Here is a 56,185-nt window from a genome sequence, read left to right on the forward strand (position 1 = left end):
GCTGCGCGTCGATTTCGCCGGCCACCCGTGGGCGGCCTGGGCCGACGCCGAGGCGCACGAGCACGCCCGGCTGCCCGGGACGCAGAGCCGCTGGTCCGGGAAGAAGGACCAGTCATGGGTGGCGCTGCGCCCGGAGCGGGTCTGCGAGGTGGCGTACGACCACATGGAGGGCGACCGTTTCCGGCACACCGCCCGGTTCCGCCGCTGGCGGCCCGACCGCACCCCTGCCGGCTGTACCTACGCGCAGCTGGAAGAAGTGGTGCGGTACGACCTGGCGGAGGTGCTGTCAGCCGGCGGACGGTGAGCCCGACGGCGTGGCGCAGGGGTCCTCGCTCGTCGTCGGGTCGGGCTCCGGGGACTCGGTGGTCCCGGTGGTGTCGGTCGGGTCCGGTGACGGCGAGTCGGTCGGGCAGCCGGGGCCCGGCTCCGAGGTACCGGGGTCGGGGCTCGTACCGGGGTCCGGGGTGGCCGGTCCGCTGTCGGTCGGATCGGGTGAGCCGGTGCCCGGGTCCGTGGGGTCCGGGGAGCCGGTGGGGTCCGGGGAACCGGTCGGTGACCCGGAGGGCTTCGGGGGGGCCGACGGGGAGGGGTGCGGTGAACCGCCGGGCTGCGGGCCCACGATGATGCCGCCGTCCGGGGCGCCGGGGCCGCCGACCGGACGCTTCGGCTTGTTCGGGCCGCCCGCGCCGGGGCTCTTCGGGACGGTTCCCTTGCCGTCGGCCACCGGATGGATGCCCTTGCGGTAGAACTCCAGCCAGGACAGCACGGTGCGCAGATAGGTGTCCGAGTGGTTGTAGCTGAGGATCGCCCGGTCCAGATCGGCCTTCACCGACAGATCGCGCGGTCCGGCGCAGAGGTAGTACCCGGCGGCCAGGGCGGCGTCGTAGATGTTGCCCGGATCGCGGCGGCCGTCACCGTTCCCGTCCTTGCCCCAGTGGGCCCAGGTCGACGGGATGAACTGCATCGGGCCGACCGCCCGGTCGTAGGTACGGTCGCCGTCGTACGCGCCGCCGTCGGTGTCCGGGATGTCGGCGAATCCCGCACCGTTGAGGACCGGTCCGAGGATCGGGGTGAGCGTCGTGCCGTGGGCGTCCACCCGTCCCCCGCCGGCCTGACCGGACTCGACCTTGCCGATCGCCGCGAGCAGCTGCCACGGCAGACGGCATCCGGGGTCGGTCCTCCCGAGTGCGCTCTCCGCCTTGCGGTAGGCGGCGAGCACCGTGGCCGGGATGCCCGCCTCGGCCCAGGACCGGGCGGCGGCCGGGCTCTGTTTCTTGCCGGCCTTCGGCGGCTTCGGCGACTGGAGCGGCGGGAGTTCGGTGTGGTACGAGTCGTCGTTGGGCACGTGCGACCACTTGACCTCGTCGGCCTCCTGGCGCTGCTTCGGCGACGTTTCATGACCGCCGAGTCCCGGTGCCTGGGACGCGGTGAGCGCGGCCATCGTGGCGACCGCGGCCGCCGTGCCGCCGAGTCCGCGGCGCATCGTGCCGTTGAACCTCATGCGTGCTCCCCTCTCCCCCGGGTCACCGGGTGAACGTATCGATGGCGGAGATCCGCCAGGTGTCGCCGCGGCGAACGGCGTCCACGGCGAACATGGCCGCCGCGTAGGTCGTCTCGTCCGACTTGCCGGTACGGGTGTTGCTCTGGTCGGCGAAGATCAGCAGCCGGGCCCGGTCGCCGTCGAGGAGTTCCACACCGCTGTCGGTGACGGTCGTGGTCAGCACGAGCTTCTGCTTCTGCCCCTGGGCCCGGACCTGGGCGAGCATGTCCTTGTGCTGCTGCACCGCCTTGCCGACCAGGTGTGTCCTGGCCGCCTCCGCGGAATTGCCGGGCGAGGCGTAGTTGTACGAGAACACCGCGCCGACGGCGTCGGCGATCTGGCCCTTCACCTCGCTGGTGCGGCCGATGTCGGTGAGGGCGGTGTTCTGCCGGGACGGGTCGTCGCGCAGGCTGCCGGCCGAGGTGAACGCCCAGGCGGCGAAGGCCCCGAGCAGCACGGTGAGGGCGCAGAGAACGGCGGGCAGCCGGCCACGGAGGCGGGACGGCCGCTCGCGTCGCGGTTCCTTCCTCTCCTGGCCGTCTGCCGGACCGGCGTCGTCCGTGACCTCGTCGTCGGTGGTGGTGTCCTTCGCGTCGGGGGTACGCGCCGGCTCGTCCGGGGACGCGTCCGGGGTCGCGGGCCGCCGCTCCGGGACGGTGGCGGTGGCGCGTTCCGCGGCGACGGTGGCCAGACGGCGCCTGCGGTTGACGAGGTGACGGGTCGTCGACATGTCCGGGGATCCTCTCGGTGGCGGGGTGGGAGTCGGTGGCGTCAGCCTCTCAGCCGGCCGTGTTGCCGACGGGTGCCTGGCCGAGGGCGCTGAGCTTCCACCCCTCGGAGGTACGGGTGAGCCTGCCGAGCATCCGGCTCTCCTTCACCGCGGGCTTGCCCTTCGGCGCGGTCACGGTGACCCGCAGCGCCACCATGACTCCGGCCTTGCCGGCCCGGTCGTCGAGTTCGGTCACCGCCCCGGACAGGATCTGGGCCGTGCTGACCGTCTTCGCCTGCTGGATCTGCTTCACGAACGCGGTCCGTCCGTCGACGAGTTGCCGGTGCAGATCGCCGGTGGTGGAGTCCTCCCAGCTGTCGAGGCCCTTCTCCAGCTTCCGGTGGTCGAGCGTGTTCATGTTCTGCACCGCCTGCTCGCCCGCGGCCAGCGCCTCGTCACGGGCCTGCGCGTACACCGCCGACTCGTCGTGCGCGGCGTCGTACCACGACACTCCGCTCCAGGCCGCCGCGCCGGCCGCCGCGACGGCCAGCACGACCGCCGCCGCCATCAGCGGGTTCCTCGTCATCCGTACCCGTGCCATTGCTGTCTCTCCCCTGCCGGCCGATCCGTACCGTGTCGCGCGAGTGTGGACGCTGCTATCTGGAGGTGATCTCGACCACGGTCCAGTGGCCGTCCCGCAGTTGGGCGGTGACGGAGAGCTGTGCCGCCGCCGTGGTGGCCTGCTTGCCCTCTCGCTCGTAGACCTGGTCGAGGAAGACCAGCAGGTGGGCGCTGTCGTCCGTCAGCCGGGTCACTCCGGCGCGTACGACATGGGTGGTGAGCGTCAGCTTCTGGTCCGCCGCCTGCTTCTCGACCTGGCCGAACAGCGCCGCGTACTGCTGGAGCGCCTTGCCGGCCAGGAGTTGCTTCGCCGACTCCTTGGTGACGGCGGTGGCCTGCGGGCTGTACGAGAAGACCTTGCCGAGCGCATTGCTGACATCGCCGGCGACCCGGGTGGTCGCCTCGCTGTCGGTCAGCGCGCGGTTCGAGGTGGCGGGGGTGTCGCGCAGCGCCCGGCCCTCGGCGAAGAGCGCGCCGCCGGTCGCGAGCAGTGCGACGACCAGGACGGCCGCCACGATGCGCGGCCACCGCCGGGCGGGCCCGGACGGGTCCGGCCGCTCCTCCTCGGCGGGCGCACCGGCTTCCTCGGCCTCCCGTGTCTCCGTGTCGGTGTCCGTACGCACGACCGCCGTCCCTCCCCGCTCCTTCATGCGCCGCTCCCGACCGGAATCGCCGTGAGCGCCTTGACCTTCCAGCCGTCCGGGGTCCGGGCCAGCGTGGCCTCGAAGCGTTTGCGTTCGGTGCCGGCCTTTCCGGTGCGCGGGGTGACCTCGACATCGACGGTCGCGATCATCTCGGCCGTTCCGGTCCGCTCGTCGAGCGCGGTGAGCGCCGCGTCGGTGACCTTCCCGCGTGCGGTGGCACCTGACTCGGTCAGTTCCTTCGCGTCCTTGCTCCGGGTACGCCCCAGCTGGTCGTGGAGCGGCCCGGTCGAGGAGTCGAGCCAGGCGCCGAGGCCGCTGTCCACGCTCCCGGCGTCCTTGGCGTCGAGGCTGTTCAGCAGGGCGAGGCGGTGCTTGCCGTCGGCCAGCGCGACATCACGGTGCTTCGCGTACGCGAGGCTGTCGTCGCCCCGTGCCCGGACGTACGACCAGCTGCCGAGGGCGCAGACCAGCACGGCGGCGAGCAGCACCGCCCAGCCGGTCAGGGTCTTCGTACGGGCCGTCATCGGCCGCCTCCCTGTCCGAGTCCCAGCAGGCCGGCCATGCCGTCGCCGTCCGACGGCGTCCGGCCGGTGACACCGAGCGCGCCCGGGAGCCGGTCCGCCTCGTCACCCAGCAGCATCGAGCCGGGCTTCGCGGGCTCGGGCACGGCGCCGCCCTTGGGCGCGTTGGCGCTGCCGCGCACGTTGATGCCGGTGCCGGGCGAAGAGGTGCAGCGGGCCTTGGTGTTGACGGGCGGTCCGGCGGTGGTGTCCAGGCCGCTGCGGTAGACCGTGCCGCCGTATCCGGCGGTGCAGGGCAGGGGTTCGAAGAAGGTGACCGACATGCCGAACCGGGCGCCGTTCTCGTCGATCGCGCTGGCCCCGGCGGCCGCCACCGCGGGCAGTTTCACCAGGAGTTCCTCCATGCCGCGCTGCCGGGTGACGGCGACCTCGGAGGTGGTGAGGAGGTTGGCGACGACGACGCCGAAGCTCGGGTCGAGGTCCCGCAGCAGTCCGCTGATCTGTCCGGTCGCGTCGGGGGCGACCGCGATCAGCTTGCGCAGATCGGCGTCGGATCCCTTGAGCTGTGCGGCCAGTTCCTCGGCACCGGAGGCGAAGCCCTTGAGCGCTTCGCCCTGTTCGGCCTGGGTGCGCAGCACGGTCCGGCCGTCGATCATCAGCCGGGTGTTGACCGGCAGCGCGTCGTCCGCCGCCCGGACGAAGTCGCTTCCGGTGTCCAGCAGCACCTGGAGGTCGTCGCCGCGCCCCTCGAACGCGGTGCCGAACTCGTCGACGACCGTACGCAGGGATTCCGGATCGACGGAGCCCGCGAGGTCGTTGACGCTGGTGAGGACATCGGTGACGGGGGCGGGGACGGTGGTGTCGGCCTGGTCGATGACGGAGCCGTTCGCCAGGTACGGACCCTCGGTGCGGGTGGGCCGCAGGTCCACGTACTGCTCGCCGACCGAGGAGAGATTGGCGACGACGGCCTTGAGGCCGTCCGGGATCTTCGGGGCGTCCTTCTCGATGCGAAGTTCGGCCTCGACTCCGTCGTCGGTGAGCTCGATCGGCCCGACCCGGCCCACCGAGACCCCCCGGTAGGTGACGTTGGAGTGGGTGTACAGCCCGCCGGTGCGCGGGAGTTGGACCTTGACGGTGTAGTAGCTGCGCAGGCCGATGTAGTGGCCGAGGTCGGCGTACCGCACCCCGAGGTAGCCGAGCACGAGCACCGCGATGACCAGGAAGGAGATGTTCTTGAGCCGGATGGCGAGGGTGATCATCGGCTGCTCCCGTCCGTGCCCGCCGTCGGGACCGCGGGAAGGGGCAGCGGCAGTGTCCGGCCGGCCCCGCTCGTACCGGTCCCGGTCTGCGGGGGGACCGCCGGGGTGAGCGACGGGATGATCTGTGTGCCGGGCATGGCCGTCACATCCAGGTAGACGTTGAGGTAGTCGCCCTTCACCCCGCGCAGCACCTCGTCCGTGAACGGGTAGGTGAGCAGTACCTGGAGGGAGTCGGGCAGGTCGCGGCCGGAGTCGGCGAGCGCCTTGAGGCTGGGGGCGAGGGCCTTGAGGTCGGCGATCATGTCGGCCTTGCTCCTGTCGACCGTGTCGACGGCGACGGTGGAGAGGATGTCGAGCGAACGCAGCATGGTGAGGAGCGAGCCGCGCTGCTTCTCCAGGACCTTCAGGCCGGGGCTGAGCCCGGTGAGCACCGTGCCGACGTCCTGTTTGCGGGTGGCGAGGGTGGCGGAGAGCCGGTTCACTCCGTCGAGGGCGTCGGTGATGTCCTTCTTGTGGCCGTCCAGGTTGGTGACGAGGGTGTTGACCCGGCCGAGCATGGAGCGCATCTGGGGTTCGCGTCCGGCGAGTGCCTTGTTCAGCTCGGTGGTGATGGTCTTGAGCTGGTTGACGCCACCGCCGTTGAGGAGCATCGACAGGGCGCCGAAGACCTCTTCGACCTCGGGGTTCCGGTTGGTGCGGGTCAGCGGAATCCGGTCTCCGTCGGCGAGCCTGCCCTGTGCGGTGCCGCGCGCGGGCGCGGCGAGCTGGATGTACTTCTCGCCGAGGAGGCTGGACTGTTCCAGGTGGGCGTAGGCGTTGGCGGGCAGTTCGACCTTGCCGTTGACGCGCATGGTGACCTTGGCGTTCCAGCTGCCCGAGCCCAGGGAGACCTTGGTGACCCGGCCGACGGCGACGTCGTTGACCTTCACCGACGCCTGCGGGGCGAGGCTGAGTACGTCCGCGAACTCCGCGGTGATCTCGTAGGGGTGGTCGCCGAGGTCGGCGCCGCCGGGCAGCGGGACCTGGTCGATCCCGGTGAACGACGGCAGGCCGGAAGCGGTGACGACGAGGGCCAGGCCGACGCCCACGGCCAGGACCGCGGCGACACCGGTCGTGCGGGCTCCTGGTCTGCGCAGCACACGGCTCATCGGTTCGCCCCCTTCTTCTCCGTGGCGGTCTTCGCCGGGGTGCCGTAGACGGTGCCGACGGCCGGGAGCGGCAGGGTGGGCAGCGCCTTGCGGCGTGCGCCGTCCACCGGGGTGAGGCCGGCGAGTCCGGTGGCCTCCGTGAGCGGTCCGCCCATGGAGAGCTCGTTGAGGTTGGTACGGCCGTTGAGCGTGCGGTTCACCGGGTCGTAGGCGTTGACGACGTTGCCCGCGGCGAGCGGCAGCGTGTCCAGTGACTCGGCGAGCGAGGCCCGCTGGTCTACCAGCGTCTGGGTGAGCGGCACCAGGGCGTCCACGTTCGCCTTGAGCGCGCCGCGGTTCTTCTGGATGAAGCCCTTCACCTGCCCCAGTGCGGTGCCCAGTTCCTTCAGCGCGGCGCCGAGGTTCTCCTTGTCGTCGGCGAGGAAACCGGTCACCGAGTTGAGCTGCTGTTCGGCGGCGCGCACATTGCCGTCGTTGTCCTTCAGCATGGTGGTGAAGGTCTGGAGGTAGGACAGCGTGTCGAAGAGGTTCCCGCTGCTCTTGTCGAGGGTCTTGGTGGCCTTGCCGAACTGCTCGATGGAGTTGCCGATGGCCTTGCCGTTGCCGTCGAGGTTCTTGGCCCCGGTGTCGAGGAGTCCGGAGAGGGCTCCGTCGGCGTTGGCCCCGTCCGGGCCCAGCGCCTTGGAGAGCTCCGTGATGGAGTCGTACAGCTGGTCCACCTCGACGGGCGTGGCATTGTCCGCGGCCGGCAGTACGGCGTTGTCCGCGATCTGCGGTCCGCCGTCGTAGGCGGGGGCGAGCTGGACGTAGCGATCGGCGACGAGGCTGGGGGCGACGACCACGGCGTGCGCGGCCTTGGGGACCTTGACGCCCTTGTCGACCCGCAGGGTGACCTCGACCTCCTTGCCCCGGGGCGTGACCGCTTCGACCCGGCCGACCCTGACGCCGAGGATCCGCAGGTCCGATCCGGCGTACACACCCGTGGCCTGGTCGAAGTAGGCGGTGATGGTCGTCGTTCCCTCGTCGTCCATGGCCAGCACACCGGTGGTGGCCGCGACGGCCACCACGGCGAGTCCGGCGCCGATGCCGACGATGCGCTTCATTCTCATGTCAGCGGCCGCCTTGCTGCTTGGGTGGCTTGCACTCGGGCCCCGCGGGTGTGCCCGCGGGCACGTACTCCTTCGGGACGACTCCGCAGACGTAGTTGTCGAACCAGCGGCCGCTGCCGAGGGTGTTGCCGACGAGCCGGCTGTACGAGCCGGCCAATGAGAGCACCTTGTCGAGGCTCTTGCGGTTCTTCACCAGCACCGCGGTGACCCGGCCGAGCGAGTCCAGGGTGGGCTTCAGCTGCTTGTTGTTGTCCTGCACGAGGCCGGTGAGCTGGATGCCCAGATTCTTGGTGCCGGTGAGCAGCTGGTGGATGGAGTCGCGGCGTGCCTGGATCTCGCCGAGGAGCAGATTGCCGTCCTCCAGCAGGGTTTCGAAGCTGCTCTTCTTGTCGGCGAGCGTCTTGGTGAGCTGCTTGCTGCCCTTGAGGAGGGTGGCGAGCTGGGCGTCCCGTTCGGAGACGGTCCTCGAGAGGGCGGAGAGCCCGTCGGCCGCGCTCTTCACGTCCGGCGGGGAGTCCTTGAAGGTGGCGGAGATCGTCTCGAAGCTCTTGGCGAGCTGTGCGGTGTCGATCTCGCCGATGGTCTCACCGAGTCCGTTGAACGCCTGGGTGACGTCGTACGGGGACGTGGTGCGGCTCGCCCCGATGCGCTCGTGCGGGTCCTGCGGGGCGTTGCCCAGCGGGTCGACGGCGAGGTACTTCTCGCCGAGCAGGGTCTTGATGGCGATGCCGACGGTGGAGGAGTTGCCGATCCAGACGTCCTTGACCTTGAAGGCGACCTTCACCCTGGGGCCGTCGAGCGAGACGCCGGTGACCTCGCCGACCTTCACTCCGGCGACCCGCACCTCGTCTCCCTCGCTCAGTCCGGCGGACTCGGTGAAGTCGGCGCTGTAGGTGGTGCCGCCGCCGATGAAGGGCAGCGAGTCGACGCGGTAGGCGCCCAATCCGATGAGGGCGAGGACGACCAGGCCCACGACGGCCACGGCGACGGGGTTGCGTTCCCGTACGGGTTTGAACCTCATGACTGGCACCTCGGCTTCCTGACCACGATGCCGGTGGGCGGGGCGCTGCCGTCCTCGGTCGTCACTCCGCTGACCTTGGCCTCACAGAGGTAGAGGTTGAGCCATGAGCCGTACGAGGTGAGTCGGCTGATCGCCGCCATCTTGGCCGGGGTCTTCTGCAGGAAGTTCTCGATCTGCGGGGTGCCGTTGCCCAACTGGTCGGAGAGCCGCCCGAGTTGTCTGATGTCGCTCTTGAGGGGCGCCCGGCCGTCTTGGAGGAGGTCCGCGGTGACGGTGGTGAGCGCGCCCATGGCCGTGACCGCCTGGCCGAGCGGTTTGCGGTCGCCGGCGAATCCGGTGACGAGCTTCTGCAGGGTGTCGACGAGGTCGTCGAAGCCGGCCTCGCGGTCGTTGACGGTCTTCAGGACCGTGTTGAGGTTCTTGATCACCTCGCCGATCACCTTGTCCTTCGCGGCGACCGTGCCGGTCAGCGAGCCGACGTGCGAGAGGATGCTGTCGACGGTGCCGCCCTCGCCCTGGAGCACCTGGACGATGGAGCCGGCCAGCTGGTTGACGTCGGGCGGGGAGAGCCCCTCGAAGAGCGGCTGGAAGCCGTTGAAGAGCTGGGTGAGGTCGAGCGCCGGGGTGGTGCGGGAGAGCGGGATGGTCGCTCCGGCGGCGAAGCTCCTGCCGACCGGCCCGGCCCCCTGGTCGAGGTCGATGTACCGCTGGCCGACCATGTTGAGGTACTTGATCGAGGCGGTCACCGAGGCGGGAAGACTGCGCCCCTTGCGGACGGCGAAGCCGACCTCGGCGAGCCTCTTGTCGGCCACCTCGATGGACTCGACCTGTCCGACCTTGACCCCGGCGATCCGGACGCTGTCGCCGACGACCAGTCCGGTGGCGTCGGTGAACCTGGCCTTGTACGTGGTGGTGTCGCCGACGCCCGTGTTGGCGATGGACAGCGCCAGCACGGTGGTGGCCAGAACGGTCACCAGGATGAAGACGATCGACTTCGTGAGCGGAGCGGCGAGAGAGCGGCGCTTCACTTGAGCTTCACCTCCGCACCGCGGAAGGCCGGACCGATGAGCACGCTGCTCCAGTCGGGCAGGGTCTGCGGCTGGACTTTCAGTGAGGGAGCGACCAGCTCGTTGACGAGCCGGCTCTCCTGCGGGGAGTTGGGCATGCCGAGGGCGGAGTCCTTGGCTGCGGTGCCGGCCGGTTCGTCGGTGCGTGCGGTACCCGGCGGGGTGACCGCCGCCGCCGTGCGGGCGTCGGCGGTCGGCACGGTCCTGCCCACGTACGGCACGGAGTAGCAGTGCGGTCCGCCGGTCGAGTGGTAGACCGGGGTGTCCTTGCCGGGCACGTACTTGCCCTTCGACTTCACGGGCTTGACGGTGACGTGGAGTCCGGGCCGGTCGGTGCCCTTGCCGAGCGCCTTGTCCATGGCCGGGACGAAGCCGGCCATGGTCCGCAGGGTGCAGGGGAATTCGTCCGAGTACTTCGCCAGCAGCTCCAGCGTCGGCCTGCTCGTGGCGGAGAGCCGGATCAGGTTGTCCTTGTTCTCCTGGAGGAACGAGGTGAGGTCGCGCGCGGACGCGGTCGTGGAGCCGTAGAGCCCGGCGAGCTGCGCCTGCTGTTCGGCGATGGTGCCGCTGGTGGTGGTGAAGTCGGTGAGGGCATCCAGGACATCGGGGGCAGCGTCCCCGTACACCTTGCTCACCTTGACGAGTTCTTTGATGTCGGCGTTGAGCGTGGGGAGTTGGGGGTTGAACTTCGCCAGATGCGCGTCGAGCGTGACGAGCGTGTCGCCGAGCTTCTCGCCGCGCCCCTGGAGGGCCTGGGAGACCGCGCCCAGGGTGGCGGCGAGCTTCTCCGGTTTGACGGCGGTCAGCAGCGGCAGGACGTTGTCGAGGACTTCCTCCAGCTCGATGGCGTTGCTGGAGCGGTCCTGCGGAATGACGGAACCGGCCCGCAACGGCTGCGTGGACGGCATCTCGGGCGGTACGAGTGCGACGAACCGTTCCCCGAAGAGCGTGGTGGGCAGCATCTGCGCGGTCACGTCGGCCGGGATCCGGTCGAGCTTGTCGGGCTCGATGGCGAGGGTGAGCCGGGCCCCGTTCCCGTCGGCCGTGATGGAGCGGACCTGCCCGACGACGACGCCGCGCAGCTTCACATCGGCGTTGTCGTGCATCTCGTTGCCGACGCTGGAGGTGCGTACGGTCACGGTGGCGTCGTCGGTGAAGTCCTTCCGGTACACCGAGACCGAGACCCATACGAGCACGGCGGGCACGAGGAGGAAGGCGACTCCGGCGAGTCTGCGGCGGACGGTCTGCGTGCGGTGGGAGTTCATCAGCCGGCCACCTTCACCGTCGTGGTGGCGCCCCAGATGGCGAGGGAGAGGAAGAAGTCGGTGACGCTGATGAGCACGATGGCGTTGCGCACCGACCGCCCGACCGCGACCCCCACACCGGCGGGCCCGCCGGTGGCGTGGAAGCCGTAGTAGCAGTGGGCGAGGATCACCATCACGCTGAAGATCAGCACCTTGAGCACCGACAGCAGCACGTCGTCCGGGGAGAGGAAGAGATTGAAGTAGTGGTCGTACGTGCCCGCGGACTGCCCGTTGAACAGGACCGTGATGTAGCGGGAGGCGAGGTACGAGGAGAGCAGCCCGATCGCGTACAGCGGGATGATCGCGACGACCCCGGCGATGATCCGGGTGGACACGAGGTACGGCATGGACCGCACCCCCATCGCCTCCAGGGCGTCGACCTCCTCGTTGATCCGCATCGCGCCGAGCTGGGCGGTGAAGCCCGCGCCGACGGTCGCGGAGAGCGCGAGTCCGGCGACGAGCGGGGCGATCTCGCGGGTGTTGAAGTAGGCGGAGATGAAACCGGTGAAGGCGGAGGTGCCGATCTGGTTGAGGGCCGCGTACCCCTGGAGGCCGACGACGGTGCCGGTGAAGAGGGTCATCGCGACCATCACGCCGATGGTGCCGCCGATGACACCGAGACCGCCGCTGCCGAAGGCCACTTCGGCCAGCAGCCGCTGGACCTCGCGCAGGTAGCGGCGAAGGGTCCGCGGCACCCAGATCAACGCGCGCACGTAGAAGGTGAGTTGTTCGCCGGATCGGTCGAGCCAGCTGAGCATCGACATCGGTCAGCTCCCCTTCGCGGGGACGATCTGGAGGTAGATCGCCGTGAGGACCGTGTTCACGAAGAACAGCAGCATGAAGGTGATGACGACGGACTGGTTCACCGCGTCGCCGACACCCTTGGGGCCGCCGCGCGGGTTGAGTCCGCGGTAGGCGGCGACGATGCCCGCGATGAAGCCGAAGATCAGCGCCTTGACCTCGCTGATGTACAGGTCGGGGAGCTGGGCGAGGGCGGAGAAGCTGGCCAGGTAGGCACCGGGGGTGCCGTGCTGGAGGATCACGTTGAAGAAGTAGCCGCCCAGCGTGCCGACGACGGAGACCAGGCCGTTCAGCAGTACGGCGACCAGCATGGTGGCCAGGACGCGGGGGACGACGAGGCGCTGGACGGGCGAGACGCCCATGACCTCCATCGCGTCGAGTTCCTCGCGGATCTTCCGCGAGCCGAGGTCGGCGCAGATGGCCGAGCCGGCGGCGCCGGAGATCAGCAGGGCCACGATGATCGGGCTGGCCTGCTGGATGACGGCGAGGACGCTGGCTCCGCCGGTGAAGGACTGGGCGCCGAGCTGCTGGGTCAGCGAGCCGACCTGGAGGGCGATGACGGCGCCGAACGGGATCGAGACGAGTGCGGCGGGCAGGATGGTGACGCTGGCGACGAACCAGAACTGCTCGATGAACTCCCGTACCTGGAAGGGCCGTCGGAACACCTCCCGGCTCACGGTCGCGGCGAGGGAGAACAGCTTCCCGGTCTCGCGCAGCGGGGCGAGCAGCCGGCTGGGCGGCTGGTGCTCCGGTGTCTTCGGCGGCGTCGCGTCGGCCACACCGGGCGGGGGCGGCTCGGGGGGCAGTACCGGCATGGGGGCCGTCATGGGCGTTCACCGCCCGCGGCCGGGGTGTAGCTCTTCATGATGGCCGTGCGGGCGGCCTCGGGCAGCTGCCCCATCATCGACAGGACCCGTTCCCGGCGGCGCAGCGCGGCCTGCCGTACGGGCATGCCGGGCGAGGGCTCCAGCTGCGGTACGACGGTGCGCGGCCCGTTGGCGGAGCTGATGCCGACTCCGTAGCCGTTCATCTCCTCGGCGGCGAGGGTGGCGGCGTCCTTCTCCTCGGCCATCCCGATGGGCCCCTCGCGGCGCCCCGCGAGGAACTGGGAGACGACCGGCATGTCGCTGGTGAGCAGCACCTCGCGCGGTCCGAAGGTGACGAGGTTGCGGCAGAAGAGCATCCCCATGTTGTCCGGGACGGTGGCCGCGATGTCGAGGTTGTGGGTGACGATCAGCATCGTCGCGTCGATCTGCGCGTTGAGATCGATGAGCAGCTGGGAGATGTACGCGGTGCGGACCGGGTCGAGTCCGGAGTCCGGTTCGTCGCAGAGGATGATCTGCGGGTCCAGGACGAGGGCGCGGGCCAGCCCGGCCCGCTTGCGCATCCCGCCGGAGATCTCGCCCGGCAGCTTGTCCTCGGCGCCGAGGAGACCGACGATGTCGATCCGTTCCATGACAATGCGGCGGATTTCCGATTCCTTCTTGCGGGTGTGTTCACGCAAGGGGAAGGCGATGTTGTCGAAGAGCGACATCGATCCGAAGAGCGCGCCGTCCTGGAACATGAGCCCGAAGAGTTTGCGGGTCTCCATGATCTCGCGTTCCGGGCTGTTCACCATGTCGACGCCGTTGATGAGGACGCGCCCCTGCTCCGGCTTCAGCAGACCGATGATGGATTTCAGGAAGACGGTCTTTCCGGTGCCGGAAGGCCCGAGCATCACGCTCACCTCGCCGGCGGGCAGCGTAAGGGTGACGTCCTGCCAGATGTTCTGCTTGCCGAAGGACTTCGTGAGGCCCTCGACGACTACTTCGATTCCCATCGGCCCTCCTTCGAAGTTGTGGTGAACGAAGTCATCTGTCAGCGCTCCGGCTCTGAGAAATCCAATGGCGGCTCGTCACACATGCACCAGGAGGCGCACGCTATGTCCGTCGAAACCGCCAGGACAAGCCGTTGAACAGCGGAAATCGACGAATCTGGTGCTCGGTGCGGATCACTTGTCACCGAGTGACAAAGTCGCAGGGCGCCTTTGTCGGAATCTGCGCAAGGTCTCTGGCGCGCGGACCTGGTCCCCACGGCCGACGAGGCCGGATCCGTCGGGGCTCCAGAGGTACCGGACGAACAGCCGCGGATACGTTTCGCCGCTGCTCAACCGGGACGCTACGGCCCGGTAACCTGGGTTAGCAATACTGGTTCGCCATCTTTTTGTACGGCGTCCCACGACCTTTTTGTTTTTGTGAGCGAGTGAGTATTGCGTACCGTGCACTTGTCGATAAGTGAGCCATCTGGCACACGGGCGCTTTCGCGCCCGGTGTGAATGCGCCCGCCCCGCCCGGCAGAATGCGCCGGGCGGGGCGGGCGGCATCACCGATTTCCGTACTCCGCGAAATGAGGTACGGAAGGCGTACTTACTGCACCACTCCTGCGTGCCAGCTCTCCGACAGCAGCCGGCCGGCGTTGGGCACTGCCGCGCCGGGGGACGCCAGGCCTCCCGTGTACGTGGCGGCGTTGTTGAGCACCAGGTTGTTCTTTCCGGCCGCCGACGGGAGCGCCGTCTTCAGGTTGACCGCCCAGTTCAGCTCGCCGAGGGTCAGGGGCCCGCAGCCGCTCACCCCGGGGACGGCGAAGGCCGCGTCACCCTGGGAGTTCCCGGTCAGCTCGACCCTGTTCAGCCGGCCCCCGGTGTTCGTCGTGCCGTTGGCGTCGAAGCGTCGGCTGGCCAGGGCCGGCTGGGTGAGGTTCTGCGGACGCAGCAGGACCGGGTCGGAGGTGGTGCCGATGTAGCACTTCGACCCCAGGAAAGGGTTCTCGAGATGGATACGGACCGGAATGTCGACGATCGGCTTGCCTCTCTGCATCCCGGCGACCAGATCGAAGTTCCTGGGCGTGCCCGCCGACTGCACTGTGGCGACGACCCGGTTGAGACTGTTGTCCGTCAACTGCCGGCAGATGTCCGAGACCACCGGGATCCCGCTCGGGCACATGAGGCCGAGCAGGCCTCCGGGAATCTCCGTCGGGGCTCCGACGATCGCCCCGCCCGCGGGCGGCACGATCCTGGACTCGCCCGTCGCCGTGTTCCGTACGACACCGAACTGGAGGTCGTTGGCACCGGTCGTCGCCAGGGTGTTGCCGAGCTTGATGGAGCCGCTCTCGGAGTGCGAGGCCACGCAGATCGCGATGTCCGCCTGACCGTCCGCGGCCAGCATGGCCGGGTCGTCGACCGGACACCGGTTGAAGGGCGCCCAGTTGCCGTTCATCTCCTGGGCGGAGGCGGCACTCGCCGGCGAGGTGCTCAGCGGAATGCCGACGGCGACCGCCAGCAGCGCGCCGACAAGGGCGGGTCCGACTCGCCTGGGGGCAGCACTCATTGATCGTCCAGCCTTTCTGAGGGAGGTGGTACGAAGATGCGCGTGGGTTCAGCGTTCGGGCTTGGGCCTCGGAGGTTCCGGACAGTGCGCCGGAACGTTGTTCACGCAGAGCGGGCCCTGCATCATCTTGGTGAAATTCCCGCTTCCGGACACCGACGCGGTGAAGACGTTGTCCAGGTCCTCGGTCGCCCCGCAGCCACTGAACGGGGGGACATCGGAGTACCCGGTGAGCGGCCCGCCGGTCTTGACGGTGTAGCCCTCCTCCGGCCCCAGACCGGTGGAACCCTTGCCGGTGAGCACGAGATCCATCGGCCGCACCGTTCGGCAGTTCGGCCCCACATCGAGCGGGGTGCCGTTCACCGTCACGTCGTACAGCCGCACACTCACCTGCGCCGTCGACGTCGTGGTTTCGGCCCTGCGGTGAGTCACCGGGTCCGCGGCCGACTGGTACACCGTCTCGATGTTGACGGGGCCCGTGAGCGACATCTCCACAGTGGCGGTCGTCGGCATGAAACCGAAGGTCAGGAACGTCGACCGGGCGGGCGGCATCTGGGGCTTGCCGTTGTAGTCCATCGTGCCTTCGGAGTGGATCCAGGTCAGCCCGCCGGTGGGGCAGGTGTAGGCGGCGAACATCGACTGGAGCTGGAGCCGGAGATGGGTGGGGTCCTTGAACTCCATGGCGGCCTTCTGCTTGTTCACGTTGGCGTAGCCGGCCATGTATCCGTGTGCCCCGGTGGCCGGCACGGAGATCGGGCCGTAGAAGAGCTTGCAACCGGGCAGCTCCGGCGGCTCCACCTCCGAGGTCCCCGCCTGCTCCTCGGTGTCCGAGGTCCGGGCCTCCACCTTCGGTGACCCCACCCCGTCCGAGTCCGGATCCGGCGTACCGGTCGCGGGCCCCTCGGGCGACGCGGGTACCTCGACGGTGCCCAGTTCCGCCGACTGATCCGGATCGACCGTGCAGGACACGGAGATGACGGCGGGATCGGCCGCTCCCCCGTCCGCGGGCCGGGCCACCAGGTCCAGTTGCAGTTTGCCCGTCGTGAAGACCATGGCACCGCTGGACCGCGGGGTCACGGTGGGCACGGCCCCGGTCGCCTCGATGGACATTCCCCGGTCCGGGGAGACCGCGGACTCGGGAATCTCCAGGCCTTCCCACATCACATCTGTCGACACGCCGTTCTGCGTCACCGCCGTCTCCAGACGAGCCGCCCCGGACAGCTCGGGCGGGGCGTCCTTCGGCAGTTCGCCCAACAGCTCCGGCGCCAGCGTCAGACCGAGCCGGACGTGCTCGGGCTGGACGGCGGTGCCGACCGGAGAGCTCAGCGGCAGTTCGACGGAGACGGTCACATCCGCCGCGTGCCGGCCGGATGCCGATGTGCAGGAGTACCCGAAGCCGGATTCGGCCACGTGGGTCCCGCCTGCGACACCGGTACCCGGCATGAGCCCGGCCAACAGGGCCATCGCACCGACGGCACCGGCCTGCCCCCATCGCCGGGAGCGGCTCGACTTCATTCTCATCTCGGCAACCTGCCGTCGTCTCGGAGCTGACTGGTCGTCTGCGGAAGCACTCGTGGGCCCTCGTCGTCAGCGACTCACGGGGAGGTCACGGTGATGGGGTCGTCCAGCACATAGGCGGCCGAGTACTCAACGCTGTCACCGTTGTTGAGCAGGCCCATGCATGCCCCGTTGTTGCTGACATCGCTCATCGTGAGTCCACTGCCGTTCGCGACGGTCAGCTCACCGGTGGCGTTGCTGTACGTTGCATGACTCAACGATCCGGCTATCGTCATCGTGCAGTGGCCCAGCCAGGTGTCGGCGCTGAACGCCAGATTCACATCGGTCAGTCTCCCCGTGACGACCCCGGCGGCGTAGCTCTCACCGTCGAGTCCCATGGTGGTGGAGACCAGTTCGGCGGTGAACGTCGTTCCGAGAGGGGCATGGCACAGGTCGCCGACGGGGTCGCCCCACGAGAAGGTCGTGACGTCGGCCAGTCCGGCACCGTCCGGGTACGTCCCACTCGGCGCCGAACCCCTCACCCGGGTACCCGGCCCCCCGCACTCCAGCTGCTGACCGGTGCTGACGTCATGGATCACCGCGTAGGTTCCTGCCTTGAGCGATCCCGAGAACGATCCGTCGGCGTTCGGATTGCCGACGGTCCACTGGACCTCTGAAGTGGCTGACGCCGATGTCACCGACAGGCCAAAAGCAACTGCCACCATGCCGGCGGTCAGCAGGGAACGCTGGATGACACTCACGGATCTCCTTACGGCAGGTGCGTTCGTCTGCGCCCAGGTCCCCTCGCGCCGCCTCTGCCCAGGAGGCGGCGGGAGGGGGCCTCAGGTGCGGTCAGTGACTCACGGGGAGGTCACGGTGATCGGCTTGTCCAGCACGTAGGTGGCCGAGAACTGGGCGGCGTCACCCGCGTTCATCAGGCCCGAGCAGTTGTTCGCCGTCGCGATGGTGAGTCCGGTGCCGTTCACGATGCTCAGCTGGCCGGTGGAGTTCGTGTACTTCGCGTTGGCGGCCGAGCCGGTGATCGTCGCGGTGCAGACACCGAACAGCGTGTCGCCGGTGATCGTCACGTTGACGTCCGTCAGGTTGCCCGAGGTGACTCCACCCGCATAGCTGGCACCGTTGAGCTTGATGGTTCCGCTGGTGAGCGATGCGGTGAACGTCGAGCCGAGCGGGCCGGCGCAGGTGGAGGCGGCAGTGCCCCACGTCGCCGAGCTGATGGAGGCCAGGCCGCTGCCGCCCGAGTGCACTCCGCTGTTCGCCGTGCCGCTCGCCGCCGCCGTGGAGCAGGACACTCCCTGGCCCGTGGTGTTGTCGAGCAGCTCGGCGGTCGTGCCTGCCTTGAGGTGAGCCGAGAACGCCCCGTTGGTGTTGGGGTTGGACACGGTCCACTGCGCGAGGGCGGTGGCCGAGGCCGATGTGGCGGCGAAGCCGAACGCGGCTGCGGCGACGGTCGTGGCGAACAATGCTCGTCTGAGGGTGTTTCTCACGGAACATACCTCCGGGAAGTGGAGTTGGACGTACCCGATTACCCCGCACCACGCCCTGGGAATGGGCCCGGCACGAGGGCGGCTCACATCGTGGAACGCAGAAGTCGATGGACTCGACTGCGTGATCGAACTCCGTGCGGATCGAACGTTACGAGCCAGTAGCCCAACGCGGCAATACCCGGCGCAGAAAATCCCCGCGCCTCTCAGCAAAAGCATTCCGCCTTAGCGACAACTCAGCAGATCACCGCGATTTTCTATACGAAAGTGAGTAGTTACGGCCGCGTCATGCGCCACGGCCCCCGCCGGACACTCATCCCGGGCGCAGTCACCGGCGGCGGGCCGGCCCGCCGACCGGCCACATACCCGCCGGTAAGTTCGTCGGGACCTCGGCCGAATGACGCCCTGGCGCCCCGCGTCCACCGCACGGCCGAACCCCCGCAGGGCGTCGCGGGACACCGTCCTGGACCACAGAACACACCACCTCCGGCGAACCGCCGGCGAATTATCCATTCCGGCCGACCGGTTTTGACATTTACCCGCCGACCCCAAAATGATTCCCCTTACCCGAATAGCATGCCCTCCTTCTGATTCCGCGACTCAAGAGGCGGCAAATGGCCGCGTCCCGCCACGGTCGCAGCGCTCCGGGAAGACGCACACCACCGGAACGAATCCACACCGATCACCCGGGCAGGAATCCGCTACCCACGGTTGCTTTCTTGTCGTCGGGAGAGCAGATGTCTGAAAAACATTGTCCTGAAGTGAGCACTGGCGTCCCACCTGCACCGAAGCACCACAACGGGGCCGAGATATGTGCCCCTTGCACTTCGATCTTGTCCAAGTAGTGGGCACAACCGCTCACTTGGTCTATCTTCATCGCGAACTTGGTACGCACCTGTCGGTTCGTGGGAGCGCTTTCCCCACCGCCTGTCCCCCACCGGGCGCCGGAGAGCAGGGGGGACTGTCATGCCTGAACTCATTCAGCCGTTGGACACGGGGGATCCGCTGGGGCCGCTCCCCCAGGAATTCGCCGCCATCATGCGGCCCGAACTGCCGAGCCTGATCAAGGAGATCGGCGTCGAGGTCACCCGGGCCTACCCGGAATACGCCAGACTGCTCGACGGCCCCAACGGGCAGGCCATCAGGGTCGGCGTGGAGCAGAGTCTCTCCTCCTTCGTGGACCTGGTCGCCGAGCCGTCCGCGTCGACCTCGCTGCGCGACGACATGTGCCGCCGCTTCGGGCGTTTCGAGGCGTACGAAGGCCGCACGATGGAGACGCTCCAGGGCGCCTACCGCCTCGGGGCCCGGGTCGCGCTGCGCCGGGCCAAGAAGGTCGGCCGGAGTCACAACTTCTCGCCGGCCCTCATGCTCAGCTTCGCCGACGCGCTCTTCACCTACATCGACGAGCTCGAATCCCTCTCCCGGGAGGGCTTCCTGGAGGTGCAGTCGCAGACCGGCGAACAGACCGAGGCCATGCGCCGACGTCTGCTGCACCTGATCCTCGCCGGACGCCCTTCGCCCCGTACCGCCATCGCCGAACTGTGCGAACAGACCGGATGGGCGCTGCCCGACGAGGTCACCCTGGTCGCCGTCCGCTCCCCCGCCACCCTGGACCGGGCCGTGGCCGACCGCGATCTGCTGGCCGATCTCAGCGCACCGCAGCCGCACTTATTGATTCCCGGAGCTTTCGACGACGCCCGAAGACGCATGCTGGACGAGGCGCTCCTCGGCGCCCACGCCGCGATCGGCCTGACCGTGCCCATCGCCCTGGCCTCGGACTCGATCCGCTGGGCCCGGCGCGTGCTCGAACTCGTCGACACGAACATCATCGACGACACGCCCGCCATCCTCTGCGAGGACCACCTCATCACCCTGTGGCTGCTCTCCGACCCGGTGCTGGTCGACCAGCTCGCCCAACGCGAACTGGCGCCGATCTCTGGAATCAGCGCCACCCGCCGGGAACGGCTGGTCGAGACCCTGCGGATCTGGCTGGACACCCGTGGCACCGCCGCCCACATGGGCGAGTTGCTGGATGTCCACCCGCAGACGGTCCGCTACCGGATGCGCAATCTGGAGTCCATTTTCGGCGAGCAACTGACCGACCCGGAGAGCCGGTTCTCCACCGAGGCCGTGTTACGGGCGCTCCAGCTGCGGGCCCGCGGCGAGGAAACACCGCTCTGAGTCCGCTTCCGGCCGGATCACGGTCCTCACCACGAGTCAACTTACTTACGGGTAAGGCGAAATAGACGGTCACTCTCAAACGGTTGCCACACGGAGACGTTCTCAACGAGAAACCCGGAACTGCGTCCCGTACATATGGAGATGCCGACCGCCGCACCCGGCGGCCGCACCTGGAACCACCTCCTGGCCAACCATTCCGAGAGGGACCCCCCATGACCGCCTCACACCTCCTCGTCCCCGTGCCGATCCCGGACCGGGTCGCCGCGCTGATCGGGTCCTGCATCCCGCCGCACATCCTGCGGGCGGAATTCGACGCCGAATGCGCCGCGCGCGAGGTGCGCAGCTTCCGCGGTCCGCGGCTCTGCGACGAGGACCGGGCCGACCGCGAGCAGGTGCTCTCCGAACTGGCCCGCGCCAACAAGATCCTCGCCGCCCATCACCCCAGGCTGGCGGTGCGCCCCGGCAGCTCCTGGTGACTTTCCCGCATCGCACCCGTCTTGCGAAGACCGGCTCGTGCGGGGCAGGTGTCATGACGCTCCAGAGCCGTGAACGGGCAACGCCGTCAAGGTTATTGACCAGCTGTCCACCGACGCACCCCTTGGAGAAACGCCATGCCCGCCCGCCCGCGACCGACCGTCCTGTTCGTCACCGACCTCGCCTACGAGGCGCGCGGACGGCGCTACTGCGACGAGGACATCCATCTGGCCTCGCGGCTGCGGGAGGAGTTCGACGTCGCGCTCTGCCACCCCCGGGACGCCGCCGCGCTGCTGGACGGCTTCGACACGGTCGTCATCCGCAACAGCGGTCCCGTGCTGCATTACCAGGAGGCGTACGACGCGTTCCGCGCACGGGCGCGGGAGCTGGGCACCCGGGTCTACAACCCGTTGCACGGCCGCGGGGACATGGCGGGCAAGCAGTATCTGGTCGATCTGAGCCGGGCCGGCCATCCGGTGATCCCCACGGTGGACCGGGCGGCCGATCTGGGATCGCTGCCGGACGCGGCGGAGTACGTGGTCAAGCCGAAGCTGGGGGCGGACTCGGCCGGGCTGCGGTTCGTGCGGGAGGCCGAGCTGCCGGAGGGCGAGGACGGCACCATGCTCGTCCAGCCCCGGATCGACTTCCGCTACGAGGTCTCCTTCTACTTCGTCGACCACGACTTCCAGTACGCCCTCTACGCGCCGGACCCGGAGCGGCGGTGGGTGCTGGAGCCGTACGCGCCGGACGCGGCGGATCTGGCGTTCGCCCGCGGCTTCGTGGAGTGGAACAGTCTCGACCACGGCATCCAGCGGGTCGACGCCTGCCGGACCGCGCAGGGCGAACTGCTGCTCGTCGAGTTGGAGGACCTCAATCCGTATCTCTCGCTGGACCGGGTGGCGGAGCCCGTACGAGAGGCGTTCGTGACCCGGATGAAGGCTTCCGTGCGGGATCTGCTGGCCTGACGACACGTCCGGCCGTCCCCCACATGCGGGAAGCACGGGCCGGTGTGATGGTGCAAGCGTGACCACTGCCAGCGAGACCGCCCCCGCCGCGCAGAGTGCCGCCGCGCCGCCCGTACTCGATCCGCGCCGCCGGAACATCGTCTTCGCGACGATCGTGCTGGGAATCCTGCTGGCCGCCCTGGACCAGACGATCGTCGGCACCGCGCTGCCGACGATCGTCTCGGATCTCGGCGGCGCCGCCCATATGTCCTGGGTGGTCACCGCGTATCTGCTCGCGGAGACGGTGGCGACGGTCCTGGTGGGCAAGTTCGGCGACCTGTTCGGCCGGAAGATCATCTTCCAGCTGTCCGCGATCATCTTCATCACCGGTTCGTTCCTCTGCGGTCTCGCGACCAACATGACGCTGCTGATCGTCTGGCGCGGGTTGCAGGGCATCGGGGCCGGCGGGCTGATGGTCACCTCGATGGCGCTGATCGCCGATGTGATCCCGTTGCGCGAGCGCGGCAAGTACCAGGGCGCGATCGGTGCGGTCTTCGGGGTGTCGACGGTGATCGGGCCGCTGCTCGGCGGGCTCTTCACCGACCATCTGAGCTGGCGGTGGGCGTTCTACGTCAATGTGCCGATCGCCATCGTGGTGGTCATCGCCGCGGCCCGGACGATCCCGTCCGTCAAGGCCGCCGGCCGGCCCGTCATCGACTATCTGGGCATCGCGATGGTCACGATCGGCGCGAGCGCGCTGATCCTGGCGACGAGCTGGGGCGGCAACGAGTACGCGTGGGGCTCGCCCGTCATCCTCGGTCTCATCGCGGGCGGTCTCGTCGCACTGGCGCTCTTCTGCCTGGTGGAGTTCCGCGCGGCGGAGCCGATGCTGCCCATGCGGCTCTTCCGGAACCCGGTGTTCACCGTCTGCTCGGTGCTGAGCTTCATCGTGGGCTTCGCGATGCTCGGCGCGATGATCTTCCTGCCGACGTATCTGCAGTACGTGGACGGGGACTCGGCGACCCTGTCGGGCGTACGGACGCTGCCGATGGTCCTCGGGCTGCTCGTCGCCTCGATCTTCAGCGGCAATGTGGTGTCCAAGACGGGCCGGTACCGGGTGTTCCCCATCGTGGGCTCGCTGATCATGGCTGTGGGGCTGTATCTGCTCTCCCGGATGGGTCCCGGCACCGGGGTGTGGCTGGAGTCGCTGTACATGCTGGTGCTCGGGGTCGGTATCGGGCTGGCCATGCAGGTGCTGACGATCGCCGTGCAGAACACGGTCGACTACGCGGACCTGGGTACGGCGACGTCGGGTGTGACGTTCTTCCGTACGCTCGGCAGCTCCTTCGGCACGGCGGTCTTCGGCACGATCTACGCCAACGCCCTGAAGCCCAATCTGACCGACGGCGTCGCCGCGGCGGCGCGGGCCGGCGGCGACCCCGCGACGCTGGCGAAGGCCGCGCAGAGCCCGGCGGGGCTGCACGGCCTTCCTCCCGCGCAGTCGGCGCCATTGGCCCAGGCGTACGCGGACACGCTGCACACCGTCTTCCTGTGGACGGTGCCGGTCGCGGTCCTGGGGTTCTTCGTGGCGCTCTTCCTGAAACAGGTGAAGCTGCGGGACACGGCTCGGGTCGGCTCCACCGACATGGGCGAGGGCTTCGCGCAGCCCGGCACCGGCGACTCGGCCAAGCTCCTCGAATTCGCGGTGGCCAAGATCCTGCACGGAGTCGGTCCGGACACGGCCCGGCGGATCATCGCAGGCTCGGACACCCGGCTGGACATGGCGGGCGCCTGGGCGGTGATGCAGGTCGAGCTGTTCACGCGCATGGTGGGCCATGCGGGTCTGCGGCTGATCGCGACCCGGCACCGGCTGCCGCACGAGGTGCTGGTGCCGGTCTTCGACCGGATGATCGAGGAGGGCTATCTCACCGGCGACGGTCATCTGTTCACGCACACCGCCGCCGGGAGCCGGGAGGCCGCGGCGATCACCGACGCGTGGGCGCGATGGCTCAACGAGCGCCTGGACGAGCACGGAGCACGACCGGACGACCGGCAACTGAGAGCGGCGGTGGACGTGATCGCCAAACGGCTGCTGGCGGAGGACCTGGCGCAGGAGCTGGCGCCGGACAGGGCCCTGGTGGGCACGGCGGGCTGACGGGGGCCGGCCGCCGCGTCCGCGCGTCAGTCGACGAAGACCGCGGCCGAGTACACCCAGGCGCCCTCATGACGGACGAAGCGGCTCTTCTCGTGGAGCGAACCCGGCCGCCCGCTGTCCGTGTAGTGCGCACGGAAGGTGACCGTGCCCGTGGTGTGGAACGGGCTGCCGTCCGTCGTCTCCAGCACCTCCAGGCGCACCCATCGCATCGCGGGGTCGAAGTCGACGGCGGGCGGCCGGGTGTCGGGGTGCCAGCTGCGCAGCAGGTACGCCTCGTCACGGACGACGAAGGCGGCGTACCGGGAGCGCATCAGCGACTCGCAGGTCGGCGCGGCTGCGGTCCCGGCGTGCAGGCGGCCGCAGCACTGCGCGTAGGTGGCGGGCAGGCCGCACGGGCACGGCGATTCCGCGGTGACCGCGGGTGTCCGTGCTCCGGCGGTGGCGGGCCGCCCCGGTCGTGTGGTGCGTCGTGACATACGTCCATTGTGACCTGCGGTGCGGCCGGACCGGGACGCCGGGATGCTGCTGCCGATCACCGGCCGGCCGGTGACGGCGGGGCGCGGTCAGACCTTGCGGGCCACGCCCGCGTAGCCCGGGATCGGCTCGTCGCCGGGGACCTCGATGACCTCGCCGAGCTCCGGGTGCCAGTTCGCGGAGAGCGAGACCCCGGGCTCGACGAGTTCGAGTCCGTCGAAGAACGTGGTGACCTCGGCGTGGGAGCGCAGGCGCAGCGTCATCCCCCGGGCCCGGTACATGGCGGAGGCCTGTGCCGCGCCCTCGGGGTCGAAGTCCCCGGTGGTGTGCGAGAGCACCAGGTAGCTGCCGGACGGAAGCCGCTCGACGAGCCGGTCGACGAGTTCGGCCGCGCCGTCCTCGTCGTCCAGGAAGTGCAGCAGGGCGAGCAGCGACAGGGCGATCGGCTTGCCGAAGTCGAGAATCTCGCCGGCCGCTTCGAGGATGGCTTCCGGCTTGCGGGCGTCGGCCTGGATGTACTCGGTGGCGCCCTGCGGGGTGGAGCGCAGCAGGGCCGCGGCGTGTGCGAGGACGATGGGGTCGTTGTCGCAGTAGACGATGCGGGCGTCCGGGGCGGTCCGCTGGGCGATCTGGTGGAGATTCGGCTCGGTCGGTATGCCGGTGCCGATGTCGAGGAACTGACTGATGCCGTTCTCGGCCAGCCATCGGGTGGCCCGGTGCATGAAGGCACGGTTCACCCGGGCCATGTCCCGCCCCCGCGCGTCGAGGGCGAGCAGCTGCCGGGCCATCTCTTCGTCGACCGGGTAGTTGTCCTTGCCGCCGAGGAACCAGTCGTACATCCGGGCAGGATGGGGCTTGGTGGTGTCGATCTCGATGCCTTGGGATTCGTGCCCGGTCATAGCGCGCTCCATGGGTCCATAGGTCGGCGAACAACAAGAGTGTGGGGCCGGGGGCCGCTCCGGCGCTGCGGGTTCGGGCAAGAAGGCCGCTCCCGGCGGGAGGGCCGCGACATCAGGTGAGCAGGAAGTCCGCCTGACCGGACTTGGCCCCCTGGATGAATGCCGCGATCTCACGGGGGGTGTAGATCAGGGCCGGGCCGTCGGGATCGGCGGACTGACGTACGGCGATTCTGCCGTCGGACAGCTTCATCGCCTCGACGCAATTGCCTCCGTTCCCACCGCTCCACGGCTTGTGCCAGCCCTCGGAGCCGAGTTCGGCGGCCGGCATGCCGTTGTATATGGGATCCATCACAGCTCCTTGCGGAAGTCCCGGAGGATTTCCTTCGTGCGTTGTGCAGTTGCGGCCTGAGCCGCCATGCGGTCCATGACTTCGAGGTAGGAGGCCACCTCGGGGCGCGCGTCGAAGTAGACGGCTCCGGTCAGGTACTCGCTGTAGACCATGTCGGGGAGTTCGGGGACACCGAAACGGAAGAGGACGAACGGGCCGTAGGTGCCCGGATGGTGTCCTGTCGAGAATTCCGCGATCTGCAGCGTCACATGCGGCATCTCGGTCGCTTCGAGCAGCTGGTCGATCTGCTCCCGCATGGCTTCGACGCTGCCGACGGGGCGGCGCAGGACCGTCTCGTCCATCACCACCCACAGCTTCGGGGCGTCCGGCCGGGTGAGCAGGGACTGGCGCTGCATCCGCAGCGCCACATGGCGCTCGATGTCCGCGGGTCTGGTCTGGCCGACGGCTCCGGTGCGCATCACCGAGCGCGCGTAGTCCTCGGTCTGCAGCAGTCCGGGGACGAAGTGCGGCTCGTACATGCGCAGGAGGCTCGCGGCGCCCTCCAGGCTGACGTACATGCTGAACCAGTCGGGCAGCACGTCGTGGAACCGCTGCCACCAGCCTGGCTTGTTGGCCTCCTCGGCGAGCTCCACGAAGGCTTCGTTCTCGTCGTCGGCGACCCCGTACGCCTTCAGCAGCATCTGCACATAGGGGATCTTGAGAGCGACCTCGGCGGTCTCCATCCTGCGTATCGTCGCAGGTGCGACCCGCAGCACCTTGGCAGCCTGGTCACGGCTCAGGCCGACGCGCTCCCGCAGATCCTGCAGGCGCTTGCCGAGAACGACCTGACCCACGGTCGGGGCGGACCGCGGTTCGCTCACTTCAGACCTCCCCATGCGCTGTTTGCGAGCAGTCTGCCATGCGCGGGCCGACCAGAACACAGCCACTCTGAAAATTTCAGAGTGCCCCTTGCCAAGTGTTCACAACAGGGGGAGAGTTGGTGAGTGAACCAGTTCACGAAGTCTCGCCCGCCCTCATTCGCGTGGGAATGCGGAGCGTGACGCAGCCCCCACTGTGAGGAATCGGTTGTGGCACCTGGCAGTGCGCTCATCCCCCGGCTCATGGATCTCAGTCCCGGGACGGAGGCGCTCCGGTACTGCTTCGCCCTGCCCGCGCACCCCGAGTCCGTGGCCGGTGCGCGGAGACTGACCCGGGCCCGGCTCGACAAGTGGCAGCTCGGCGCGGACGCCCATGACTCGGCGCTCCTGATCGTTTCGGAACTGGTCACCAACGCGGTGGTGCACACCATGAGCTCTCGCGTCGTGTGCGAGCTGCGCCGCCTCGACAGACGGCTGCGCATAGCCGTCCAGGACCAAGGACACCAGCCCGGCGGGCCGCAGTTGCGGCGGACCACCGACGACGAGCACGGACGCGGCCTGCTGCTCGTCGACGCGATGTGCAGTTCCTGGGGTTCCCGCGACGCGGGCAACGGCTCGGGCCGCATCGTCTGGGCGGAACTGCCGCACGGCTCGGAGCAACCATGCTGAAGAACGCCATGTCCCATCTGCTCGGCACGCGACGCACCCGTGAGCCCCGGCCGCCCGCCGGCACGGCGGGCACGGTGCGGTTGCCGCTGCCGCCCGCGCTGTCGGCGAGCCTGGGCTGCGACGCGGTGGGGGTACCGGCCCGGTACGGCTTCCGGCTGATGTCCCATCTGCCGCGCACCGGCTGCGTCTTCGCGGACGCCGACCGCTGGTGGTGGATCGTGCCCTCGGGCTCCGACCTCGATCTGGACTGGCCCCCGCAGGCAGCCTACGCGAAGGGGGCGTTCGTCCCCGCGGTCCGGCCCCGGCTGATCCACCAGCCGGACAACCGCACGCCGTACACCCCGCCGATCCCGCTCTTCCTGATGGTGTGCCAGGTCACCGGTGTGACGCCGTCGTGGGCGCCGTCCGGCGGCGCGCGGGCCGTATCCGCCCCCTGACCTGCTGATTCACCCGCCGGACACCCCGGTCACGCTGCGTTGTCAGTGGCCCGTTCTACTGTGGCACCACTGATCGAAAAGCCCGCGGCGGAGCGGGCTGCGGGCGGGAAGGGGGCGGGGCTGTGCGCCGCTGGGAATATGTCGAGGGCACTGCGTCGAAGTTCTGGGAGACCGAGGCCGAGGGCGCCGTGGTGACGGTGCGCTACGGGCGGTGCGGAAGCGACGGACGTACGCAGACCAAGGAGTACGCGTCGGCCGAGGCCGCGGCGGCACAGGTCGTCAGAACGATCGCGGAGAAGGAGAAGAAGGGGTACCGGGAGGTCGGGGCGTCGGCTTCGGCCCCCGCTGCTCCCGATGCCACGGCGCCCGCGACCGCCCCCGATGAGGTTCCGGACGAAGGCACGCCCGTTCTCCCCGACGAGGACACCTTCACCCTGCCCGCCGGCTGGAAGCGGGTGCTCCACCCTCGGCGCGGTGGAGTGCGCCGAGGGCCGGTCAAGGTGCGGCGGGAGGCGTTCGACACGATCGAGGCCAGGCTCGCGGAGAATGCCGCCTGGATCCAGGAGTTCGCGGACTCGCCGCGTTCGGACGCCGCGGTGGCCGAGTCGCTGCGCGCACACCTCGGCACAGACCCCTCACCGGTCGGTGCGGCCGCGCTGACCGCGATCGTCGACGCTCCGGGGTGGGCGGACTTCTGGTCCGAGCGCTACGGCCTGCCGTTCGCCGCACGGACCGCGACCGAGGTGTTCTCGGTCGACGCCGACTGGCAGCAGAGCGGCCTCAAGCGCGGCGCGCCCCGGCTGATGGCGCTCCCGGCCCCCCGCCACGCCTACTGGTCCTGGCATCACCGGGCGCCGATCGACCGGGTCCGCGCGCTGCTCGCCGCGGCCGACGAAGAGACCTACCGGGCCGCGGTCGAGGCACTGGCCGAGTGCCGCACCGACACCGTGCGCAAGATCATCGTCTCCTACCTGGTGCCGAGCGAGACCGGCTGGGTGGACGAGCTCTGCGCGGATCCCGCGGTGAGCGCGGAGCAGGACCGCACCCTGCGTGCCATGGTGTTCAGCTCGCTGTACTCGGCCGACCAGCTGGCGCTGCTCCCCTACCGCCCTGATTTCACCCTCGGTGTCGCGGTCATCGCCACGGTGGCGGAGGGCATCGGACCGGCCGTCTCCCAGTCGCTGGCCGACACGCTCGACGGCAATCACTACTACTCGGACAGCGTGAAGCTCACCGCCGACGCCCTGGCCGAGCTGCCCACCGACGAGGCCTTTCTCGGCCTGCTGGCGCATGCGGACTCCAAGCACGTCCGCCCCTCGCTCCTGGAAGCGATGCGCCGCTATCCGGTGCGTGCGGTGCGCCTGCTGGCCGCCGAGGCGGGCGGCCGTTCGGCTGCGGCGTCCCGGTCGTTGCAGCTGCTCCGGAGTCATGTCGGCGCCCACCGTGAGCTGCTGACGCCGGTGCTCGACGGTCTCGGCCCCGAGGTCGTGGAGATCGTCGCCCCGCTGCTCAATCCGGCGGACCTGATCGCCGACGCGCCGGCGGACGCCCTGCCGGCCGTGCTGACGGCTCCGCCGTGGTCCCGGCCCCGCACCACCGTCAAGGCCAAGGCCGTGACGGGGCTGACCGTGGTGTCCGAGCCCTCCGTGGAGTGGCTGCCCGAGGAACAGGCCGCCTGGGCGGCCACCTCCTCCTGGTACACCACCAAACGGAACAACGGCGACTTGAACGAACACATCGACGTCCTGCGCCACGGCGCGGCCTCGGAAGGTCTGCGTCCGGCGTGGGTGTTCGTCCACGGCGACGAGGAAGTGGTCGCCCCGCTGCTCGCCTCCTGGGACCCGACCGACCTGTGGGACGGCGAGGACACGCTCAAGCCGATCGCCGCACGCTTCGGCCTGGCCGCGCTGCCGTTGCTGTTGCGCGTCGTGCCCCGGCAGCCGGGTTCGCTCGCCCCGCTGCTGCTCCCGTACGTCGATGTGGACGTCGCCCGGTCCATGGCGAACTGGGCGGTCCGGCTCAAGTCCACGGCGACGACCGCCCGTTCCTGGTTCGCCCGGCACGGCGTCGCGGCCGCGCCGCTCCTGGTGCCGGACGCCGTGGGCAAGGCGGGCGCCGCGCGGCGCTCCGCCGAGCAGGCGCTGACGCTGATCGCCACGGTGCACGGCGACGACGTGGTGCGCGAGGCCGCCCGGACGTACGGCGCGGAGGCGGCGGCCTCGGTGGACGGGTTGCTGGCCGCGGACCCGCTGGAGCGGGCGCTGCCCGCCAAGATGCCGGTACTGCCGGGGTGGGCGGAGCCCTCGGTGCTGCCGCAGATCGTGGTCCGGTCCGGCGGCGCGCTGCCGGTGGCGGCGACGCGCCACACCCTGATGATGCTGGCGCTGTCGAAGCCCGGTGAGGTGTATCCGGGAATCGCCTCGCTGACCGAAACGGCCACTGCCGATTCGCTCGCCGAGTTCGCCTGGGCCCTGTTCGAGCAGTGGCGGCTGGCGAACATGCCCGCGAAGGAGTCGTGGGCCCTGCACGCGCTGGCGCTGCTGGGTGACGACGAGACGGTCCGCCGACTCACGCCGATCCTCCGTTCCTGGCCCGGTGAGGGGGCACACCACCGGGCCGTGGAAGGACTCGATGTGCTGGCGTCCATCGGCAGCGATGTGGCGCTCCTGCATCTGCACGGCATCTCGCAGCGGGTGAAGTTCAAGGCGCTCAAGGTGCGGGCCCAGGAGAAGATCTCCGAGGTCGCCGCAGGGCTGGGGCTGACCGGCGAGCAGCTCTCCGACCGTCTGGTTCCGGACTTCGGCCTGGACACGGACGGCTCGACCGTCGTCGACTACGGCACCCGTTCGTTCACGGTCGGCTTCGACGAGCAGCTGCGGCCGTACGTGCTGGACGGCGACGGCAAGCGCCTCAAGGACCTCCCGAAGCCGGGCGTCCGGGACGACGCGGAGCTCGCCCCCTCGGAACGCAAGCGGTTCATGGCGCTCAAGAAGGACGTCCGGACGATCGCCTCGGACCAGGTGAGGCGTCTGGAGGCCGCGATGGTGACCGGACGGTCCTGGACCGCCCAGGAGTTCGCGGAGCTGTTCGTCGGTCATCCGCTGCTCCGGCACCTGGTGCGCCGGCTGGTCTGGCTGAGCGAGACGGACGGTGCGGCGCGCACCGCGTTCCGGGTCGCGGAGGACCGTACGTTCGCCGACGCCGAGGACGACGTCTTCGACCTGCCGGACGACGCGACCGTGCGGCTCGCGCACCCGCTGCACCTCGGCGACGAACTGACCGCCTGGTCCGAGGTGTTCGCCGACTACGAGATCCTGCAGCCGTTCCCGCAGCTCGGGCGCACCGTGCTCACGCTGCCCGAGGAGGAGTCCGCCGGATACCGGCTGGCGCGGTTCGAGGGCCTCAAGGTGCCGATCGGGAAGGTGCTCGGGCTGGAACGGCGCGGCTGGCGGCGCGGGACGCCGCAGGATGCCGGGGTGGAGCGCTGGATCTCCAAGCGGCTTGGCGACGACTGCTGTCTCGTGATCGCACTGGACCCCGGCATCGCGGTCGGTGTGGTCGACATGTTCCCCGAGCAGACCCTGGAAACGGTCTGGCTCGACGACCGGCCCGATGATCACTGGACGCGTCGCAGCCACTCGCTCCGCTTCGCCGGGATGGATGCGGTGACCGTGTCCGAGCTCCTCGTCGACCTGGCCGAACTCACCGAGGGCGTCGCATCGTGACCACGAGGGAGACCCGTACCGAGGCATCGGACGGCGGTGCGGCACCGGTGCAGCGGCCCCCGGCCGAAGTGCGGTACGCCGAGGAGCTCGCGGCACTGCGGGCGGATGACCGTGATCCGCGTCCGCCCGGCTGGGAGCTGAGCCTGCGTGCGGCACGCCGGTTCGTCATCGGTGACGCGGAGACGGGCATCGGCCGGAAGTTCGTCGGCAACCCTTCACTGGTGGACCGGGCTCTGGTGACACTGGCGACGAGCCGTGGGCTGATGCTGGTCGGAGAGCCGGGCACCGCCAAGTCGCTGCTCTCCGAACTGATCGCGGCCGCGGTCAGCGGGGACTCGACGCTCACGGTGCAGGGCGGTGCGGCCACCACCGAGGACCAGATCAAGTACGGCTGGAACTACGCGCTGCTGGTCGCCGAGGGGCCCTCCACCCGGTCGCTCGTCCCGGCCCCGATGCTGCGCGGCATGGCGGAGGGCAGGCTTGTCCGGTTCGAGGAGATCACCCGCTGTCCGCTGGAGGTGCAGGACTCGCTGCTGTCGCTGCTCTCCGAGCGGGTGGTGGCCATCCCCGAGCTGGCCGGGCCCGACGGCATGGTCTTCGCCCGGCAGGGCTTCAATGTCATCGCCACGGCCAACACCCGGGACCGGGGCGTCAACGAGATGAGCGCGGCGCTCAAGCGGCGGTTCAACTTCGAGACGGTCTTCCCGATTCCCGACCTGGACACCGAACTGGCCCTGGTGGAGGCCGAGGTGACGACGCTGCTGCGGCGCTCCGGGGTGGAGCCGCCGCCGGACCGGGATGTGCTGGAGGTCCTGGTCGGTACGTTCCGCGAGCTGCGTGCGGGGGCCGGCGAGAAGGGCGGGGCCGGCGCCGGAGCGGACCGCCCCTCGGCGGTGATGAGTACGGCGGAGGCCGTGTCCGTCGCCCATGCGGTGGGGGTGCGCGGCTGGTTCCTGCGCGGCGAGCCGGGCAGTGCCGCCGATGTGGTGGCGTGTCTGGCGGGTACGGCGGCGAAGGACAGCCCGGAGGACCTGGCCCGGTTGCGACGCTATCTGGAGCAGCAGGTGCCGCGCCGTCGCGGCCCGCACTGGAAGGCCCTGCACGACGCACGCCATCTGCTGGCCGACTGATGTCCGCGGTGTTCCTGGGGGTGCGTCACCACTCCCCCGCCTGCGCACGGCTGGTCGAGCGGACCATCGAGGAGCTGCGGCCCGCCCAGGTGCTGGTCGAGGGTCCTGCCGAGATGAACGGACGGCTGGACGAACTGCTGCTCGGGCACGAGCTGCCGGTCGCGGTGTTCAGCCACTACCGCGACCGGCAGCGGGCCGCGACCTCCTGGGCCCCCCTGTGCGACTACTCACCGGAGTGGGTCGCGCTGCGGGCGGGGCGGGTGGCCGGGGCGGAGGTCCGCTTCATCGATCTGCCGGCCTGGCATCCGGCGTTCGCCGAGCGCGCCAACCGCTATGCCGACGCGGAGGCCCGCTACGAGGAGGCGACGGAGCGGCTGTGCCGGCATTTCGCGGTGGACTCCTCCGACGCCCTGTGGGACCGCCTGTTCGAGGTCGAGCCGGACGACGGTCTCGCCGAGCGGCTCGATGCCTACTTCGAGCTGGTCCGCGGTGACGCGGAGGCCGACACGGGCGACCGGGCGCGGGAGTCGTACATGGCCGCGTGGGTACGCGCGGCGGTGGACGCCGCCGGGGACCGGCCGGTTCTGGTGGTGACCGGTGGCTTCCACCGGCCCGCGCTCCGTGCGCTCACGGGATCCGGTGACCGGGACGGCGCGGGCGGCGACGGCTGGCAGCGGGGCGCGGACGGGTGGCCTCTGGTGCCCGCCCCGCCGGACGGCGCCATGGCCGGGAGCTTCCTCGTGCCGTACTCCTTCCGGCAGTTGGACGCGTTCGCCGGGTACCAGTCGGGGATGCCGTCGCCCGGCTACTACCAACAGGTGTGGGAGACCGGCCCCGAGGCCGCGGCGGACGGCTTGCTGCGGATGGTCGTCGAGCGGCTGCGGGCGCGGAAGTTCCCGGTGTCCACCGCCGATCTGATCGCCGCCCGGAGTCTGGCCCAGGGGCTCACGGCGCTGCGCGGCCATCCGCGCCCCGCCAGGATCGATGTGCTGGACGGCCTGGCGGGCGCCCTGATCACGGACGACCTGGACCGTCCGCTGCCGTGGACGGGCCGGGGCACGCTGACGGCGGGGGCCCATCCCGCGGTCGTCGAGATGGTCGCGGCCTGTGGTGGCGACCGCACCGGGCGGCTCCATCCCGGCACTCCGGCGCCGCCCCTGGTGCACGACGTCGCGGCGCAGTTGGCCGGGCTGGCGCTGGACGGCGGCCCGGAGGCCACGTACCGCCTCGATCTCACGGACGCCGCCGACCTGGAACGCAGCCGGGTGCTCCACCGGCTGCGGGTGCTGGGGATTCCCGGCCGGGCACGGACCGCCGGTCCCGCGCACGGCGTGGACCCGGTGTTCACCGAACGCTGGGAGGCGCAGCCCGCCGTGGGGCGCGAGGCCGCGCTGGTGGAGGCGGGGGCGTACGGAGCGACTCTGGCCGAGGCGGCGGCCGTCGCGCTCACCGAACGGACGCGGGCTGCCGCGGCGGAGGCCGATCGTCTGGCGGGGGCACTGTTCGACGCCGTGCTCTGCGGGATGGACGGGTTCTCGGACCAGTTGCTCGGCGAACTCTCCGCCTGTGTCAGTGAGTTGAGCATCGCCGGCCCGCTCGGTGACGTACTTGCCACGGCTCTTGGGCTGTGGCGGCACGACCGGGTGTTCGGCATGGCGCGCGGTCCGCTGCTCGGCACCGTGATCGACGGGGCGACCGAGCGGCTGCTGTGGCTCCTGGAGGGTGCGCGTGGCTCGTCGGGCGTGGACTTCTCCCGGCTTCGGGCCGTGGTCGCGGTGCGCGACACGGTGCTGCACGCACCGGAGTTGCTCTCCGTCACCCGGGAGACCGCGGCCGCCATCGCCTGGCGGATCGCCGGCGATCCCGAGGCGCCGATCGATCTGCGCGGGGCCGCGTTCGGGCTGCACAGCTCCCTCGGGCAGGTCCCGGGCACGGCCGGGGATCCGGCCGAGGCGGTGCGTACGGTGGCGAGGGCCGGCACGGATGTGCTCGGCGACTGGCTGGCCGGGCTGTTCGCGCTCGCCCGCGACGAGGTGACGGGCGCGGTGGGGAACGACGACGGCAACGGGACCAGCGGTGGCGCCGAGTCGCTGATCGATGTGCTGGACGGACTGGTCCGTGCGCTGCCCGACGACGAGTTCCTGTCCGGGCTGCCCGCGCTGCGTCAGGCCTTCGCGTTCTTCCCGCCGCGCGAACGGGACCGGATCGCCGGCCGTCTGCTGGAACGGCGCGGGGTGCGCGGCTCGTCGCGTTCCCTGCTGCGGACCACCGCGGACCCCCTGCTGATCGCCCGAGCCCGCGCTCTGGAGGAGTCCGTGTCCCGACTGCTCGCCCGCTACGAACTGGAAGCCACCCCATGACCACGCCCGAACAAGCACCGGGCCGGGCACCCGTGCCCGAGGAAGGTCCCGGTACGTCTCCCGACGCGGGGCTGGAGCGCTGGCGGCTGGTCCTCGGCTCCGCCGCCGAACGACACACCGGACCGCTGGGGCCGGGCAACGCCGGCCGGGACGCCGCCCTCGACTGGCTCTACGGCCGCGACCCCGACCTCGCCCGACGGGGGGTGCGCCGTTCCGGTGCCGCCCCTCGGGAGGGCGGCGACGGCCCGTCCGCGGTGACCGCGATCGACTGGCTCGACGACATCCACCGGCTCTTCCCGAAGGAGACCATCGAGCGCCTGGAGCGGGACGCCGTCGAGAAGTACGGGATCCAGGAGATCGTCACCGACCCCGCGGTGCTGGAGCGGGTCGAGCCGAGCCAGACCCTGCTGCGTGCCGTGCTGCGCACCAAGCATCTGATGAACCCGCAGGTGCTGCGCCTGGCCCGGCGCATCGTCGAGTCGGTGGTGAAGCAGCTCCTGGCCAGGCTCCAGCCGGAGATCCGCCGGGCGTTCCACGGCACCCGCTCCCGCAGGCCGAGCCGGGTCGCTCTGGCGAGGGACTTCGACTTCCGGCAGACGGTGAAGGCCAATCTCGCCCACTACCAGCCGGCCGAGCGGCGCCTTCTCATCGAGCGCGCCCACTTCCACTCCCGTACCCGGCGCCATGTGACGCAGTGGCAGCTGATCCTGCTGGTCGACCAGTCGGGCTCGATGGCCGGATCGGTCATCCACTCCGCGGTGACCGCCGCGTGTCTGTGGGGTCTGCCCGGCCTCAAGACGCACCTGGTCGCCTTCGACACCCAGGTGGTGGACCTGACCTCCGACGTGACCGATCCGGTGGAGCTGCTGATGCGGGTCCAGCTGGGCGGCGGCACCGACATCGCACGGGCCGTGGAGTACGCCGCGGGCCTCGTGGAGAACCCGCGGCGCGCGATCGTCGCGCTGGTCACCGACTTCCACGAGGGCGGTGACCCCTACCGGCTGGTGCGGGCGGTGCGGAGGCTGGTGGAGCAGGGCTCGACCGTGCTGGGACTGGCCGCGCTCGACGAGAACGCCGATCCGGATTACGACCGTCCGACGGCCGGGAAGCTCGCCGCGGCCGGGGCGCACGTCGGGGCGATGACACCGGGCCGTCTCGCCGAGTTCGTCGCCGAGAGGCTGGGCCGATGACCGAACCGGGAACCGGCGCCGCCGTGCGCCCCGATCTGCTCGCCCTCACTCCGGAGACACTCGCGGCACTGGCCAACCGCGGCCTGGTCAAACGCGCCACGAAGGAGCTGGACGCGGGGACGGTGCCCGCTCTCACGACCGATCCGGACACCACGGTGCGCGCCCGGTTCGACGACGGCACCATCACGGCGCTGCCGCCCGGCACCGGTCTGGACGAGGGCAGCTGCAGCTGCGCCGCACCGGGCGTGTGCCGCCATCTCATCGCCCTGGTGCTGGCCCATCAGCGCAGCGCCGAGGCCGATCCGGACAGCGCCCCCGCCACGTTCGCCGCCTGGTCCCCCGGCAGCGCCGACGACGCGGCTCTCACCGAGGCCGTCGGCACCCGCCCGGTCACCGCGGCCCGACGCACCTTCGAGCGGGGCTATGCCGCCGTCGTGCACCGCCCGTCCCCCGATCACCCCGAGCCCCGGGTCGAGCTCCCCACCTGCACGGTGCGTTTCCCGGTACCCGACGAGATCGCGTACGCGTTGACGGACGCGACCGCCGCACTGCGCGGCGAGGTGGTGGCGCTCGCGGTGTGGGCGTTCCGCGCCGCCGACGCCGCGGGCACCGACGAGCGTTCCGTGCCCGTGCAGGTCGGTGGCCGCACCACCGCTCCGGCCACGACCCTGTCCGTGCTGGACGCGGCCGTCGGGCTGGCGGACGAGCTGCTGGCAGAAGGCGTGGCCCATGTCGGCCCCGTGCACGGCGGAGCCCTGGCGCGTGCCGGTGCCGCGCTGACCGCCGCATCGATGCACTGGCCGGCGGGCGCGCTCGCCGAGTTGACGGACCAGCTCACGGCGTACGCCGACCGCAACGCCCAGTACCGCCCGGAGTCGGTCGCCGCCCTGCTCACCGAATTGCACGCCCGGCGGCGGGCCGCCGCGCACCCCGGCGTGCTCGGCACCCGCGAGGCGGGGGACACCCCACTGCGCCGGGTCCGGCTCGTCTCGCTCGGCTGCCGCGTGCACGGCAGCGCGCAGTCCCTGGTCTCCGAGGTGTACCTCGCCCATCCCGGCGCGGGCACCGTGCTCGTACTGCGCAAGGCCTGGACGGCCCCCGAGGGCAAGGAGCTCTCCGCCCACCAGCTGGCCCCCCGTCGTGTCCTCGCCACCCCGCTGGGCTCGCTGGCCGGCGGAAGCCTGGTCAGCGAGAGCGTCCGGCGCACTCCGAGCCGCGCGCTGACGATCGCCCGGGGCCGGCTCGGCACGACGACCATCACCCCGGTCGGCGGCGCCTGGACGGAGCTTCCCCAACCGCTGCTCGTACGGGACCTGGCCGCCCTGACGGCAGGCTGGGACGGCAGGCCGCCCCGGCTGATCCGGCCGCGGGTCGAGGCGGAGGCGGTCCATGTCGTCGCGTTGTCGGAGGTGGAGAGCATCGGCTACGACCCCGCCGAGCAGCGCCTGGAGGCCGTTGTGCGCGATGCCGCGGGGACCCGGGCGCTGGTGGCGTCGGAGTACCGGCCGGAGTGCCCGGGGGCGCTGGACGCCCTGGCCGACGCGCTGGAGAGCGGCGCCACGCACATCAGCGGTTCGCTGCACCGGTCCGGCGGCGGAGTCCGGATCGATCCGCTCGGGGTGCTCACCCCGGCGGGGACGGTCGTGCCCGATCTCGCCCCGGGTGACGGCTCCACGACGCTGGCAGCGGTGGGGCGACGGCCGTCCGATCCGCTGACGGCGGCGCTGGACGAGGCGATATCCGCCATGTCGGCGGTGCCGCACAGCGGGCTGCGTCATCTGAACGTCCCCGCCCGCGCCCGGATCGACGAAGCGGCGACCGCACTGTCCCGCACCGGCCTGGTCCGTGCCGCGGCGCTGCTGCGCGCCTTCGTCGCGACACTGGACGACGGGGCCGGGCCGAACGAAGGGGCCCTCGCCACCCGTTCCGGGGCGTGGCTGGACGCCCAGCTCCACCTCCTGGTCAGCAGCGAACTCCGCTCCTCCGGGACGGCTTCCGGGACGGCTTCCGGAACGGGCTGAAGACCCCAGTCCCTCTACGGCCGGTTCAGGTAGGCGAGGCCGGGATGGACCTTGGTGTACCCGTCGACGAGGCGTCGGGCCACGGTCACCGAGTCGACCAGCGGGTGCAGCGCGAAGGCCTTCACGGCGGCGGTGCGGGAGCCGCTCTCCGCAGCGTCCAGTACCGCGCGCTCGACGGCCTTGACCGCGGTGACCAGCCCTACGGCGTGGTACGGAAGCGGGTCGGCGGCGACGGGATGGGCGCCGTTGGCGTCGACCAGGCACGGCGCCTCGATGACGGCGTCCGCGTCGAGCACCGAAAGCGTGGTGCGGTTGCGGACGTTGAGGATGAGCGAGGTCCGTTCGTTGCGGGCGACGGCCCGCATGAGGGCGAGCGCCACCTTCTCGTAGCCGCCGGACTCCAGATCGCTCTCGTCCCGCTCCCCGACCCCGGCGACCTCCCTGTTCTCCGACATGTAGGTGGCTTCGCGCTCGGCGCGAGTACGGTCCCAGGCGGACAGGGCAGGCGTGGCGGGGTCCTTCATCCGGGCGTAGAAGCCTTCCTGCTGCTCGCGGAGGAAGGCGCCGCGGGTCTGCTCGGCGTCCTGGTAGGCGCGTACCGCTTCCCGGTTGAAGTAGTAGTAGTGCAGGTATTCGTTGGGGACGGCGCCCAGCGAGCGCAGCCAGTCGGTGCCGAAGAGCCGGCCCTCCTCGAAGGAGCCGAGGAGCTCCGGGTCCGCGAACAACCTCGGGAGTTCGTCCCGGCCGTCGACGTGCAGTCCGCGGACCCAGCCAAGATGGTTGAGCCCGACGTAGTCGATCCGGGCCCGGTCGGGGTCGGCGCCGAGCACCCGGGCGATGCGGCGGCCGAGGCCCACCGGGGAGTCGCAGATGCCGATGACCCGGTCGCCCAGATGCCGGGACATGGCCTCGGTGACCAGGCCGGCCGGGTTGGTGAAGTTGATGACCCAGGCCTCGGGGGCGAGCCGCGCGATGCGCCGTGCGAGGTCCACGGCTACCGGCACGGTGCGCAGGCCGTACGCGATGCCGCCCGCGCCGACCGTCTCCTGGCCGAGTACGCCTTCGTCGAGGGCCACCCGTTCGTCGGCCGCCCGGCCTTCGAGGCCGCCGACACGGATCGCCGAGAAGACGAAGTCGGCGCCGCGCAGTGCTTCGTCGAGTTCGGTGGTGGCGGTGACGGTGGGCGCGTCCGGGACGCCGGCGGCCTGTTCGCCGAGCACCCGGGCCACGGCGGTGAGCCGGTCCGCGTCGGTGTCGTGGAGGGTGACCGCCGATACGCGGCCTTCGGCGTGGTCGGCGAGCAGCGCCCCGTACACGAGAGGAACCCGGAATCCGCCGCCGCCCAGAATTGTCAGCTTCACGCTTCCGCATGGTACGGGGGCCGGACCGGACCGGGGTCGAGCGACTCCGGACGGCAGCTCTCGCCTGACGGTCGAGGACGCCGCCGGGCCCGTCACCCGAGGGCGGGGGCCCAGGACGGGGCCGGCCCGGTGGCCGAGGACCCGAGGGTCCTCGGCCACCGGGCCGGGTGTCGGTCATGCCTTCGCCCCAAGGGGCATGTCGGGTCAGCTGCCGCTCCACCAGCGCGAAACGGACCGCCACAGCCTCACCGGTGCGGATTCGCCGCGTTGCTGCGGGATCCGGCCGACGGCGGACGGTTCGGAGGCCGTGTTCCCCGATTCGTCGACGACCGTGACCTCGGCCGTGACCGTCGTGCCCGTGGGCGCGGCGGCCGGGGCGCGGCCGGGTGTGGGGGCGGTGTGCCGGACCGTCGACTGCACCTCCCAGTCCTGGCTCTGCGGGTTGGGCCTCCCCATGGACGGCGGTTCCTTGTCGTCCTGCGGCGGGCGCGCGGCGAAGTCCGCCGGAAGCTCCACCAGGTGCCGGCCCATGATGTTCCCGATCCAGCTCAGCTCGCTCTCCTCGACGGCGAGTTCGAGGTCGGGCAGCCGCATCAGCAGGGCGTCGACACCGACGTCCGCGACGGCTCGTCCGATGTCCTGCCCGGGGCATTCATGCGGGCCGCCGCTGAACGCGAGATGGGCGCGGTTGCCCGCCATGTCGGCGCCCAGATCGGGCCGGACCACCGGATCGGTGTTGGCCGGTGCGATGCCGACGATCAATGCGTCGCCCGCCTTGATCTGCTTGCCGCCGAGCTCGGTGTCACCGACCGCCCAGCGGCCGAAGACCGCGGTGAACGGCGGCTCGTCCCACAGCGTCTGCTCGACCGCCTCGGGCACCGTCATGTGACCACCGCTGAGCCTGGCCCGGAATCGCGGGTCGGTGAGCACCATGCGCAGGACGTTGGCGATCAGGTTGGCGGTCGCCTCGTAGGAGGCGATGAGGACCAGCCGGAGATGCTCGCTGACCTCCTGGTCGTTCAGCCCTGCGGGGTGCTCGACGAGCCAGGTGGCGAAGTCGTCCGCAGGCTCGCGCCGGCGGCGCTGGACGAGCCGGGTCAGCGCGTCGAGAACATAGGCGTTGCTCGCGACGGCGGTCGCCGTGCCCCGGGTCATGTCGCGGGCGGCCTGGACCATCCGGTCGTTGTACTCCTCGGGCATGCCGATGATCGCGCACATCACCATCATCGGCAGCCGCTCGGCGAACTGGCTGACCAGGTCGACACGGCCCTGCTGGCAGAAGTCGTTGACGAGCCGGTTGCTGTAGCGGTTGACGTGACGGCGGACGCCGCGGGTGTCGATCCGGCCCATGCTGTCGGTGACCGCGCCGCGCAGGCGTTCATGGGTGGCGCCGTCGGCGAACACGCACATCGGCTGCCAGGTGAAGATCGGGGCCAGCGGGTGGTCCGGGGCTACGCTGCCGTCCTGCAGGGCCCGCCACCGCCGGGAGTCGCGGGAGAACTGCGAGGGCGTACGCGTCATGTGCAGGTTCTCGCTGTGCCCGAGGACCAGCCAGGCGGGTACGTCTCCGTGCAGCAGCACGGGGGCCACGGTGCCGTGTTCGGCGCGCAGTTTGTCGTAGAGCCCGTGGGGGTCCCGCTCGGCCTCCGGGCCGTAGAACCGGCGCAGTCCGCCGGGGCCGATGCCGAGGCCGTGGGCCGGGCACTCGGGGGGCGGAACCGGCCCCTGGGCCGCTCCGGGCTCGTAGTGGAATGGGGTTGTCACGATCGCTCCAGGGATCAGGCTTCCAAGTACCGGACGATGGGGGATGCGCGCGGGGGGGGGTTGGTACTGCGGTCAGGCGAGCGGGAGGGCCAGACTGTGCAGATAACGCATCAGGGTCATCAGCACGTCGCGGCTGGAACCGCGCAGTCGGGCGTCGCAGTCGATCATCGGGACCTCTTCGGGCAGGTCCAGGGCGCTCCGCAGCGCCTCGACAGGATGTTTCGGGGCGTCGGGGAAGGTGTTGATGGCGACGACGAACGGCACGCCGCGCTCCTCCAGTCTCCCGATGACGTCGAAGCTGACTTCGAGCCGCCGGGTGTCGATGAGGACCACCGCGCCGAGGGCACCTTCGAACAGGCCGTTCCACAGGAACCAGAACCGTTCCTGGCCCGGGGTGCCGAACAGATAGAGGATCAGCTCCTCACTGATGGAGATCCGGCCGAAGTCCATGGCGACAGTGGTGGCGGTCTTGCTCTCCACCCCGAAGTTGTCGTCCACACCGACACCGGCCTGGGTCATGGTCTCCTCGGTGGTCAGCGGCCGGATCTCGCTGACGGAACCGACCATGGTCGTCTTGCCGACCCCGAACCCGCCGACGATCACGACCTTCACCGCGGCTGTCGCCGTGGTGGGAAGGACGTCCTCGCGCCGGGGGCCGGTGATCGTGTCAGAGCTTCTGAAGTCCATGCATCACCGCTTCGAGAAGGGACCTGTCCGGGAGGGTGGCGCGGACGATGGGTGCGCGCGATTCGATGAGTCCGGCAGCGAGGAGTTCGGTGAGGAGCGAGGTCACCACGCTGAAGGGCAGACCCAGGTATGCCGAGATCTCGGCGACGGATAACGGTGCCTGGCAGAGCCGCAGGATCACGGCCTGCTCGGGCTGGACCGTCGGCGTCGGCTGTGCCTGCGCGACGATCATCGTGACCAGATCCAGCTGTGCCCGCTCGCTGCCGTCGGGATCGCCGGTGATCACGTACAGCCGTTCCGGGTCACTCAGTGCCGGATCGGCCTTTCGGCGTTCTCTTCGGGGAGAATTCATCCGGCCTGCCCGTCATGGCGCGGCGGACTCGTCAGGTGGGCACCGATCCTGACGACCATGTCGCGCATCCGCGATCCGACGAGTCCCGCATCGACCGTCTCACCGGCGAGGACGGCGAGGTACGCGCCCGTTCCGGCGGCCATCAGGTAGAAGAAGCCACCGGTCACTTCGATGACGACCAGTCGCATGAGACCGTCGCTGTACGGGATTTCGGAGGCGACGGCGGCGGCCAGGCTCTGCAGTCCGGCACAGGCCGCCGCGAGGCGGTCGGCGACGTCGGGGTCGCCGCCGTGCCGGGCGATGCGCAGACCGTCGGCGGAGAGCACCACGATCTGGTGGATGTCCGGTACGTCGTCGGCCAGTTCCTTGAGCATCCAGTCCATGTTTCCCCGCTGCTGGATCACTTCAGGTCTCCCTTGTCCCACGCATCGTCAGAGTCTTCGTCGGTCTTCGGGTCCTGCGGCACGCCGTTGACCGCGTTGGTGAAGGCCTCCAGCCAGAGCCCGGGGGGCTGCTCCTTGCCGCCGGAGCCGCCGGGTCCGTGGCCGTTGGCGTGGCCGTTCGTGTGGCCGTTGGTGTAGCCGTTGCGCTGGCCTGCGGTGGGGTCGACGGGCTGGGCCGGGAGGTTGTGCGAGCCCAGGGGTGCCCGGCCGCGACTGCGGCGTTGCGGGAGCCCGCCCGCGGTCCACTCGGTCACCACGGGGACGTCGTCCTCCATGGCGGCCGCGGGAACGACCGGCCGGGTGACCGGCGCGACCGGCCCGGTGGCGGGTCGCTGGGCCACGGGGGTACGGGGCTTGCGGCGGGCCGGCACGACGTGCTTCATCGCCTCCTGGTCGATGTCGCTGGTGGGCCTCGACGTGGCGCCGATGCCGTGGGCGATACCGGGAGCGGGTCCGGTGGTGATCATCGCGCGGGGCACGATGAGCACGGCGCGGACACCGCCGTACGCGGACTGCCGCAGCGAGACCTGGAGGTCGTACATCCGCGAGAGCCGGCCGACGACGGCCATGCCGAGCCGCGGGGACTCGCCGAGGTCGTTCATGTTGGAGCCGGCCTGGGCCCTGGCAAGCATGTTCTCGGCCCGCGAACGGGCCTCCTCGCTGAGCGAGACACCGCCGTCCTCGATCTCGATCGCGATGCCGGTCTGCACCTCGACGGCGGTGACGTGCACCCGGGTCTGCGGGGGCGAGTAGCGGGTGGCGTTGTCCAGGAGTTCGGCGCAGGCGTGGATGAGCGGCTCGACGGCGGTGCCGATGATGGCGACCTTGGCGATCGAGTGCAGATCGACGCGGGGGTATTCCAGGATCCGCGACATGGCGCCGCGCAACACGCTGAACAGCGGTACGGGCTTGGGCCACTGGCGGCTGGGCCGGGCGCCGCCGAGTACCGCGATGGAGTCGGCGAGGCGGCCGATCAGTGCGGTGCCGTGGTCGATGCGGAGCAGGTCGTCGAAGACGTCGGGGTTGCGCCCGTGGTGCTCCTCCATCTCGCGCAGTTCGCTCGCCTGGCGGTGGACGATCGCCTGGACGCGCCGGGCGACGTTGACGAAGGCGCGCTGCGCGGAGTCACGCATCGCCTCTTCGTTGTCGATGATGTTCAGCACCGTGTAGACGAGGGTGCGTTGGGCATCCGGCAGGTCGCGGTACAACTCGTCCGCGTCGACGACGTCGCGGAGCACCTCCTCGGGCGAATTGCCCACGCGCAGCCGGTGGATGGCGGCCGGCAGGAGTTCCTTGCTGATCCGCACGGTCTCGTCGTCGTGGGTGGCGATGCGCCGTTCCAGATCGGCGAAACGCCGTTCGTACACCGCGCGCTGAGCACGCAGATCGCGCGCCCGGCGGGCAAGTTGGACGCTCAACGCGACAGCCACGACAGTGGCGACGGTGCCGCACCACACGACTGGTATCCGCGCGGCCGCGGAAACCAGTGCCACCGCGGCGGCGGTGGCGCCGCCCATCAGGAGCACGGGCAGCAACACGGCACGAGCGACTGGGGTTTCTCGGTCGATCGGCGGTGATTCAACACGAACCATCTAAGACCTCTGGCGGTTGATTCGGGACGTATGCACGCTTGCAGGACAGTCGTGAACAAGCGCTCGAATTCATATCAACTCGACTTCACTGCGCGTGAGCTTAGTCAGATCGAATCAGTGCTTCGGCATATTCACCCAACCCCCTGCGCGAGCGCTCCAGCGGTAATACACTCACGAGTTTTTGCACGTACCGCCGTCACGCGCACACAAGGAGTGACACCCGGCGCGATCCGGTGAGGAAGGGAGTCGTTCGTACCGCAGAACGGGACAGCGCCCGAGCCGACCGACGTGCCCGGCCAGGCCACCCTGCCGGGCACGTACGGTGACAGCGGCGGCAGTTGAGCGACTCACCCCCGGCCTGCCACTCCATCTTGTCCCGCAGCACAGGACAGGCGTACATGCGATCGAACCGGATCGAAAGGAGCACATTCATGACTCATGGGCGGGTGGACGGCCGGGTCACCGAACTGACACCGGAACCGAAGGGGAACGGACACACCATGGGGCCCGATCGGGGCTACACCATCGAGTCGCTGGACACCGGGCTCCGGCTGATGCAGCTCTTCCTCACCCATGACACGCTCACCGTCTCCGAGGCCGCCGGGCTGCTCTCCGTGGGCCGGTCCACCGCGCACCGGGTGCTCAGCACCCTGGAGGGACGCGGCTTCGCGATCCGGGACTTCTCCGGCCGCGGTTACTCGGCCGGTCCGGAGCTGGTCCGGCTCGGCCGCCCGGCGGGATTCGGCACGGCCGTCCGCGAACGGCTGGGAGCGGTACTGGAGGACGCGCTGCGGCGGACCGGCGAGACGGTGCAGAGTGCGGCGCTGATCGGCGACCGGATCGTCGTCACCGACGGCCGCGAGTCCCCGCATCCGGTGCGGGTGATGCCGGAGGCCGGCGGTACGCACCCCGCCCACGCCACATCGGGCGGCAAGATGCTGCTCTCCCGGATGACGACGGGACAGGTCTGCGCCCTCTATCCGGGGGAGGAGCTGCCCGCGGCCACGCCGAGCACCGTCACCTCGCGCTCCGCGCTGCTCGCCGAGCTGGAGGAGATCCGCTCCCGCGGATACGCGCTCAGCCGCGGGGAGTCGGTCCGGGGCATGAACACCGTGGCCGTACCGCTGGCGGGATCGAGCTGGCGCGACCGGCTCGCCCTGATGGCGTCGGCACCCGCCGACCGCGGCGACGACGCGGCGCTCGCCCGTCACGCCGAGGAACTCCACGTGTCCGCCGCACTGTTGGGCACGGTCTGAGCGATCCCTGCCGTGCAGCCGGGGAGGAGCACGCGCCGGAGCGGACCACCCGAACACGGTGGTCCGCTCCGGCTTCCGGGCCGGCCGGGGTCCCTACGCCCGGAGTTCGATGCTGTGCGCGTCCACCAGGGCGGCGATCCGGGCGAGAACCTCGTCCGCGGGCTGCGGCTCCAGCCGGGTTCCGTCGCGCAGGCGCAGGGCCACGTGCCCTTCGGCCGCTTCCCTGGCCCCGATGACCGCCTGGCAGGGCGCCAGGCGCGCTTCCCGGATGCGTGCGCCCAGAGTGCCGCGCTCCGGTCCGGCGATCTCGGCCCGCAGCCCCAGGTCGGCACATTGCCGGGCGAGCGCCTCGGCGGCCGGCAGTTCGGCGTCGGAGATCGGGAGGATCACCACCTGGGTGGGGGCGAGCCAGGCGGGGAGGGCCCCGCCATGCGCCTCGATCAGATGGGCAACGGCCCGCTCCACACTGCCGATGATGCTGCGGTGGACCATGACCGGCCGGTGTTTCGCGCCGTCGGCACCGATGTAGTGCAGGTCGAACCGGACCGGCTGATGGAAGTCGATCTGCACGGTGGACAGGGTCGACTCGCGGCCCGCGCCGTCGGCGACCTGCACATCGATCTTGGGGCCGTAGAACGCGGCCTCTCCCTCGGCCGCCTCGTAGGGCACTCCCGAACGGTCGAGGACCTCGGTCAGCAGAGCGGTGGACCGCTGCCACATCGCCGGGTCGTCGACGTACTTGCCTCCCGCGCCCGGGAGGGAGAGGCGGTAGCGGGCCGCGCTGATGCCCAACGCCCGGTACGCCGCGCCGATCAGCTCCAGAGCGGCCCGCGCTTCCTCGGCCACCTGGTCCGGGGTGCAGAAGATGTGCGCGTCGTTCAGCTGGATGGACCGCACACGGGTCAGTCCGCCGAGCACTCCGGAGAGCTCGGAGCGGTACATGCCGCCCAGCTCGGCCATGCGCAGCGGCAGTTCGCGGTAGCTGTGCGAGCGGGAACGGTAGATGACCGCGTGGTGCGGACACAGGCTCGGCCGCAGCACCACCTGTTCCCCGCCCAGGTCCATCGGCGGGAACATGTCGTCGCTGTAGTGCGACCAGTGCCCGGAGATCTCGTACAGCTCCCGCTTGCCGAGCACCGGCGAGTACACGTGCCGGTAGCCGGCCCGCCGTTCGGCGGTGCGGATGTACTCCTCCAGGGTGTGGCGCACGGCGGCGCCGTCGGGCAGCCAGTAGGGCAGACCCGCGCCGATCAGCGGGTCGGTGTCGAACAGGCCCAGCTCGCGGCCGAGCTTGCGGTGGTCGTGCATGGCGGTCTCCTCGCGGTCGTCGGGCGGGTGACCGCAAGGCGAAGCCCCGGGGCACTCGCCCCGGGGCTTCTCACTGCACAGCTGTCAGCGCGCCGGGACACTCTCCGGCGTCGTCGTCATGGCAGCGCGCTTCATGTGGTGGACGTTAGCAGCGGTGTACCGGCATCCGCGCGGGATTTTCCGGTGCCCTCGGCACGGACCTCACACCGCCCCGCGGACCTGCCCCTCGGTTCAGCGCCGGGCGCCGCCGATACGCCCCTCCAGCTGCACCAGCAGCTCGCTGAGCTGGGCGCTGAGCCGGGTACGGGACTGCTCGTCGAGGCCGGACAGCACCGTGCGTTCGTACGCGAGCTGCCGGGGCAACAGCATGTCCACCAGCTCGCGGCCCTGCTCGGTGAGGCGGACGTGGTTGACCCGGCGGTCGCGGTCGTCGCCGCGGCGGTCGACCAGACCGCGCTCCTGGAGGACCCGCAGGCGCTTGGTGACCGCGGCGCCGGACGAGAAGGTCTCCCTGGCCAGTTCGCCGGGGGTGAGTTCACGGTCGGTACGGCGTACGGCACCGAGCAGGTCGAACTCGGCGCGGGTCAGACCGGCGGCGCGCAGCGGGGCGTCCTCCGCCTGCTGGAGCAGGGCCGCGCAGCGGTTGATGCGGCCGATGAGTTCCATCGGTCCGGTGTCCAGCTCCGGGTTGACGGCCTGCCACTGCCGTACCACCGAGGCGACGATGTCGTCGGTCACACCGCTCCGTTCTCCGGGGCGCGGGCGATCGGCCCCCGCCGTGTTGCTGTCGCGGCGAGCGTACGGTGTCCGGCCTGCTCGGCGGCGAGGACCTGCTCCTGGGGCAGGGCGCGCTGCCACCATTCGCCCGCCGCGGTGTCGTCCGCCTCGCGCAGCTCGACGAGCGATCCGGTCAGTTCGCGGCGGGCGGCGTCGAGCGCGGCGGGCGCCGTCTGCGGGGCGGCCAGCGCGTGCACGGCGCGGGCGCGGGCCAGATCGGTGGCGGCCAGCGCCTTCTCCAGGCGTCCGGCGGCCCGGCGGTTGGTCACCAGCATGGCGGCGAGCAGGCCCGCCCCGGCGCCGATGACGGTGTCCAGGACCCGGTCGCCGATGAGTTCACCGGCCGTCGGGTGGGTGCCGCCGAATTCCAGGACCAGCAGCGCCATCGGGGTGACGGCGACGGAGCCGAGCCAGTAGTTGCGGGTGATCAGGGCCTCCGCCGCGAAACCGAAGAACAGACAGAAGCCGATGAGCGCCAGCGGTCCGGTGCGGCTGACCGGGAGGACGGCGGCGAAGACGAGGACGCCGAGCAGATTGCCGAGGGTGCGCTGGAGGGCCCGGTTCCAGGACAAGGTCACATTTGCCTGGTACAGCGAGGCGGCGGTGACGATCGCCCAGTAGGGACGGCCGACGCCGGCCGCCTGGGAGACGTAGCCGGCCAGGGCGCAGCCGATGAGCGCACGGGCGCCGATGGGCAGCAGCGGGGAGCCCGGGGCGAGGCGGCGCAGCAGCGCGCGGCGGGCGTCGCGGCGGCTGTCACCGCGCCGGGCGGCCCGTTCGGCCTCGATGCCGAACAGTTCCTCGGACGTGCCGGGGGCGGGCGGCGGAGTGGGAACGGGGCCGCGGGCGCGGGTCTGCCGGGCCCAGGCGCGGAGCCGGTCGGGGTCGGGAGCGGGGGCGGCCGGGGAGGCGTCGAGGGTGCCTCCGGCGAGGGCGGCTTCGGCGTGGACGACGAGGTGTTCGAGCGCCCGGCGCACGGGTGTGGGGCGTCCGGCGGCGAGCAGGGTCTGCCAGGCCGCGTGCACGGCGGCGGCAGCGGCGTGCCGGGTGCGGTGGCCGGGATCGGCGAGGTACGCCGCAGCCGCGTCGAGGGCGCGGGCCGTCGCCCGGCGCTCCGGGCCCTCCCGGCGGAGGAGCGCGGGGCCGGCCGTGACCAGCCAGGCGATCACGCCCGCGCCCAGGGTCAGCGCGAGATGACCCGGCACCTGGCCGAGACGCTGTGGGGCGAAGAGCGCGGCGGAGGTGACGAAAGTGAAGATCACCGGTCCGGGCGGACCGATGCGGGTGGCGTCGCAGAGCGTCTTCTGCCCCGCCGCGAGCAGCGCCCCCACCGCGATCAGCACGGCGGTCGAGCCGGTGAGAGAGGCCGCGACCAGCGATGCCGCCAGGCCGATGATCATGGCGACGACGACTCCGGCGACGGCCCGCGCGCGACGGGCGTACGGCAGGTTGTGGCCGTACAGCGCACAGAGCGAACCGGCCATCGTGTACATCACGAGGTCGAGCCGGTCGACGGCGAGCAGCACCAGATCCGGTACGGCGGTGGCGACGACCACGCTCAGCGCCGGTTTGAACCACATGTCCGAGGGCCGGGCGAGACGCAGCGGAGCTGCCAGCGGGAGTCTGCGGACGGAGGGCTGCCGGGACCGGGTAGTTGTATCGCTCACCCAAATACTTTAGCAGGTATTACACCTGTAAAGCATTTTCCCCCGATGGCCGCCTCCCGCACGAGGTCATAGCGTTCGAGTGCGCAAGGACGGACAGGCGCAGGCACAGGTACGCGTCCACGTGCCCCACGCACCCCACGGAGGAATCCGAATGAAGCTCACCGAACCCGTGCCCAGCGGCCCCTGCTGGATCGAGTTGAGCACCCCCGACATCCCGGCCGCCAAGTCGTTCTACGCGGCACTCTTCGGCTGGCGCTCCGAGACCGATCCGCGCGAGGAGGCGGGCGGCTACACGATGGCGCACCTCGGCGACGCGCGAGTGGCGGCGCTCAGCCCGATCTACCAGCCGGGTCAGCCGACGGCCTGGACGGTCTCGTTCGCCACCGAGGACACGGACGCCACGGTCGAGCAGGTGAAGTCGGCGGGCGGCTCGCTCCTGGTGGGCCCGATGGACGTGTTCGACCAGGGCAGGTTCGCGGTCGTCGCCGATCCGTCCGGCGCGGTGTTCTCGTTGTGGCAGGCGCGCGCCTTCGCCGGTGCCGAGCGGCTGAACGCCCCCGGTGCGCTCGGCTGGGTCGAACTCGTCACCCGTGAGGCCGACCCGGCGCTCGCTTTCTATCCCGCGGTCTTCGGATGGACGGTGAACGCCGCGTCGGAGCATTACACGCAGTGGGGCGTGGCCGGTGAGGACTTCGGCGGGATGCTGATCATGGACGACAGGTTCCCGCCGGAGGCGCCGCCGAACTGGCTGCCGTACTTCGCCGTGACGGATGTCGACGCGACGGCCGCGACGGCGCAGGGAGCCGGTGGCGAACTGCTGATGCCACCGAACGACATTCCGGACGGGCCGCGGATCGCGGTCGTACGGGACCCGCAGGGTGCGGTGTTCGGCATCCACCGGGCAGGCAACGAAGGTTAGGGTCTTTCGTCCGGATCGGGCCCGATCCGGACGAAAGACCCCAAGGTCCCCTGGAGTTCAGCCGATGTACGAGAGCGACGCCGGACTGCTCGCCCCCGGGTGGGCCGGCTCCCCCGCCGAGACGACCACGGGCGACAGCGCCTTTCTGCAGGCGATGCTCGACGCCGAGGCGGCGCTCACCCGTGCCCAGTCCGGCTGCGGGCTCGCCCCCGCGGAGGCCGGGCGGGCGGTGACCTCGGCGGCCGACGCGGGCCGGTTCGACGTACGGGACCTGGCGCTGCGCGCACGCGCGGACGGCGATCCGGTCGTCCCGCTGACCATGGACCTCCTCGCCGCGGTGGAGCAGGACGTCCGGCCGTATGTGCACCGGGGCGCGACCAGCCAGGACATCCTCGACACCGCCGCCATGCTCGTCGCCGCGCGGACCCTGGCTCCGCTGCTCGACGACCTGGCGCGGACCGCGGAAGCGGTGGCACGGCTCGCCGCCGCGCATCGCAACACCCCGATGGCCGGCCGGACGCTCACCCAGCACGCCGCACCGACCACTTTCGGGCTCAAGGCGGCAGGGTGGCGGGCGCTGATCCTGGACGCCCGGGACCGGCTCTCGGCCGTACGGGAGTCGCTGCCCGCACAACTCGGCGGCGCGGCAGGCACGTTGGCCGCATTCGAGGCGTACGCGCCCACCGAGGATGCCGACGGGATCGATCCGGGGCTGCCCCTGATCCAGGCGTTCGCGAGCGAACTCGGTCTCGCCGAACCGCTGTTGCCGTGGCACACCCTGCGTACCCCGATCGCCGACCTGGCGGGCGCGCTCGCCTTCACGGCCGGTGCGCTCGGCAAGATGGCGGCCGATGTGCTCAATCTGTCCCGCACCGAGATCGGCGAGGTCACCGAGGGGCGGGGCGATGAATCGTCCGCCATGACGCACGAGGCCGATCCGGTGCACGCCACACTGATCGCGGCGGCCGCCCGTCGCGCCCCCGGTCTGGCGGCGACACTGTACGGCTCGCTCGCCGCCGAGGACGAGCGTCCGGCCGGGGCCTGGCACGCCGAGTGGGAGCCGCTGCGCGAACTGCTGCGGCTCGTCGGCGGGGCCGCGCACCGCGCCGCCGAGCTCACCGGCACACTGCGCGTCGTCCCGTACGCGATGCGGGAGAACCTTCAGCTCACCGACGGGCTGATCGTCTCGGAGCGGCTGGCCGCCGTGTTCGCCGAACGAATCGGCCGCAAGCGCGCCAGGGAGGTGCTGGTGAGCGCCGCCCACCGGGCCCGTGCGGAGACCACGGACCTGGCCGACGTCCTCGCCGATGTGCTCGACGAGGAACCCGAACTCGCCGGTCTCGACCTGGGCGAACTGACCGACCCCGCCCGGTACACCGGATGCGCGGGCTCCCTCACCGATCGCGCGCTCGACCGCGGCTGAGCGGTCCGGTGCGCCTCAGACCAGCCGGCCCTCGCGTGCGATGACCCGGCCGGCGCGTACGACCAGGGACGGGATCGGGCGGTCCACGACGGCCTCGGGCAGCGAACCGGCGGCCACCAGGACGAAGTCGGCCGGGTCCCCGGTCTCCAGCCGGGAGGCGGGCAGACCGAGCAAGGAGGCGCCGCCCCGGGCCACCGCCTCGTAGCAGGCGGCGAGTTCGGCATCGGTGCGGGCATCCGTGCGGTAGGCGAGCAGATGGGCCCGGCCGAGCATGTCGCCGTCACCGAACGGCGTCCAGGCATCGCGCACGCCGTCCGAGCCGACGGCGACCCGCACGCCGTGCGGGGTGAGCCGTGCGGGGTCCAGGACCGGGTCGCCGCCCAGGGCACAGGTGACCAGGGAGACACCGGCTTCGGCCAACCGCGCCGCGACGGCGTCGCGTTCGTCGCCCCCGAGCTCGGCCACGGCGAAGGCGTGGCCGATGGCGACGCGTCCCTGCATCCCGGCGGCGACGGTACGCCGGGCGATCTCGGTGACCTGGCGCAGCCCGACGGGCCCGCCGTCGTGCAGATGGATGTCGACCGGGGCGCCCCTGCGGGCGGCCAGCCCGAACACGAAGTCCAGCTGGCCCTCCATGTCGTCGTCGATGCCGATCGGGTCGAGACCGCCGACGACGTCGGCGCCCTCGGTCAGGGCCTGCTCCATGAGTTCCGCGGTGCCGGGCTCGCTCAACAGGCCGAGCTGGGGGAAGGCGACGATCTGGACGTCGAGGAGGTCCTTGCGGGCATCGGCCGCCGCCCGCACCCCGTGCACCCCGGCGAGGCCGTGGACGGGGGCGACGTCCACATGGGCCCGCATGGCGCGGGTGCCACGGGCGACGGCCCGGTCCATGAGCGCCCCGGCCCGCTCCTCCACCGGGGTCGTGAGGGCGGTCCTGGCCCGTACATCGCCCTCGATCAGGTCACGGAGCGTCCCGGCGGGTTCGCGGCTCAGCCAGGGCCCGCCCCAGGTCGACTTGTCGGGGTGGATGTGCGCGTCGACGGGCGGAGGCAGGGCGAGGGCTCCCGCGGCGTCCACGGTCACGCAGCCGTCGGGCAGCTCCGCCGGGTCGTACGCGGCGATCCGGCCGTCGGAGACCAGCAGGTCACGGGTGCACCCATCGGAGGAAAGGACGGTGGTGAACAGGACATGGGGGCGGGCGGGGGCGGGCGTCGCCATGGGGCGGGGTCTCCTTCGGTGGTGCGCGACGTCGTGCGCGGGGTGGGGCGTGCCGGTCAGGGCCGGAGCCGGGGACCGGGATCCGCCGGTGCGGCGGTGGCGGTGTCAGCGGTGGTGGCTGCGGCGAGCATCTGCATCGCGGTCTCGCGCGTTCCGGCCACATGACGGCGGGCGATCCGTTCCGCCGCCTCCGCGTCGCCGCTCCTGATCGCCTCGTAGAGCAGTTCGTGCTCGCCGCACATCACGGGACCGTCGCCCGGCTCGGAGGTGAGACCGAAGAGCCGGCGCAGCCGGCCGTCCAGCGGCGCCATCAGGCCCTGGAGCAGCGGATTGCCGGACATGACGACGATCTGCTGATGGAAGTCGGCATGGACCGAGCCCAGTTCGCGGGTCCGGCGGGAGGAGTCCGCGGCGCGGCGGGCGCGGTCCAGAAGCCGCTCCAGGGTGCGCAGGCCGTCCCGGTCCGCGCGCCGGGCGGCCAGCGAGGCCGCCAGCGCCTCCAGGTGTTCCCGGATGTCGAAGAAGTCCGCGGCCTCGGCCGGGCCGAGCGGGGCGACGAACGCGCCCTTTCGTGCCTGAGCGGCGATGAATCCCTCGGTCTCCAGTCGCTGGATGGCCTCCCGTACGGGGATGCGGGACACCCCCAGCTCGTCCGCGAGTTCCCGTTCGACGACGCGGTGCCCGGAAGGGTAGCGGCCGTCGATGATCCTCTCGCGCAGTTCCACATAGACCTGGTCGCGCAGCGACTGATGTGCCGCACCGATCGTGCCGGTGGCGGTGAGGCCGGCGGTTCGGCTGCTGCTCATGGACTCGCTTCCTGCCCGTCGGAGCCGGTCTCTTCCGGCTCCCGTGCCGCGATCATCGCAGATTCCGGAAAGCTTCCGTAGACCCTTGCTTGGTATTCGGTATACCAGATAGCTTGAGCGCCGCGCCCACTCGATGCGCCCTGAACTGGTCTTTTCCGCTGACCCATGCCTGGAGCAGGCATCGGCTTCGGCGTCCAGCCGCCCGTTCGCACCTGAGGAACCACCGATGACACAACCCTCGACGGCCGTCCCGCCGCCCGCCTCTCCGGTGCTCGCGACACTCCACTTCGATCTGCTCACCGGGCGCACGGGGGCGGTCGATGTGGCGCTGCTGGTGCCGCTGCCGGTGGTGCTCGTGGCCGGGGTCGTGGTGGCGCTGCGCATCCGTCGCTCCGACCCCGGGCGGTATGCGCGGCTCACCGAGGTGGACGTCGAACGGGACTGAGCGGCGGCGTCTGCCGGACGGCCGACGCCGCCGCCGTGGCGGTCAGCCGTTCGCGTCGTCCCCGCGGAGCCTGGCGTGGAGATGCATGTCGTGCCAGCCGTCGGCGTGCGGATGGGAGTGGCGCCGGGTGCCCTCCAGGGCGAAGCCCGTCTTGGCCGCCACCCGGCAGGACGCCTCGTTCAGTACGGAGTGCGCGAGTTCGAGCCGCTCGAATCCGATCTCGTCGAAGGCCCAGCGTGCGAGCGCCGAGACGGCCCGGGGAGCCACGCCGCGTCCGCGGGCGGCCGGCAGCACCCAGTAGGCGCATTCCGCCAGACCGATCTCCGGCACCAGGGAGCGGAGCGAGACCCGGCCGAGCACTTCCCCGATCCCGTTGCCGGCCCCCTCGGGGCGTACGACGGCCCAATGAGCCGCGGTCTCGCCGTACCAGGCGTCCCGCCACTGCTCGATCCAGCCGCGCGCCTCGTCCTCGGTGTCGGCCCGGCGCAGATGCCAGTGCTGGATCGCCGGATCGGAGAAGGCGGCGACGACGGTCGGTGCATCCTCCTGCCGCCACGGCCGCAGCAGCAGGTCGTCGGCGACGGCAAGAGCCGGTTGGGCGGAGTCCGCGAGGCTACCCGGAGGAAGGTGGGGCGGCACCAAGTACGGCATGGGCGCATCATCGCACGGTGGCGGAATCCCCCGGGGCCGCCTTTCACACCGGTCGCACACGCCGTCCGGCCGACCGGTCCGTCAGCTCACCTGCTCGTCGGTGGCCTGGACGTGGTCGGCGATGCCGACCACGAGGACCCTGGTGTCCGGTTCGATGGGCCGCCACCGGTGGACGAGGCCGCCCGAGCAGTAGAGCGTGTCGCCCTTTTCGAGACGGTAGAAGTTGCCGTCCGCCTCGACCTCCGCCGAGCCGTCGGCCACGTACAGGATCTCGTCGTTGCGGTGCCGGAACTCCCGACCCCAGTCGTGCGCACCGGTGAACTCCAGGGCGTGCAGCCGTTGATGGCCCCGGACCAGCGGGCGCATCCGGCCCTCGCCCTCGCCCTCGGCCCCGGTCTCCCGTACGGCGGCAGAGGTGCGGCGCACCACGTCGACGGGCCGGGGCACCTCGGCCGTGGACAGCAGCTGGACCGCGCTGGTGTCGAGCGCGTCGGCGATCCGCTGGAGGGAACCCATGCTCGGCCGGGAGCGACCGTTCTCGATCTGACTGAGGAAGGGGACGGAGAGTCCGGCCCGCCGCGCCACCTCCGCCAGCGTCATCTCCAGTGCGCGGCGCCGTCGGCGAATACCCGGGCCGACCAGCGGGGTGTCCGCCTCGCTCATCTCATCCACTCCGTGTCCTGAGTGCCGCACACCACAACCGGCGGGCCTGCCGGTGTGGGCCCGCACCGTCTTCGGCAGCGGCGTCGCGGCCGGGGCGCTGGCCGCGGTGGTCCTCGCCGCCGTGTTCGGCCGACTCGGCCCGAAGGAGGAGAGGGCGGAGGCGGAGCAGGCCGGAGCCGGGTCCGCCCCGTAGCCACCGACTGCTCGCACGCCCGGGTGCCCCCTTGCGCGGAAGGCCGTGCGAGGGGGCACCCGCATGACATCCACCCCCTCCACCCCTCATTGAAACTTCACACAACGCGTACGATGACGGGATGAACGGGCTGAGCGAACGGACACGCCGACGGACGCAGGGCACCTGCGCGTCGGCCGTGCTCGGCTGGCTGTTCGTGCTGCTCGCCATGGTCTCGTGCTGCTCGATCACGGCCCCGGCCGCGCACGGCTCCGGCTCCCACCCGGCGACCGCTGTCCGGACCATGACACCGACGCACCAGGTGCTCGCGCGGATCGTGGTGGCCGACGCCCCCGAGGACCGGGGCATGGGCAGTTCCTGCCACGGCACCTCCGAGCACGCGACCCCGGTCGTGCTGCCGGCACAGAGCGCACCCGCGGCCCTTCCCGGTACGACCACCACCGCTCCGGTCGCCCCGCTCACCGGCGCGGCCGCGATCCGCGGCCCGTCCAACGACGCCGTGCGGGAAGTCGACCATCTCCGGCTGCAGGTTCAACGGATCTAGAGGAACGCCCCGTTCCCCGGGACACCCGAGGAACGGACTCCGCATGCCCTCAGCTCCATCAGTCTTGTTGAACCGAAGGACTCTCCATGGCATCCGCCAAGCAGCAGAACACCTCTGCCTCCGCACGTCGCGCCAAGCTGGAG

General features: G+C 70.9%; 54 protein-coding genes (2 of these 54 only partly in view). 19 read left to right on the top strand and 35 right to left on the bottom strand.

Features of this window, described 5'->3' with window-relative positions:
- A protein-coding gene (locus OG520_RS05840; protein ID WP_406012424.1) for an ATP-dependent DNA ligase crosses the window boundary here: on the top strand, positions 1 to 304 show its end. The gene continues 764 nt to the left of window position 1, outside the view; 304 of the gene's 1,068 nt are visible here — the last part of the coding sequence; the start codon falls outside the window, past its left edge; its stop codon occupies positions 302 to 304.
- Here the strand turns inward: OG520_RS05840 and OG520_RS05845 are convergent.
- The 18 genes from OG520_RS05845 to OG520_RS05930 form a co-directional block, all read right to left on the bottom strand.
- A complete protein-coding gene (locus OG520_RS05845; RefSeq protein WP_406012425.1) occupies positions 287 to 1,501 on the bottom strand; it encodes a lytic murein transglycosylase in 1,215 nt (404 codons plus the stop codon). The two genes, OG520_RS05840 and OG520_RS05845, sit on opposite strands and share 18 nt — an antisense overlap.
- 22 nt (positions 1,502 to 1,523) lie before the next feature.
- Entirely contained in the window at positions 1,524 to 2,270 is a 747-nt protein-coding gene (locus tag OG520_RS05850) for a hypothetical protein (RefSeq protein WP_406012426.1), read from the bottom strand.
- A gap of 49 nt (positions 2,271 to 2,319) precedes the next feature.
- Entirely contained in the window at positions 2,320 to 2,817 is a 498-nt protein-coding gene (locus OG520_RS05855) for a nuclear transport factor 2 family protein (RefSeq protein WP_406016428.1), read from the bottom strand.
- Between the two features lie 88 nt (positions 2,818 to 2,905).
- The gene (locus OG520_RS05860; RefSeq protein WP_406012427.1) at positions 2,906 to 3,520 is read right to left on the bottom strand and encodes a hypothetical protein; all 615 of its coding nucleotides are present in this window, start codon (positions 3,518 to 3,520) and stop codon (positions 2,906 to 2,908) included.
- Entirely contained in the window at positions 3,517 to 4,038 is a 522-nt protein-coding gene (locus tag OG520_RS05865; protein WP_399329710.1) for a hypothetical protein, read from the bottom strand. Before OG520_RS05865 ends, OG520_RS05860 begins: the two co-directional genes overlap by 4 nt.
- Positions 4,035 to 5,294, bottom strand: a complete 1,260-nt coding sequence (locus OG520_RS05870; RefSeq protein WP_399329711.1) for an MCE family protein — start codon at positions 5,292 to 5,294, stop codon at positions 4,035 to 4,037. The genes OG520_RS05865 and OG520_RS05870 overlap by 4 nt, the downstream gene beginning before the upstream one ends.
- The gene (locus tag OG520_RS05875; RefSeq protein ID WP_406012428.1) at positions 5,291 to 6,442 is read right to left on the bottom strand and encodes an MCE family protein; all 1,152 of its coding nucleotides are present in this window, start codon (positions 6,440 to 6,442) and stop codon (positions 5,291 to 5,293) included. The genes OG520_RS05870 and OG520_RS05875 overlap by 4 nt, the downstream gene beginning before the upstream one ends.
- A complete protein-coding gene (locus tag OG520_RS05880; RefSeq protein ID WP_399329713.1) occupies positions 6,439 to 7,551 on the bottom strand; it encodes an MCE family protein in 1,113 nt (370 codons plus the stop codon). Before OG520_RS05880 ends, OG520_RS05875 begins: the two co-directional genes overlap by 4 nt.
- Position 7,552: 1 nt before the next feature.
- Positions 7,553 to 8,572, bottom strand: a complete 1,020-nt coding sequence (locus OG520_RS05885; protein WP_406012429.1) for an MCE family protein — start codon at positions 8,570 to 8,572, stop codon at positions 7,553 to 7,555.
- Positions 8,569 to 9,600: an MCE family protein gene (locus OG520_RS05890; RefSeq protein WP_406012430.1), complete on the bottom strand. Its 1,032-nt coding sequence runs from the start codon at positions 9,598 to 9,600 to the stop codon at positions 8,569 to 8,571. Before OG520_RS05890 ends, OG520_RS05885 begins: the two co-directional genes overlap by 4 nt.
- Complete coding sequence (locus OG520_RS05895) at positions 9,597 to 10,904, bottom strand: MCE family protein (protein ID WP_406012431.1); 1,308 nt, start codon at positions 10,902 to 10,904, stop codon at positions 9,597 to 9,599. The genes OG520_RS05890 and OG520_RS05895 overlap by 4 nt, the downstream gene beginning before the upstream one ends.
- Positions 10,904 to 11,707 (bottom strand): ABC transporter permease, encoded by an 804-nt coding sequence (locus tag OG520_RS05900; RefSeq protein ID WP_072485014.1) that lies wholly within the window; start codon positions 11,705 to 11,707, stop codon positions 10,904 to 10,906. The genes OG520_RS05895 and OG520_RS05900 overlap by 1 nt, the downstream gene beginning before the upstream one ends.
- A gap of 3 nt (positions 11,708 to 11,710) precedes the next feature.
- Positions 11,711 to 12,571, bottom strand: coding sequence for an MlaE family ABC transporter permease (locus tag OG520_RS05905; protein WP_406012432.1), 861 nt, complete (start codon positions 12,569 to 12,571; stop codon positions 11,711 to 11,713).
- The gene (locus OG520_RS05910) at positions 12,568 to 13,563 is read right to left on the bottom strand and encodes an ABC transporter ATP-binding protein (RefSeq protein WP_406012433.1); all 996 of its coding nucleotides are present in this window, start codon (positions 13,561 to 13,563) and stop codon (positions 12,568 to 12,570) included. Before OG520_RS05910 ends, OG520_RS05905 begins: the two co-directional genes overlap by 4 nt.
- A gap of 586 nt (positions 13,564 to 14,149) precedes the next feature.
- Entirely contained in the window at positions 14,150 to 15,109 is a 960-nt protein-coding gene (locus OG520_RS05915) for a hypothetical protein (protein WP_406012434.1), read from the bottom strand.
- 48 nt (positions 15,110 to 15,157) lie between these two features.
- Positions 15,158 to 16,627, bottom strand: a complete 1,470-nt coding sequence (locus OG520_RS05920) for a DUF6801 domain-containing protein (RefSeq protein WP_406012435.1) — start codon at positions 16,625 to 16,627, stop codon at positions 15,158 to 15,160.
- Between the two features lie 74 nt (positions 16,628 to 16,701).
- The gene (locus OG520_RS05925; protein ID WP_406012436.1) at positions 16,702 to 17,364 is read right to left on the bottom strand and encodes a hypothetical protein; all 663 of its coding nucleotides are present in this window, start codon (positions 17,362 to 17,364) and stop codon (positions 16,702 to 16,704) included.
- Between the two features lie 99 nt (positions 17,365 to 17,463).
- The gene (locus tag OG520_RS05930; RefSeq protein ID WP_406012437.1) at positions 17,464 to 18,111 is read right to left on the bottom strand and encodes a hypothetical protein; all 648 of its coding nucleotides are present in this window, start codon (positions 18,109 to 18,111) and stop codon (positions 17,464 to 17,466) included.
- 963 nt (positions 18,112 to 19,074) lie between these two features.
- Here OG520_RS05930 and OG520_RS05935 point away from each other — a divergent pair.
- The 4 genes from OG520_RS05935 (at position 19,075) to OG520_RS05950 (ending at position 23,862) form a co-directional block, all read left to right on the top strand.
- Positions 19,075 to 20,289: a helix-turn-helix domain-containing protein gene (locus OG520_RS05935; RefSeq protein WP_406012438.1), complete on the top strand. Its 1,215-nt coding sequence runs from the start codon at positions 19,075 to 19,077 to the stop codon at positions 20,287 to 20,289.
- A 212-nt stretch (positions 20,290 to 20,501) separates the two neighbouring features.
- Positions 20,502 to 20,765 carry a hypothetical protein gene (locus tag OG520_RS05940; RefSeq protein WP_406012439.1) on the top strand — a complete coding sequence of 88 codons (264 nt, stop codon included), beginning with the start codon at positions 20,502 to 20,504 and terminating at the stop codon, positions 20,763 to 20,765.
- 135 nt (positions 20,766 to 20,900) lie between these two features.
- Complete coding sequence (locus tag OG520_RS05945) at positions 20,901 to 21,728, top strand: hypothetical protein (protein ID WP_406012440.1); 828 nt, start codon at positions 20,901 to 20,903, stop codon at positions 21,726 to 21,728.
- A 58-nt stretch (positions 21,729 to 21,786) separates the two neighbouring features.
- Complete coding sequence (locus OG520_RS05950) at positions 21,787 to 23,862, top strand: MDR family MFS transporter (RefSeq protein WP_406012441.1); 2,076 nt, start codon at positions 21,787 to 21,789, stop codon at positions 23,860 to 23,862.
- 26 nt (positions 23,863 to 23,888) lie between these two features.
- Here the strand turns inward: OG520_RS05950 and OG520_RS05955 are convergent, their stop codons facing one another.
- The 4 genes from OG520_RS05955 to OG520_RS05970 all read right to left on the bottom strand — a co-directional run bounded on the left by OG520_RS05955 (position 23,889) and on the right by OG520_RS05970 (position 26,444).
- The gene (locus tag OG520_RS05955; protein ID WP_399329727.1) at positions 23,889 to 24,338 is read right to left on the bottom strand and encodes a YchJ family protein; all 450 of its coding nucleotides are present in this window, start codon (positions 24,336 to 24,338) and stop codon (positions 23,889 to 23,891) included.
- Positions 24,339 to 24,425: 87 nt separating this feature from the next.
- Positions 24,426 to 25,235 (bottom strand): SAM-dependent methyltransferase, encoded by an 810-nt coding sequence (locus tag OG520_RS05960; RefSeq protein ID WP_399329728.1) that lies wholly within the window; start codon positions 25,233 to 25,235, stop codon positions 24,426 to 24,428.
- A gap of 112 nt (positions 25,236 to 25,347) precedes the next feature.
- Positions 25,348 to 25,584 (bottom strand): DUF397 domain-containing protein, encoded by a 237-nt coding sequence (locus tag OG520_RS05965; protein WP_072485026.1) that lies wholly within the window; start codon positions 25,582 to 25,584, stop codon positions 25,348 to 25,350.
- A complete protein-coding gene (locus tag OG520_RS05970; protein WP_406012442.1) occupies positions 25,584 to 26,444 on the bottom strand; it encodes a helix-turn-helix domain-containing protein in 861 nt (286 codons plus the stop codon). The genes OG520_RS05965 and OG520_RS05970 overlap by 1 nt, the downstream gene beginning before the upstream one ends.
- A 207-nt stretch (positions 26,445 to 26,651) precedes the next feature.
- Here OG520_RS05970 and OG520_RS05975 point away from each other — a divergent pair, with 207 nt between their 5' ends.
- The 7 genes from OG520_RS05975 to OG520_RS06005 all read left to right on the top strand — a co-directional run bounded on the left by OG520_RS05975 (position 26,652) and on the right by OG520_RS06005 (position 37,973).
- Positions 26,652 to 27,110 carry an ATP-binding protein gene (locus OG520_RS05975; protein WP_406012443.1) on the top strand — a complete coding sequence of 153 codons (459 nt, stop codon included), beginning with the start codon at positions 26,652 to 26,654 and terminating at the stop codon, positions 27,108 to 27,110.
- Positions 27,104 to 27,547: a hypothetical protein gene (locus tag OG520_RS05980; protein ID WP_266429539.1), complete on the top strand. Its 444-nt coding sequence runs from the start codon at positions 27,104 to 27,106 to the stop codon at positions 27,545 to 27,547. The genes OG520_RS05975 and OG520_RS05980 overlap by 7 nt, the downstream gene beginning before the upstream one ends.
- Positions 27,548 to 27,669: 122 nt before the next feature.
- On the top strand, positions 27,670 to 31,272 hold the full coding sequence (locus OG520_RS05985) for a WGR and DUF4132 domain-containing protein (RefSeq protein ID WP_406012444.1): 3,603 nt from the start codon (positions 27,670 to 27,672) through the stop codon (positions 31,270 to 31,272).
- Positions 31,269 to 32,402, top strand: a complete 1,134-nt coding sequence (locus OG520_RS05990; RefSeq protein WP_399329731.1) for an AAA family ATPase — start codon at positions 31,269 to 31,271, stop codon at positions 32,400 to 32,402. Before OG520_RS05985 ends, OG520_RS05990 begins: the two co-directional genes overlap by 4 nt.
- On the top strand, positions 32,402 to 34,762 hold the full coding sequence (locus OG520_RS05995; RefSeq protein ID WP_406012445.1) for a DUF5682 family protein: 2,361 nt from the start codon (positions 32,402 to 32,404) through the stop codon (positions 34,760 to 34,762). Before OG520_RS05990 ends, OG520_RS05995 begins: the two co-directional genes overlap by 1 nt.
- Positions 34,759 to 35,952: a VWA domain-containing protein gene (locus OG520_RS06000; RefSeq protein ID WP_406012446.1), complete on the top strand. Its 1,194-nt coding sequence runs from the start codon at positions 34,759 to 34,761 to the stop codon at positions 35,950 to 35,952. The genes OG520_RS05995 and OG520_RS06000 overlap by 4 nt, the downstream gene beginning before the upstream one ends.
- Positions 35,949 to 37,973 carry a hypothetical protein gene (locus OG520_RS06005; protein ID WP_406012447.1) on the top strand — a complete coding sequence of 675 codons (2,025 nt, stop codon included), beginning with the start codon at positions 35,949 to 35,951 and terminating at the stop codon, positions 37,971 to 37,973. Before OG520_RS06000 ends, OG520_RS06005 begins: the two co-directional genes overlap by 4 nt.
- 14 nt (positions 37,974 to 37,987) lie before the next feature.
- On the opposite strand, the gene OG520_RS06010 is transcribed toward OG520_RS06005, so the two are convergent.
- The 6 genes from OG520_RS06010 to OG520_RS06035 form a co-directional block, all read right to left on the bottom strand.
- Positions 37,988 to 39,334 carry a 6-phospho-beta-glucosidase gene (locus OG520_RS06010; protein WP_399329735.1) on the bottom strand — a complete coding sequence of 449 codons (1,347 nt, stop codon included), beginning with the start codon at positions 39,332 to 39,334 and terminating at the stop codon, positions 37,988 to 37,990.
- Between the two features lie 204 nt (positions 39,335 to 39,538).
- Positions 39,539 to 41,098, bottom strand: coding sequence for a cytochrome P450 (locus OG520_RS06015; RefSeq protein WP_399329736.1), 1,560 nt, complete (start codon positions 41,096 to 41,098; stop codon positions 39,539 to 39,541).
- Between the two features lie 72 nt (positions 41,099 to 41,170).
- Positions 41,171 to 41,785, bottom strand: a complete 615-nt coding sequence (locus OG520_RS06020; RefSeq protein WP_383771308.1) for an ATP/GTP-binding protein — start codon at positions 41,783 to 41,785, stop codon at positions 41,171 to 41,173.
- Positions 41,766 to 42,137 carry a DUF742 domain-containing protein gene (locus OG520_RS06025; protein ID WP_259928340.1) on the bottom strand — a complete coding sequence of 124 codons (372 nt, stop codon included), beginning with the start codon at positions 42,135 to 42,137 and terminating at the stop codon, positions 41,766 to 41,768. Before OG520_RS06025 ends, OG520_RS06020 begins: the two co-directional genes overlap by 20 nt.
- Positions 42,134 to 42,541, bottom strand: a complete 408-nt coding sequence (locus OG520_RS06030) for a roadblock/LC7 domain-containing protein (protein ID WP_093896207.1) — start codon at positions 42,539 to 42,541, stop codon at positions 42,134 to 42,136. The genes OG520_RS06025 and OG520_RS06030 overlap by 4 nt, the downstream gene beginning before the upstream one ends.
- Positions 42,538 to 44,172, bottom strand: a complete 1,635-nt coding sequence (locus OG520_RS06035) for a sensor histidine kinase (protein WP_406012448.1) — start codon at positions 44,170 to 44,172, stop codon at positions 42,538 to 42,540. Before OG520_RS06035 ends, OG520_RS06030 begins: the two co-directional genes overlap by 4 nt.
- A gap of 431 nt (positions 44,173 to 44,603) precedes the next feature.
- On the opposite strand from OG520_RS06035, the gene OG520_RS06040 reads away from it, so the two are divergent.
- Complete coding sequence (locus OG520_RS06040) at positions 44,604 to 45,428, top strand: IclR family transcriptional regulator (RefSeq protein WP_399329738.1); 825 nt, start codon at positions 44,604 to 44,606, stop codon at positions 45,426 to 45,428.
- Positions 45,429 to 45,521: 93 nt separating this feature from the next.
- Here OG520_RS06040 and thrS read toward each other — a convergent pair whose 3' ends face one another.
- From thrS to OG520_RS06055, 3 genes are all read right to left on the bottom strand, one after another.
- The gene (gene thrS, locus OG520_RS06045; RefSeq protein WP_406012449.1) at positions 45,522 to 46,736 is read right to left on the bottom strand and encodes a threonine--tRNA ligase; all 1,215 of its coding nucleotides are present in this window, start codon (positions 46,734 to 46,736) and stop codon (positions 45,522 to 45,524) included.
- 231 nt (positions 46,737 to 46,967) lie between these two features.
- On the bottom strand, positions 46,968 to 47,474 hold the full coding sequence (locus OG520_RS06050; protein ID WP_266429499.1) for a MarR family winged helix-turn-helix transcriptional regulator: 507 nt from the start codon (positions 47,472 to 47,474) through the stop codon (positions 46,968 to 46,970).
- Positions 47,471 to 49,180: an FUSC family protein gene (locus tag OG520_RS06055; RefSeq protein WP_406012450.1), complete on the bottom strand. Its 1,710-nt coding sequence runs from the start codon at positions 49,178 to 49,180 to the stop codon at positions 47,471 to 47,473. The genes OG520_RS06050 and OG520_RS06055 overlap by 4 nt, the downstream gene beginning before the upstream one ends.
- A 151-nt stretch (positions 49,181 to 49,331) precedes the next feature.
- On the opposite strand from OG520_RS06055, the gene OG520_RS06060 reads away from it, so the two are divergent.
- Together OG520_RS06060 and pcaB are read left to right on the top strand one after the other, a co-directional pair.
- Positions 49,332 to 50,099 carry a VOC family protein gene (locus OG520_RS06060; RefSeq protein ID WP_406012451.1) on the top strand — a complete coding sequence of 256 codons (768 nt, stop codon included), beginning with the start codon at positions 49,332 to 49,334 and terminating at the stop codon, positions 50,097 to 50,099.
- A gap of 64 nt (positions 50,100 to 50,163) precedes the next feature.
- Positions 50,164 to 51,522, top strand: a complete 1,359-nt coding sequence (pcaB, locus tag OG520_RS06065; RefSeq protein ID WP_406012452.1) for a 3-carboxy-cis,cis-muconate cycloisomerase — start codon at positions 50,164 to 50,166, stop codon at positions 51,520 to 51,522.
- Between the two features lie 15 nt (positions 51,523 to 51,537).
- On the opposite strand, the gene OG520_RS06070 is transcribed toward pcaB, so the two are convergent.
- Together OG520_RS06070 and OG520_RS06075 are read right to left on the bottom strand one after the other, a co-directional pair.
- Positions 51,538 to 52,740 carry an amidohydrolase gene (locus tag OG520_RS06070; protein WP_406012453.1) on the bottom strand — a complete coding sequence of 401 codons (1,203 nt, stop codon included), beginning with the start codon at positions 52,738 to 52,740 and terminating at the stop codon, positions 51,538 to 51,540.
- A gap of 56 nt (positions 52,741 to 52,796) precedes the next feature.
- On the bottom strand, positions 52,797 to 53,546 hold the full coding sequence (locus OG520_RS06075) for a GntR family transcriptional regulator (RefSeq protein ID WP_399329744.1): 750 nt from the start codon (positions 53,544 to 53,546) through the stop codon (positions 52,797 to 52,799).
- Between the two features lie 226 nt (positions 53,547 to 53,772).
- On the opposite strand from OG520_RS06075, the gene OG520_RS06080 reads away from it, so the two are divergent.
- Entirely contained in the window at positions 53,773 to 53,991 is a 219-nt protein-coding gene (locus OG520_RS06080; protein WP_406012454.1) for a hypothetical protein, read from the top strand.
- Between the two features lie 42 nt (positions 53,992 to 54,033).
- Here OG520_RS06080 and OG520_RS06085 read toward each other — a convergent pair whose 3' ends face one another.
- Together OG520_RS06085 and OG520_RS06090 are read right to left on the bottom strand one after the other, a co-directional pair.
- The gene (locus OG520_RS06085; RefSeq protein WP_406012455.1) at positions 54,034 to 54,642 is read right to left on the bottom strand and encodes a GNAT family N-acetyltransferase; all 609 of its coding nucleotides are present in this window, start codon (positions 54,640 to 54,642) and stop codon (positions 54,034 to 54,036) included.
- A gap of 81 nt (positions 54,643 to 54,723) precedes the next feature.
- Entirely contained in the window at positions 54,724 to 55,305 is a 582-nt protein-coding gene (locus tag OG520_RS06090) for a helix-turn-helix domain-containing protein (RefSeq protein ID WP_406012456.1), read from the bottom strand.
- Between the two features lie 52 nt (positions 55,306 to 55,357).
- Between OG520_RS06090 and OG520_RS06095 the strand changes: the two genes are divergently transcribed.
- The 3 genes from OG520_RS06095 to OG520_RS06105 all read left to right on the top strand — a co-directional run.
- Positions 55,358 to 55,498, top strand: a complete 141-nt coding sequence (locus OG520_RS06095) for a hypothetical protein (protein WP_406012457.1) — start codon at positions 55,358 to 55,360, stop codon at positions 55,496 to 55,498.
- 121 nt (positions 55,499 to 55,619) lie between these two features.
- Positions 55,620 to 56,042, top strand: a complete 423-nt coding sequence (locus tag OG520_RS06100) for a hypothetical protein (RefSeq protein ID WP_399329749.1) — start codon at positions 55,620 to 55,622, stop codon at positions 56,040 to 56,042.
- 86 nt (positions 56,043 to 56,128) lie between these two features.
- Positions 56,129 to 56,185: the 5' portion of a DUF3105 domain-containing protein gene (locus OG520_RS06105; RefSeq protein WP_406012458.1), read on the top strand. It continues 594 nt past the right edge of the window; only the first 57 of its 651 coding nucleotides appear in the window; it begins with the start codon at positions 56,129 to 56,131; its stop codon lies off the right edge, out of view.

This window comes from Streptomyces sp. NBC_00984 (assembly GCF_045162475.1).
GTDB lineage: Bacteria > Actinomycetota > Actinomycetes > Streptomycetales > Streptomycetaceae > Streptomyces.

Bases quoted from the DNA above. Each gene is read 5' to 3' on its own strand.
- OG520_RS05955 (WP_399329727.1), bottom strand. From the start codon at position 24,338: ATGTCACGACGCACCACACGACCGGGGCGGCCCGCCACCGCCGGAGCA.
- OG520_RS05895 (WP_406012431.1), bottom strand. From the start codon at position 10,904: ATGAACTCCCACCGCACGCAGACCGTCCGCCGCAGACTCGCCGGAGTC.
- OG520_RS06075 (WP_399329744.1), bottom strand. From the start codon at position 53,546: ATGAGCAGCAGCCGAACCGCCGGCCTCACCGCCACCGGCACGATCGGT.
- OG520_RS06060 (WP_406012451.1), top strand. From the start codon at position 49,332: ATGAAGCTCACCGAACCCGTGCCCAGCGGCCCCTGCTGGATCGAGTTG.
- OG520_RS05860 (WP_406012427.1), bottom strand. From the start codon at position 3,520: ATGAAGGAGCGGGGAGGGACGGCGGTCGTGCGTACGGACACCGACACG.
- OG520_RS05870 (WP_399329711.1), bottom strand. From the start codon at position 5,294: ATGATCACCCTCGCCATCCGGCTCAAGAACATCTCCTTCCTGGTCATC.
- OG520_RS05965 (WP_072485026.1), bottom strand. From the start codon at position 25,584: ATGGATCCCATATACAACGGCATGCCGGCCGCCGAACTCGGCTCCGAG.
- OG520_RS05905 (WP_406012432.1), bottom strand. From the start codon at position 12,571: ATGACGGCCCCCATGCCGGTACTGCCCCCCGAGCCGCCCCCGCCCGGT.
- OG520_RS05915 (WP_406012434.1), bottom strand. From the start codon at position 15,109: ATGAGTGCTGCCCCCAGGCGAGTCGGACCCGCCCTTGTCGGCGCGCTG.
- OG520_RS05880 (WP_399329713.1), bottom strand. From the start codon at position 7,551: ATGAGAATGAAGCGCATCGTCGGCATCGGCGCCGGACTCGCCGTGGTG.
- OG520_RS05910 (WP_406012433.1), bottom strand. From the start codon at position 13,563: ATGGGAATCGAAGTAGTCGTCGAGGGCCTCACGAAGTCCTTCGGCAAG.
- OG520_RS06085 (WP_406012455.1), bottom strand. From the start codon at position 54,642: ATGCCGTACTTGGTGCCGCCCCACCTTCCTCCGGGTAGCCTCGCGGAC.
- thrS (WP_406012449.1), bottom strand. From the start codon at position 46,736: ATGCACGACCACCGCAAGCTCGGCCGCGAGCTGGGCCTGTTCGACACC.
- OG520_RS05945 (WP_406012440.1), top strand. From the start codon at position 20,901: ATGCCCGCCCGCCCGCGACCGACCGTCCTGTTCGTCACCGACCTCGCC.
- OG520_RS06100 (WP_399329749.1), top strand. From the start codon at position 55,620: ATGAACGGGCTGAGCGAACGGACACGCCGACGGACGCAGGGCACCTGC.
- OG520_RS05855 (WP_406016428.1), bottom strand. From the start codon at position 2,817: ATGGCGGCGGCGGTCGTGCTGGCCGTCGCGGCGGCCGGCGCGGCGGCC.
- OG520_RS05845 (WP_406012425.1), bottom strand. From the start codon at position 1,501: ATGAGGTTCAACGGCACGATGCGCCGCGGACTCGGCGGCACGGCGGCC.
- pcaB (WP_406012452.1), top strand. From the start codon at position 50,164: ATGTACGAGAGCGACGCCGGACTGCTCGCCCCCGGGTGGGCCGGCTCC.
- OG520_RS05865 (WP_399329710.1), bottom strand. From the start codon at position 4,038: ATGACGGCCCGTACGAAGACCCTGACCGGCTGGGCGGTGCTGCTCGCC.
- OG520_RS05960 (WP_399329728.1), bottom strand. From the start codon at position 25,235: ATGACCGGGCACGAATCCCAAGGCATCGAGATCGACACCACCAAGCCC.
- OG520_RS06090 (WP_406012456.1), bottom strand. From the start codon at position 55,305: ATGAGCGAGGCGGACACCCCGCTGGTCGGCCCGGGTATTCGCCGACGG.
- OG520_RS06040 (WP_399329738.1), top strand. From the start codon at position 44,604: ATGACTCATGGGCGGGTGGACGGCCGGGTCACCGAACTGACACCGGAA.
- OG520_RS05935 (WP_406012438.1), top strand. From the start codon at position 19,075: ATGCCTGAACTCATTCAGCCGTTGGACACGGGGGATCCGCTGGGGCCG.
- OG520_RS05940 (WP_406012439.1), top strand. From the start codon at position 20,502: ATGACCGCCTCACACCTCCTCGTCCCCGTGCCGATCCCGGACCGGGTC.
- OG520_RS06035 (WP_406012448.1), bottom strand. From the start codon at position 44,172: ATGGTTCGTGTTGAATCACCGCCGATCGACCGAGAAACCCCAGTCGCT.
- OG520_RS05850 (WP_406012426.1), bottom strand. From the start codon at position 2,270: ATGTCGACGACCCGTCACCTCGTCAACCGCAGGCGCCGTCTGGCCACC.
- OG520_RS06020 (WP_383771308.1), bottom strand. From the start codon at position 41,785: ATGGACTTCAGAAGCTCTGACACGATCACCGGCCCCCGGCGCGAGGAC.
- OG520_RS05875 (WP_406012428.1), bottom strand. From the start codon at position 6,442: ATGAGCCGTGTGCTGCGCAGACCAGGAGCCCGCACGACCGGTGTCGCC.
- OG520_RS05980 (WP_266429539.1), top strand. From the start codon at position 27,104: ATGCTGAAGAACGCCATGTCCCATCTGCTCGGCACGCGACGCACCCGT.
- OG520_RS05920 (WP_406012435.1), bottom strand. From the start codon at position 16,627: ATGAGAATGAAGTCGAGCCGCTCCCGGCGATGGGGGCAGGCCGGTGCC.
- OG520_RS05995 (WP_406012445.1), top strand. From the start codon at position 32,402: ATGTCCGCGGTGTTCCTGGGGGTGCGTCACCACTCCCCCGCCTGCGCA.
- OG520_RS05900 (WP_072485014.1), bottom strand. From the start codon at position 11,707: ATGTCGATGCTCAGCTGGCTCGACCGATCCGGCGAACAACTCACCTTC.
- OG520_RS06070 (WP_406012453.1), bottom strand. From the start codon at position 52,740: ATGGCGACGCCCGCCCCCGCCCGCCCCCATGTCCTGTTCACCACCGTC.
- OG520_RS05885 (WP_406012429.1), bottom strand. From the start codon at position 8,572: ATGAGGTTCAAACCCGTACGGGAACGCAACCCCGTCGCCGTGGCCGTC.
- OG520_RS06080 (WP_406012454.1), top strand. From the start codon at position 53,773: ATGACACAACCCTCGACGGCCGTCCCGCCGCCCGCCTCTCCGGTGCTC.
- OG520_RS06025 (WP_259928340.1), bottom strand. From the start codon at position 42,137: ATGAATTCTCCCCGAAGAGAACGCCGAAAGGCCGATCCGGCACTGAGT.
- OG520_RS06000 (WP_406012446.1), top strand. From the start codon at position 34,759: ATGACCACGCCCGAACAAGCACCGGGCCGGGCACCCGTGCCCGAGGAA.
- OG520_RS06005 (WP_406012447.1), top strand. From the start codon at position 35,949: ATGACCGAACCGGGAACCGGCGCCGCCGTGCGCCCCGATCTGCTCGCC.